We start from the raw sequence: 56660 nt of genomic DNA on the forward strand, positions 1-56660 counted from the left end.
CTCGCTTACCTGCGGGGCGAGCACGAGGAAGCACTCATCCACCTCGGCCGTGCCCGGGAGCTGAGCGAGGAGATCGGCAGTCCGGGGATGCTGGCCAGGGTGCTGTGCCACTGCGGCACCGTCCGGCTGGAGACCGGCAGCTTCGCCGAAGCCGCGCTGGATTTCCGGCGCTCCGTCGAACTCGCCGAGGAGACCACGGACGGCCTGCTGACCGCGACCGCTCTCGCCCGCCTGGGCGCCGCGGAACTGGAACTGGGGAACCTCGACGCGGCGTTCGAACTCCAGCGGCGGGCGCTGACGGCGGTCACCGAGGAGACGATCGTCGGGATGGAGTCCGAAATCCGCAACCGGCTCGGCCGTACCCATCTCGCCGCGGGCGATCCGGTGGCCGCCAGGGAACACTTCGAGTGGGTGCTCACCACCATCGGCCCCGACGGTGATCCCCTGCAGCGCACCCTCGCACTGGAAGGTCTGGACCTCACCAGACAGTCGGTACGCCGGCGTTGATGATGGTGAAGCGGTGCCCTGCCATGCTGGTCCGCCAGCGCGCGAAGTAGGCGTCGGCCGCGTCGGCCAGGTGCACCCCGGCGCGGACTTCGTGGACGACGCAAGCCCACTCCGCCCCGTCGCACAGCACCAGTTCCCGCGGTGCCCCGCGCTTGCGGAGCACGGACGCACAGAGAGCTCCGCGCCTGCCGATGCTGCCGTCGTCGAGGCAGCGACGGAGGTCTTCGACGGCGTGGGCGGCGGTCTCGAACAACGTCCAGCGGTACTTCGGCGACGGGCGGCCGTCGGCCCACGGCGTGGAGAACGCCGCCCAGCTCCAGCCCGGTCCGGCGAGCCCGTCCCGTTCCCCGGGACTCGTCGCGTCGTCCCTGGGCACCACCATGTTGTACGGGGTCCGGCTCGCCGGGCTCATGCACGTCTCCTCGTGGACCTCCGCCCGCGGCCGCGGACCGGTGCCGGAACCGTAAAGCGGAGCCATGAAATCCCGATGAAACGAGACCCTGCGCGCGGGCGCCGGGTGCGCTGGTCGCGTTGCGCTCGCTGCTGACGGGGTCCGACGACCTGACGTCTGGGGCCGTGCAGCTGGCGGTGTGGCTGGGAATCGGGACGCTGGCGATGCTCCTGGTGACGGCCCGGCGGCGTTCCTTGCCGGGCCGGGAGCTTCGGCTGGGGTAGCCCGGCCGCGGTGCGTCCCTGACCGCCCGGCAAGCATGTCGCGAAAGCCACTTTCGGGACATCTGGCGTCCCGAAAGTGGCTTTCGCGACACCCTCCGGTCCAGGAATGCCGGCCCGTGCGGCTTTACCCCCACCCCGTATGTGACGCACGTCGCTGCCCCATACCCCCTCCAGGTACCGTCAGGTGCTTGCGGTACCCCCCTGGGGTATGTACGTTAACTCCATGAGCGGCGCACGAGCCGCCTGGATCACGAGGAGAGTCACGATGAGCGAGACGACCTACACCGTCACCGGGATGACCTGCGGCCACTGCGCGACCTCGGTCACCGAAGAGGTCTCCAAGATCGACGGCGTCACCGACGTCCGGGTCGATCTGCCGACCGGCGCCGTGACCGTCACCGGTTCCCGTGAACCCGCGGTGGCCGACGTTCGCGCCGCCGTCGAAGAAGCCGGATATCACCTGACCGCCTGAGCGGCTCCACGACCGCGGGTGGCACCCGCACTAAGGACTCCCACGATGAACACAGCAGCGAAGCTTTCCGCCTACGGTGCGGTACTCGCCCTGGTCGCCGGTGGCGGCTGGGTGACGGGCACGGCTGTCGGTCCGTTCGCCGGCGCGGCCGGCGTGCCCGGTGGCGAGGACGCCGGGCACTCGGACACTCACGGCGGCACCGTCGCGGAAGCGGCGCACGGCAAGCAGGAGCACGAGCCCGCCGGGCTCGCGTCGTCGAAGGGCGGCTACACCCTCACGCCCACCACCACGACGCTCACCCCCGGGAGGACCGCTCCTTTCACCTTCCGGATCCTCGGCGCCGACGGCGCGCCGGTGACCGCCTACGACGTCGAACACGAGAAGCGGATGCACCTCATCGTCGTCCGCCGCGACACCGCGGGTTTCCAGCACATCCACCCCGAACTCGGGGCGGACGGAACCTGGTCCGTGCCACTGGCCGTCGGGGACGCTGGGGTTTACCGCGTCTTCGCCGACTTCAAGCCCAGTGGCGGCGAGGCGATCACCCTGGGGGCGGACCTCTTCGCTGGCGGGGACTTCCGCCCGGCCGAGTACCGCAGCGCGCACGTCGCCGAGGTCGACGGCTACCAGGTCCACCTCGACGGCGATCTCAAGCCGGGAACGTCGTCGAAGGTGACCCTCACCGTCACCAAGAACGGCCGTGAAGTCACCGATCTCCAGCCGTACCTGGGTGCTTACGGGCACTTGGTCGCGCTGCGCGGCGGCGACCTCGCGTACCTGCACGTCCACCCGGACGGCGAACCCGGTGACGGCCGGACCCCGGCGGGTCCCGCGGTCACGTTCTTCGCCGAGGTCCCGACGGCGGGCACCTACCGGCTGTTCCTGGACTTCCAGCACGAGGGCAAGGTCCGCACCGCCGAATTCACCGTCACGACAGGGGAAGGGAGCCACTGATGAGCACGGACACCACCTCGGTGGCCAAGTCGGAGGTCGAACTCGCGATCACCGGGATGACCTGCGCCTCGTGCGCCATGCGCATCGAGCGGAAGCTGAACAAGCTCGACGGTGTCACGGCCACGGTCAACTACGCGACGGAGAAGGCGACGGTCAGCTACCCGGACGGCATCGAGCCGCGGCAGCTGGTCGAACAGGTCGAGGCGGCCGGGTACTCGGCCGCTTTGCCCGCGGTGGAAAAGGAAGAACCTGCCGAGGAGGCCGATCCGATCGCCCCGCTCCGGCAACGGCTCATCGGATCCGCCGTGCTGTCGGTGCCGGTGATCGTGCTGGCGATGGTGCCCGCGTTCCAGTTCACCTACTGGCAGTGGATCTCGCTGACGCTGGCCGCGCCGGTGCTGGTGTGGGCGGCCTGGCCGTTCCACAAGGCGGCGTGGGCGAATCTGCGCCACGGCGCGGCCACGATGGACACCCTGATCTCGATGGGCACGCTCGCCGCGTTCCTGTGGTCGTTGTACGCCTTGCTGTTCGGCACCGCCGGAACGCCGGGGATGACGCACCCCTTCGAGCTCACCGTCCAGCGGATGGCGGGCGACGGCAACATCTATCTCGAGGTCGCCGCCGGCGTCACGACGTTCATCCTCGCCGGGCGCTATTTCGAGGCGCGGTCCAAGCGGCGGGCCGGTGCCGCGTTGCGGGCCCTGCTCGAACTCGGCGCGAAGGATGTCGCGGTGCTCCGCGACGGCAAGGAAGTGCGTGTCCCGATCGGCGAACTCGCGGTGGGCGAGGAATTCGTGGTCCGGCCGGGGGAGAAGATCGCGACCGACGGCGTGATCACCGAAGGCGCGTCGGCGGTCGACGCGAGCATGCTGACCGGTGAGAGCGTTCCGGTGGAGGTGGCTCCCGGCGACACGGTGGCGGGCGCGACGGTCAACGCGGGCGGCAGGCTCGTCGTCCGGGCGACCCGGGTCGGCGCCGACACGCAGCTGGCGCAGATGGCGAAACTCGTCGAGGCGGCGCAGACCGGGAAGGCGCAGGTTCAGCGGCTGGCGGACCGGGTTTCGGCGGTCTTCGTGCCGATCGTGATCGCGCTCGCCGTCGGCACGCTGATGTTCTGGCTCGGTACCGGCGGTTCGGTGGCGGCGGCGTTCACCGCGGCGGTCGCCGTGCTGATCATCGCCTGCCCGTGCGCGCTGGGCCTGGCGACCCCGACCGCGCTGCTCGTGGGCACCGGGCGGGGCGCGCAGCTCGGAATCCTGATCAAGGGCCCGGAAGTGCTGGAATCGACCCGCGCGGTCGACACGGTCGTCCTCGACAAGACGGGCACCGTGACCACCGGGCAGATGTCGCTGGTGGCGGTCCATGTCGCCGACGGTGTCGACGAGGAGAAGACGCTGCGGCTGGCCGGGGCGCTGGAGAACGCGTCGGAACACCCGATCGCGCAGGCCATCGCCCGCGCGGCACGGGAACGCACCGGGGAACTCCCGGCCGTCGAGGAGTTCGCCAGTGTCGAAGGCCTTGGCGTGCAAGGAATCGTCGAGGGATCGGCGGTCCTGGTCGGCCGGAGCGCGTTGCTGGAGCAGTGGAGTCACCACCTGACGCCCAAGCTGGTGGAAGCCAAGGCGGCGGAAGAGGAACTCGGCCGCACGGCGGTCGTGGTCGGCTGGGACGGCGAGGCCAGGGCGGTCCTGGTCGTCGCGGACACCGTGAAGCCGTCGTCCGCCGAGGCGATCTCCCGGCTGCGTGAACTGGGGCTCACCCCGGTGCTGCTGACCGGTGACAACGAGGCCGTGGCCAAGGCGGTGGCCGCCGAGGTCGGGATCGACACGGTGATCGCCGAGGTGCTGCCGAAGGACAAGGTCGACGTGGTCAAGCGGCTCCAGGGCGAGGGCAAGGTCGTGGCGATGGTGGGCGACGGCGTCAACGACGCGGCCGCGCTGGCTCAGGCCGACCTCGGCCTGGCGATGGGCACCGGTACCGACGTCGCCATCGAGGCCGGTGACCTGACCCTGGTCCGCGGCGACCTGCGGGCCGCGGTGGACGCGATCCGGCTTTCCCGGCGGACGCTGCGCACCATCAAGGGCAATCTGTTCTGGGCCTTCGCCTACAACGTCGGCGCGCTGCCACTGGCCGCGGCGGGCCTGCTCAACCCGATGATCGCCGGCGCCGCGATGGCCTTCAGCTCGGTCTTCGTGGTGTTCAACAGCCTGCGCCTGCGCGGGTTCCGGAGTATCACCGCTTGACGAGAGGCCCGGACCTCCTCCAGTATGAACAAGCGTTCATGAACGCACGTTCATAACGGAGGAGGTTCTGGTATGTCCGGCATCGTCAACACCGCGCAGGCGGAAGCGTGGAACGGCTACGAGGGACGGCATTGGGCCGAGCACGACGAGCGCTACGACGCGGTGAACAGCGGGTTCAACGAATTCCTGTTCGAGGCCGCCGGAATCGGCGAGCGGGACCGGGTGCTCGACATCGGCTGCGGCAACGGGCAGGTCACCCGGCTCGCCGCCGTCCGTGCTCCGCTCGGGGGAGCGACCGGGATCGACCTGTCCGCGCCGATGCTCGCGACCGCCCGGGCGCGCGCGGAGGCCGAAGGTGTCGCGAACGTGGTGTTCGAGCAGGGCGACGTCCAGGTCTTCCCGTTCGGAGACGGGGTTTTCGACGTCGCGCTCAGCCGGTTCGCGGTGACGTTCTTCGCCGACCCGGTCGCCGCTTTCGCCAACGTGCACCGCGCGATGCGACCCGGCGGGAAAATCACCTTCCTGTGCATGACGGCGCTCGCCGGAACCGACCTCGGTGCCGTTTTCGGTGCGCTGGCACCGTTTCTGCCGACCCCGACCGGTGAGGACGGTACGGGGCCGACGGCGTTCGCCGACCCGGCGCGGGTCCGCTCGGTGCTGACCGGCGCCGGATTCCTCGACGTCGCCTGCGACCGGGTCGAAGCGGACCAGGTCTGGGGGAGCGATGTTCCCGACGCGGCCGGGTTCATCGCGGACTGGGGGCCCGTGAAGTACCACCTCGGCCAGGTGAGCGCCGAAGCGGCGGAGAGGGCGCGAGAAGCGCTTTCGGTCGCACTGCGGCCATTCGAGGGCCCCGGCGGTGTCCGGCTGCGCGGCGCCGCCTGGCTGGTCAGGGCGAAATCCTGATGTCACCGAGAAAAGCGGCGGCCCTGCGGCACACGGAAGACGGCCGGAGCCTGCGCGAGCATTTGATCGATACCGCCGCGGACCTGATTTCCGCGCACGGCACCGCGGAACTCACGGTGCGGGCGATCGCGCGCGCGGCGGGAGTCGCCGATGGCGTGCTGTACAACCATTTCGCCGACAAGGAGGAGTTGCTGGCCGATGCCCTGGCGGAGCACGTACGGAGAGCGGAAGCCGGGCTCGGCGAGCTTCCCGAGCCCGGTTCGGCTACGGTCGAGGCCAATCTCCGCGCCCAGCTGGCGTACGGGTTGGCTCTGCACAAGGAGATCCTGCCCGCGTTCGCCGGGCTGCTCGCCCGTCCCGTCGTGCTCGCGCGGTTCGGCGAACGGGCGGGCGTCGGCGAGACCTGGCGCGATCGTCTCGCCGGATACCTGCGGGCGGAAAAGGAACTCGGCAGGCTGGACGGCGATGTCGACGCGGCGGCGGCCATGCTGGTCGGCGTCTGCCATGAGACGGTGCTCTCCGGTCTGCTTCCGCACGGCCCGGCGGTGACCACTTCGCCGGAGGTGGAAGCCGTGGTCAGGACGGTGCTGGAGGGTATCGCGGCCCGATGAACTCCGGCACGGGTTGATCGGCGGGCGTTCTGGGTAACCCGGATGTGCGACTTCAGCAGGGAGGTCGCGCGCGCGACGGGAAGGGTGGCTCCATGATCAGTATCGCGGAGCATCCGGTGCCGGGAACCTGGGTGCTTGACCTGCGAGCCACGACGCCTCGGGCGTTGCCGGACATGCGTGCCTGGGTGGTCAGATGCCTTCCCGATCTCGGCGAGAAGCACCTCGACGACGTCCTGCTCGCCGCGACGGAACTCGTCGCCAACGCATACGTGCACGGGGGTGGCGCACGCCACATCCAGTTGTGGCGTGGCGTGACACCCTGCGCGGTGCGTATCGAAGTAGCGGACGTCAGTGTGGAGCAACCCAGGGCGCGGTGTTCGCAGATCGAGGACCCTCGCGGACGGGGGCTGCTCGTGGTCGACGGGGTGGCGGTGCAGTGGGGCGTCCGGCGCGAGTCGGTGCGGGGCGGGAAGATCGTCTGGGCGCACATCCGGTGCGGCGGCGGCTGTCCGGAAGCGCTCCCGCGCGTGCGCACGAGGCGCTCCCGGAACTGACCGGACTCAGACCGCGCGGCGCGCGGTGAACAGGCCGAGCGCGGAGACGGCCGCGAAACCGAACAACAGCCACCTCGCCGACGTCACCAGCGAAGTGCCGCCGAAGTTGACCAGCAACCCGGCGACGGCAGCGCCGAACGCGGTCGACATCGTCAGGATCGTCGCGATCGCGGCCGCCGCCTGCCCGCCCTCGCCGTCCGAGGCGCAGGTCATCGCCGCGACGGACAGATGAGGCATCGCGATGCCGATTCCGGTGCCACCGAGGAAGAGCACCGGCAGCCAGGCGAGTACGACGGGCAGCGACGGCTGCTCGGTCTGCAACAGCCCCAGCAGCGCCAACCCGGCCGCGAGGCAGGCGGGCCCGGCCAGTACCAGCCGTCGTGCCTTACGTGCCGAAGCGCTGACGAGCTGGCTCACCGACCAGCCCAAGGACAGCGCGGCGGCGAAGAATCCCGCCGCCGCGGGCGGGAGCCCGCCCAGCCGCTGGCCGAACAGCGGCAAGAACGTCTCCACCGCGACGCCGGACGCCAGGACCATGATGGTCAGGTAGATCCACCGCGGCCGTGAACCCCGCCGGTAGACCGAAGCGGGCAGAACACTCGCCGCCGCACGGCTTTCCGTCACCAGGAACGCGCCGACGAGCACGAGACCCAGTGCGATGAAGGCCGCCGTCGCGAGGACGCCGGACAGGATCCCGGCCACGCTCACCGCGCCGGCGGCTCCGACGATCAGGGCCAGCGAAACGACCGGGACCGGCGGCGACTGGGCCGGGCGTTCGGCGGCGGGAAGCGCGCGTGGCACGAAGAACGCCAGCACACCCGCGGCCACCGCGAGGACCGCGAACGCCGCGCGCCACGAACCGAACTGTGCCGAGAAACCGCCGAGCGCGGGACCCGCGAAGTTCCCCACTCCGAACATCGCGGAGATCAGGGCGCTGCCCCGGCTCCACAGCCGAGGCGGCAACGCCGAATGGGTCAGGGCGAAGCCGAGCCCGGTCAGCAGGCCGGCGCCGAGCCCCTGTGTCCCGCGCCCGATCAAGAGGATCGGCATCGACGGGCTCGCCGCGCACAGGACCGAGCCGGTGGCGAAGACACCGAAACCGATCAGATAGGAAGCCTTGCCGCCGAAACGGGAAAGAGCCCGGCCCACCAGCATCGTCGCGACGACCTGGGCGACCAGGAACGCCGTCATGGTCCAGGCGTACAGCGGCCGTCCGCCGATGTCCTGGACGGCGGTCGGCAGGAGGCTCGCCGCCACGTAGATGGTGATCGCGCCGACGAGCACGCCGCCCGCCAGTACCGTCGCCGTGCTCGTATGGCGGCCCAATTCCCGCCACGATCCGACTTCTTGCCCGATGCTCACGCGGTTCTCCTCGTTGCCGAAAGGATTGCGCTTCGCATCCTGTCGGCGCGGGGAGTCCCGGTAATCGGACAAATCAGACGTGAATCACGTCACATTCTTCGTGCGTCCTTCGATGGCGGCGCGGGCGGCCTCGACCGACTTCCGGACGACGACTTCCGTGGAGTAGCCCTGTTTCTTGAAGACGCCGTCGAGGTAGAACGTGCCGTAACCGTGGGCCTGGGTGAACAGCTGCTCCATCAGTTCGAGCCCGTCCTGCGGCCGGTCCGCGACGGTCAGGCAGAGCATGACGAACTGGTCGGTCAGGCGGCGGGTCTGCTCGTGCAGTGCGGCGTGCTCGGGGCCCTGCAAGCCGTCCGAGTAGATGATGTTCATCCCGGCGCGGCGTTCGATGAGGTACTCCGTGTACGCGCCGGCGGCCGCGGCGAGCGCGGCGACGGGTTCGCTCTCGGTCTCGATGGCTTTCTGCACCCTGTCGGCCAGTTGGCAGGCGACGGTGGCCGCGAGCGCGGCGAGCAGGCTCTCCTTGTCCGGGAAGTGCCGATAGGGCGCGCCCGGGCTGACTTTCGCGCGCCTGGCGACCTCGGCGACCGAGAACGCGCCGAGCCCCTGTTCGGCGATCAGGTCCAGCGAGACCCGCACGAGTTCGGCGCGAAGGTCGCCGTGATGGTACTTGCCGCCCATGTCGTGGATCACACCGTCCCGGTCGCGGAATATGTAAGAGCCCTCTTACGCTAGTTGTAAGTGACCTCTTACATGGTCTCACTGTTTCTCGGAGGGTTTCATGACGACGACCACGCACGCCATCGCCGCGCCGTCCCCGGGCGCCGCTCTGTCGCCGACGACGATCGAGCGTCGCGACCTGCGTCCGGACGACGTGCTGATCGACATCGCGTACGCGGGGATCTGCCACAGCGACATCCACCAGGTGAAGGAGGACTGGGGCAGCGCGATCTTCCCGATGGTGCCCGGTCACGAGATCGCCGGCGTCGTCGCCGCGGTCGGCTCCGAGGTGACGAAGTACCAGGTCGGCGACCGCGTCGGGGTCGGTTGCATGGTCGATTCCTGTGGTGAGTGCGAATACTGTCTCGCGGGCACGGAGCAGTTCTGCGTCAAGGGCAACATCCAGACCTACAACGGTGTCGGCTTCGACGGCGAGAACACCTACGGCGGCTACAGCCGCCAGATCGTCGTGAAGGACTCCTTCGTCTGCCGCATCCCCGAAGGCATCGGCCTCGACGTCGCCGCCCCGCTGCTGTGCGCGGGCATCACCACCTACTCGCCGCTGAACCGCTGGGGCGCCGGGCCGGGCAAGAAGGTCGCCGTCGTCGGCCTCGGCGGGCTCGGCCACATGGCGGTCAAGATCGCGGTCGCCATGGGCGCCGAGGTCACCGTGCTCAGCCAGAGCCTGAAGAAGCAGGAGGACGGCCTGAAGCTGGGTGCGAAGGACTACTTCGCGACCGGTGACGCGTCGACGTTCAAGCAGCTGCGAGGCCGCTTCGACCTGATCCTCAACACCGTTTCCGCGACGCTGCCCGTCGACTCCTACCTCGGCATGCTGCGCGTCGGCGGGGCGATGGTGAACGTCGGCGCGCCCGGCGAACCGTTGTCGTACAACGCCTTCTCGCTGCTCGGCGGGAACAGGGTGCTCGCCGGTTCGATGATCGGCGGGATCGCCGAGACGCAGGAGATGCTCGACTTCTGCGCCGAGCACGGGATCGGCGCGGAGATCGAGACGATCTCGGCCGACCAGGTGAACGTGGCCTACGACCGGGTCGAGAACAGCGACGTCCGGTACCGGTTCGTCATCGACGCGGCGACCATCGGCGCGTGACCGCCTGGCCCCGTCGTGAGTGGTAAGGACGGTTCTAACCGTCTTTGCCGCTCACGAGACCCGGCCGGCCGGAGGGTCGCGAAAGCCACTTTCGCGACGTCTGGTGTCCCGAAAGTGGCTTTCGCGACACNGGACATGACTCTGGTGCGGAGCAGCCGCCGCACCAAGCCCTCGTGAGTGGTCAGGACAGTTGGAATCGTCCTAGCCACTCACGAGGCCTGGTGAGCATGTCGCGAAAGCCACTTTCGCGACGTCTGGTGTCCCGAAAGTGGCTTTCGCGACACCGCCTCCCCGACCCCAGCGCTCACATCAGCAGCAGGGGCACGGTGTTCATCGCGGTGTGCGCGGCGATCGGCGCCCACAGGTTGCGGTAGCGCGACCACAGGTAGCCGGTGAACAGGCCGAAGAACCCTTGGAACGCCACGATCGCGCCCAGGGTGAGCGGGAGCGACCCCTGTCCGTGCGTCGGCAGGTGCAGCCAGGCGAACAGCAACGCCGCCAGCAGGATTCCCGGCCACCGCCCGAAAAGTGCCTCCAGCCGGGTCTGCAGCATGCCGCGGAAGAAGACCTCTTCGAGGACGTTCGCGGTGAAGAACGTCAGGGTGGCGCCGACCGCCAGGTATACCGGGTCGGGGTAATCCTCCGAGGTGGGGAGTGGTGGCGCGAGCGGGCCGAGGACGTAGAGCCAGCCGAACACGAGTACCGCCGGGATCGGCGCGAGCCATCGCCAGGTCTCCCGCGGCCACCACGTGAGCCGGAACGGGTCGGGTTCCCCTCGCGTGCGCAGGAGAATCAACGGCAGTACCAGGAACACGAGCGGCTTGGCGAGCGCCCAGATGTCGCGGACCAGCGTCTGGTGTCCCGCCGCCGAAACCAGGAACAACGCCAGCGGCCACAGGAAGGCGATGAGCGCCAGGGCCGTCGCCTGCTTCCGGAGCCTGCGCCGGTCGGGCACGCCGGGGAGCAGGTTCGGCGCGTGGAGCGGGATCCCGTGGACGAGCAGAATCCCGGCCAGCGCCGGAATCAGGGCTCCGGCAAGGGAAAGCGCCTTGTCCGAATCCGCGGACGGCTTGATCGTGTCGTGCCCGGTCGCCAGCAGCAGCGCGGGTGCGGCCACGAACACCGCGAGCCCGCCGAAGAGGATTCCCCAGGCGGGTACCGGTTTTTCTGTCATCGGGACAGGATCTTCGAAGACGCGCGAGTCCGCGTCATCACTTCGGAGGACTTCAGCCGACCGCGATGACCTTTTCCAGGCTGCGCAGGCACAACGTGAGTGCCTCGTGCTTCGGTGTCTTGTCGCGCACCAGTTCCCACGCCGTGTAGAGCATGCTCCAGAGCAGCTGCAGCAACCACTCCTTCGTCATCGCCGGATCGATCGAGCCCTCGGCGTGCCCGCGTTCGATGAGCCGGAGCAGGCGGCGGTCGTCGTCGCTCTCTTCCGCCCATTCGGGCCGGGTCACCAGATCCGGCATGGTGAACAGCAGCTGGAAGATGTCGGCGTGCTCGAAGTACTCCTGGCACAACCGCGCCAGCACGGCGGGGACCGGGCCGTCGTCGAGCCTGGCCCGTTCGGTGCTCTGGGAGATCTTGTCCAGCGCGTCGTGACTGATGGCGTCGATCAGATCCGAACGCTCCGCGAAGTACCGGTGCACCGTGGTGCGCCCGACGTTCGCCGCCGCCGCGATGTCGGCCAGCGAGGCGCCCGGTTGCTTGGTCAACGTCTCGATGGCCGCGTCCAGGATCGCGCGCCGGGTCCTCGCCCGGACACCCGTCTCGGTGACCACACCCTCACTCATGGCCGGTACCGTACCTCGCTTCCGATATGGAACTCGTTTGACGATTTTAGAACACTCGTGTTCCATTGAGAACCATGAACACTCCACGATTGAAGGTGCTGTGGTCGTTCGCGCGACCGCACAAGGGGGCACTCGCGGTCGGCTTGCTGCTCGCCCTGCTCGGTTCGGCGGCCGGGCTCGCCACACCCATGGTCACGAAGTGGGTGCTCGACTCGCTCGGTTCGTCGGCGTCGCTGGCGGGTCCCGTGCTGGCGCTGGCGGGCCTGATGGTGGTCGGCGCGGTGATCTGGCTCGGGCAGTGGATCCTGCTCGGCACCGTCGGCGAGCGGGTGGTGCTGAAGGCGCGGGAATCGATGGTGCGGCGGTTCTTCCGCGCGACGATCCCGGCGATCACCAAACGGCCGACGGGGGAGCTGGTCACCCGCGTCACCTCGGACACGGTGCTGCTGCGCGAGGCGGCGTCCTCCAGCGTGATCGGCCTGATCAACGGCGTGGTGATGCTCATCGGCACCCTGGTGCTGATGAGCGTGCTCGACCCGGTGCTGCTGGGGACGACGGTGGCGGCCGTGGTCGTGGTCATCGCGCTTTTCACGTGGCTGATGCCGGCCATCGCGAAGGAACAGGAGAAGGCGCAGGACCGCGTAGGCCGTCTCGGCGGTGTCCTCGAAGGCGCGCTGCGGGCGATCCGCACGGTGAAGGCCAGCCGCGCCGAAGCCCGGCAGTCCGAGCGGATCCTGGTCGACGCGGAAGCCGCCGCCACCCACGGTGTCCGGGCGGTGCGGCGCGAGGCCGTCGCCTGGGTGGTGGCCTGGACGGGCATCCAGGCCGCGACCCTGGTGATCCTCGGGCTCGGCGCCTGGCGGGTCGACGCGGGACTGCTCGAGGTGTCGAGCCTCATCGCGTTCCTGCTGTACGCGTTCGCGCTGATGGAGCCGATCACCGAACTGAGCCAGAACATGACCGCGCTGCAGGCGGGGATCGCCGCGGCAGGCCGGATCCGGGAGATGGACGCGCTCGAGGTGGAAGAGGACCAGGTGTCCGCCCGGACGGAGCCGTCAGGGAGACAGGACGGCCCCGTGCTGGAACTGCGCGGGGTGACCGCGGGCTACGGCGGCGATCCGGCACTGCGGGACGTCTCGCTGAAGATCCCGCGACGCGGGCACACCGCGATCGTCGGGCCGTCCGGCGCGGGCAAGACCACGATGCTGTCGCTGATCATGCGGTTCGTACGGCCGGAGTCGGGCGCGCTGCTGCTGGACGGACGCGAGTACGCGGACCTGCCGTACGCGGACGTGCGGAGCCGGCTGGCCTACGTCGAGCAGGAGACGCCGATCGTGCCGGGGACGATCCGGGAGAACCTGCTCTTCACCCATCCGGACGCGACCGAGGAAGAGGTGCGGCGGGCTCTGGGCGAAGTCCGGCTGAGCGACAAGATCGCCGCGCTCGACGACGGACTGGACACGCCGCTTTCGTCGACGTCGGTGTCCGGCGGGGAACGGCAGCGGATCGCGCTGGCCAGGGCGATCCTGCGCACGCCGGACGTGGTACTGCTCGACGAGGCGACCGCACAGGTCGACGGCCGGACCGAGAGCGCGATCCACGACTGCATCCGGCGGCTGGCCCGCGAGGGCGCCGTGGTCACCGTGGCGCACCGGCTGTCCACGGTCATCGACGCGGACACCATCGTGGTGATGGAGGAAGGCCGCGTCCGCGCGAGCGGCAGCCACGAGCATCTGCTCGCCACCGACACGCTGTACCGGGAACTGGTGGAGGCGCTGCGGATCGCGGGGGAGGGCGCCCCGGTGCCCGGTTGATCTCCTAGGCCGAGACGGCGCGGACACCCGGCGGCATCTCGCGGTTGACCTCGTCGAGCCGGGTGGCGACGGTGCGGCAGGGCTCGCAGTCCGCCAGATGCGCGGTGATCTGGTCCGCCCGGCGGCCCGGCACGCCGCCGCGGAGCCACGCGCCCATCCGGCGCCGCGCTTCCTGGCAGCACGGCGTTCCCGTTTCGGGGACCTGCGCCTGCAGGAACGCCTGGCGGAGTCCTTCGCGGGCTCGAAGGGCCAGAACGGAGGCGCCGTTGGGGGAGACTCCCAACAGCGGGGCGACGACCTTCGGCGAGTCACCTTCGGCTTCGGTCCGCCAAAGCACCGTCCGCCAGCGGCCGGGGAGCGCGCAATAGGCGGTCCACGCCAGCCGGGCGTTCGAGCGGAGGATGAGGAGTTCGTCGGCGCCCATCGTCCCGGCGGGCTCTTCGACCGCCGGGGTCGTTCCGTACAACTCGACCCGTTTGTGGTGGTGGCTCCATTTGGCCGCGAGATTCCGGATGGTGACCGCGAGATACGGGCGGAGGTTCTCCCGCGGGCCGCCGCCGTCACGGATGACGCTCAGGACCCGCACGAAGGCCTCGGCGACGAGGTCGTCCCGTTCGGCGGGCTCGGCGACCCACCCCGCGGCGATCCGGCGGAGCGGCTCGGCGTGCCGCCGGAAAAGCGCCTCGCCGGCGGCGATGTCACCGGCGCGGAAGGCGTCGAGCAGCGTGGCGTCCGCCGTGGTGTCGACGTCTTTCCTCATCGCGGTCTCCCGGACGGGCCGATCTGCATACCCAAAGTAACGGGTACGGCAGTGTACCCGTTAACCGGCCGCCGATAAACTCTGGGGGATGACGCCTGAAGCCGACGTGCCTCGGCCGGACGGCCGCGCGGCGCGCTGGGCGGGACAGCGTGAGCGCCGCCGCCGGGAGTTCGTCGACGCGGCGCTGCGCGCGATCGCCGCGCACGGTCCGGAGGTCTCCACCGAACAGATCGCCGACGAGGCGGGGGTGGCGAGAACGCGGGTGTACAAGCATTTCGACGACGCCGCCGAGCTGCAGCGCGCGATCGCCGACCGCGCCGTCCGCCTCATCACCGCCGAGCTTGCCCCGCTGTGGGACCCGAGCGGGACGCCGATGCAGCTGATCACCATGGCGGTCGGCGCCCATACCGGCTGGCTCGCCGAACACGGGAACCTCTACCGCTACCTCGCCCGGCACTCCCAGGCCGGACGACGCGGCGGCGATGCCATCACCGACGTCAGGACGGCGATCGCCCGGCAGCTGTCCATCCTGTTCAAGCACTACCTCGACACCTTCGACCTGGACGGCCGGATCGCCGAGCCGCTCGCCTTCGGGCTGGTCGGCCTCGTCGACACGAGCGCCGCGCGCTGGCTGGAGAACCCTTGCGGCATCGAGCTCCCGGAGCTCGCGGACCTGCTGGTGCGATGGATCTGGCGGGTCATCGACGACACGCTCCGCGAACGCGGGATCGAACTGGATCCGCATTCGCCGCTGCTGGTGCCGGGCGGCTGAGCGCTCAGGATGTGGGAGCGGGAATGAAAGCCCGCACGCCGGTGTCGGAGCGGTCATGGTCACCTCTTTCGACGACCCGGCCTGGGCTTCGCTGACCGGGCCGCACGCCCACTTCGCGGAACGTTTCGGGCAGGTGCTGCGCTATCAGGTCGACGTCGCGCCCTTCTTCGCCCTGCCGCCCGAGCCGGACCACGGTGTGTGGGCCGACGTCGCCGCGCTGGCGGGTCCCGGCCAGACGGCCACCGTCCACAACACCCTGCCGGTCCCGGCGGAGTGGGAAGTCCTCGGCAGGATCGCCGGGGTCCGGCTGGTCGATGTCGCGCTCGAAGCCGCCGAAGAGCCCGAAGCCGTCGTGCTGGGGCCGGACGACGTCCCGGAGATGCTGGCTCTCGTCGAACGGACCAAACCCGGCCCGTTCCGGAAACGGACCATCGAATTGGGGACCTATCTGGGCATCCGGCGCGACGGCGAACTGGTCGCGATGGCGGGGGAACGGATGCACCCACCCGGCTGGACCGAGATCAGCGCCGTCTGCACCGACCCGGCGTATCGCGGCCAAGGGCTGGCGACGCGGCTCATCCGCGCGGTGGCGGCGGGGATCCGGGCCCGCGGCGAACGCCCGATGATGCACGCGGCCGCGACGAACACCTCGGCCATCCGCCTGTACCGGTCGATCGGTTTCGAGGTGGTGCCGCGGCCGGACTTCGTGTCGGTCCGCGTTCCGGCCCCCTTGTGAAGTTGCTCTAACGAGGGATTTCAGAAACTCGCGATGGACTGAACAGCACGGCCGGGCCAGACTTCGCGCCATGAAGGCATTGGTCAAAGCCGACCGAGCACCCGGGCTGGAACTCACCGACGTGCCGGACCCCGCCGTCGGCCCCGGCGACGTCGCCGTCCGCGTGCTGCGCGCCGGGATCTGCGGCACCGATCTGCACATCGACTCCTGGGACGACTGGGCGGCGCGCACCATCGCCGCGCCGCTGGTCATCGGGCACGAGTTCGTCGGCGAGGTGGTCGAGATCGGCCGGTCGGTGACGACGGTCAAGGTCGGCGACCTGGTCAGCGGCGAGGGGCACCTCGTCTGCGGAAGCTGCCGCAACTGCAAGGCCGGGCGGCGTCACCTGTGCGCCAGGACCAAGGGTCTCGGCGTGCACACCGACGGCGCCTTCGCGCAGTACGCCGTGCTGCCCGAGATGAACGCCTGGGTGCACCGCACCAAGGTCGACCTCGACATCGCCGCGATCTTCGACCCGCTCGGCAACGCCGTGCACACCGCGCTGTCCTTCCCCGTCATCGGCGAAGACGTGCTGGTCACCGGCGCCGGCCCGATCGGCATCATGGCCGCCGCCATCGCGCGGCACGCGGGCGCGCGCAACGTCGTCGTCACCGACGTCAGCGAGCACCGGCTGGAACTGGCCCGCAAGGTCGGCGTCGACCTCGCGCTGGACGTCTCCTCCTCGACCATCGCCGACGCGCAGGAGCGGCTCGGCATGGCCGAAGGCTTCGACGTCGGCATGGAGATGAGCGGGCGGCCCGAGGCGCTGCGCGACATGATCGCGAACATGTCGCACGGCGGCCGCGTCGCGCTGCTCGGCCTCCCCGCTTCCGAGGTGTCGGTCGACATCGCGTCCGTTGTGCTGAAGATGATCCAGATCAAGGGGATCTACGGGCGCGAGATGTTCGAGACGTGGTACTCGATGTCCGTGCTGCTGCAGGCCGGGCTCGACATCTCGCCGGTGGTCACCCACCGGTTCGGCTACACCGAATACGAGAAGGCGTTCGCGACGGCCAGGGAAGGCCGCTGCGGCAAGGTCATTCTGGACTGGACGGAGAACTGATGTACGGCGCGATGCGCGACGACCTCAAGGCCGGGCTCGCCGGGATCCGGGAAGCCGGGCTGTACAAGGGCGAGCGGGTGATCCAGGGGCCGCAACGGGCTTCGGTCAGTGTCGGCGACGGCGACGTCCTCAACTTCTGCGCGAACAACTACCTCGGCCTCGCCGACCACCCCAAGCTGATCAAGGCAGCCCAAGAGGCACTGGACCGCTGGGGCTTCGGCATGGCGTCGGTGCGGTTCATCTGCGGGACCCAGCAGCCGCACAAGGAGCTCGAGGCGAAGCTGTCGGAGTTCCTCGGCACCGAGGACACGATCCTCTACAGCTCCTGTTTCGACGCCAACGCCGGGCTTTTCGAGACGCTGCTGACGGATCAGGACGTCATCATCTCCGACGAGCTCAACCACGCGTCGATCATCGACGGCGTCCGGCTCTGCAAGGCGAAGCGGATGCGCTACCGCAATCGCGACGTCGCGGATCTGGAAGCCCGCCTGAAGGAGGCGTCCGGCGCGCGCTACCGGATGATCGCCACCGACGGCGTGTTCTCGATGGACGGTTACCTCGCGCCGCTCGACGAGATCTGCGAGCTGGCCGAGCGCTACGACGCGCTGGTGATGGTCGACGACTCGCACGCCGTCGGCTTCACCGGTCCGACCGGACGCGGTACGCCCGAGCTGTTCGGCGTCCAGGACAAGGTCGACGTGCTGACCGGCACCCTCGGCAAGGCGCTGGGCGGCGCGAGCGGCGGCTACACCTCCGGCCGCGCGGAGATCGTCGAGATGCTGCGGCAGCGTTCGCGGCCGTACCTGTTCTCGAACTCGCTGGCGCCGTCGATCACCGCGGCCGCGCTCGCCACGCTGGAACTGCTGGAGTCCTCGGGTGAGCTGCTGGACAAGCTGCGCGCCAACACCGAGCTGTTCCGGCGCCGGATGACCGAGGCCGGTTTCGACCTGCTTCCGGGTGAGCACCCGATCATCCCGGTGATGATCGGCGACGCCGCCAAGGCGGGCAAGATGGCGGATCTGCTGCTCGACCAGGGCATCTACGTGATCGGTTTCTCGTACCCGGTGGTGCCGCACGGCAAGGCCCGGATCCGGACGCAGATGTCGGCGGCGCACTCGACCGACGACGTCAACCGGGCCGTCGACGCGTTCGTGACCGCTAGGTCCATGATGGACGAATGATCGATCCGCGACGGCTGCGCGTGCTGCGAGCCCTCGCCGACCACGGCACCGTGACGGCGGCGGGCCAGGCGCTGCACCTGACGCCGTCCGCGGTCTCCCAGCAGCTGGCCGCCCTCGAAGCGGAGTGCGGCCAGCAGCTGCTTCGCCGCCGGGGCCGGCGGGTTTCGCTGACCCCCGCGGGTGAACTGATGGTGGTGCACGCCAACGCCGTCGCGGCCGAACTGGAACGCGCGCGGGCCACGCTGGCCGCGCTCGATTCCGGCGTACAGGGCCTGGTGCGGCTGGCCAGTTTCGCCTCCGCGATCACGATGGTCGTCGCGCCGGCGATCGCCTCCCTGCGGGCCGATTCGCCCGGGGTCTCCATGCAGGTGCAGGACGTCGAGGGGCACGCGAGCATCCCGCTGCTCCTCGACGGCGAGGTCGATCTGGCGATCACCGAGGAGTACCGGCTCTCGCCACGGACGGATGAAAGCAGGCTCACCCGGTTCCCCTTGTACGTGGAGCCCTTCGACGTCGTGCTGCCCACCGCGCACCGGCTCGCCGGATCGTCCGAAGTGGACATCGACGAACTCGCCGACGACGAATGGATCGCGCCGAAGCCCGGGAATCCGTGCCGCGACGTGCTGATGATCGTCTGCGCCAACCCGGCGATCCGGCACGTCTCCGACGATTTCCACGCGATCACCACCCTGGTCGCCGCCGGCGAGGGCGTGGCACTGGTGCCGCGCAACGCTTTCGCCGCCGTCCACGGAGCTGTCGCCGTCCCGTTGCGCGGCGAGCCGCCGCTGCGCCGCGTGTTCGCCGCCGTCCGGCGGGGAAGCGCGGACCACCCGCTGCTCAAGACCGTGCTCGCCGCGTTGCTGGACGCGGCGCCGGGTCATGCGAATGCGGACCGCGGGAGTCGCACATAGGATCTTGGCACCAGCCGTCGAAGGAAAGACAGGGTGCGGATGCTCCAGATCGATGCCCTCACCTGGACCGTCACGATCGGGCTGGTGCTCGGGCTCCTCGCACTCGATCTCATCCTCGCGGCGGTGCGGCCGCACAAGGTCGGTTTCGCCGAGGCGGTGGCCTGGTCGGTCGGCTACATCCTGGTCGCGGTGGCGTTCGGCGTCTGGCTGACGCTGGCGCACGGTGGCGACTTCGGGCAGCAGTACTTCGCGGGTTACATCGTCGAGAAGAGCTTGTCGGTCGACAACCTCTTCGTCTTCGTGATCATCATGAGCACCTTCGCGGTACCCGAGGAACATCAGCACAAGGTGCTCACGTTCGGCATCGTCGTCGCGCTGATCATGCGCGCGATCTTCATCGCGCTCGGTGCCACGCTGCTTTCCTTGTTCTCCTTCATGTTCCTGTTGTTCGGGCTGCTGCTGATCTACACCGGCGTCCAGCTGTTCCGGCATCGCGACGAGGATCCGGACGTCGAGAACAACGTGGTGGTGCGGTCCGCGCGGAGGCTGCTGCCGCTGTCGACCGAATACGACGGCGGCAAACTCGTCACCCGCTTGGACGGGAAGCGGGTGGGCACGCCGCTGGTCGTGGTGCTGCTCGCGATCGGCGGGATCGACCTCCTGTTCGCGCTGGACTCGATCCCCGCGGTCTTCGGCGTCACCGACGAGCCGTACCTGGTCTTCGCGGCCAACGCGTTCGCCCTGCTGGGCCTGCGGGCGCTGTACTTCCTGGTGAAAGGCCTGCTCGATCGCCTGGTGTACCTGTCGGCCGGGCTCGCGGTGATCCTCGGGTTCATCGGGGTCAAGCTGATCCTGCACTGGGCGCACGTGGACATCGACGAGAGCGTTCCGGAGATCTCGACGCCGGTCAGCCTGTCGGTGATCATCGGGATCCTCGTCGTGGTGACGGTGGCCAGCCTGCTCAAGACCCGCAAGGATCCCTCCGCCAAGGCGCATCCGGGCTCGCTGCGCGGATCCCGTCCCGCTTCCGAAGAGGATTAACGCCAGCCTCGTTCGAGGAGGTCGAAGATCCGCTCGACGTCCTCCTTCGGGTCCGGGCGGCCCCGGGTGAGGGCCGGAATGTCCAGCACGAAGCGCGCGAGCGCGTGGCAGGCGATGTCGTCGGAGTCCGCTCCGGTCTCTTCGGCGATCGCGACGCCGAGCGCCGCGGCGTGCCGCGTCCACATGCGCTCGCCGTACTCCTGCAGTGCCGGGGTGCCGGTCACCAGCGCGGTGAACTCGGCGTACTGGGGATGCGTCGTGAGCGGAAGCCACGTCGCGAGCACGTACTCGCGCAGCGCCTCGACGATGCTCTGGCCCTTTTCGCGCTCCCGGACCGCGGCGACCAGGCGTTCTTCGCGGTCCTGCGACTCGTCGAAGACCAGCGCCTCCTTGCCGGGGAAGTGCTTGAACAGCGTCGTCGTCGAGACGTCGGCCGCCTCGGCGATGTCCCGGATGCTCACCTGGTCGTAGCCCCGCGCCAGGAACAGGTTCAGCGCGGCGTCCGCCAGCGACCGGCGGGTGGCCGCCTTCTTGCGTTCACGCCGTCCCGGTGTCTCCATGAGCGCACCCTACCGCATGGGTTGTCGCGGTCACTAAGTTGACTCGTTGCACTTTTTAACTCGTTCTGCTTTTCTGGGGTCATGACGATCAGCATCATCGGAGCGGGTCCCGGCGGCCTGACCTGCGCCCGCATCCTGCAGAAACACGGTGTTCCCGTGACGGTCTACGACCGCGACCCGCATCCCCGGGCACGGAACCAGGGCGGCACCCTCGACCTTCACGCGGACGACGGGCAGCTGGCTCTGCGCGAAGCCGGCCTGCTCGACGAGTTCTTCGCACTCGCTCGCCCGGAAGGGCAGGAGATGCGCAAACTGGATCCCCTCGGACGGCTGCTGGAGCACCACGTTCCTGCCGAAGGGGAGATGTTCAAACCGGAGATTGATCGCGGTCAGCTCCGTGAGCTTCTGCTCGACTCGCTGGAGCCGGGCACTGTCCACTGGGGACGGACCTTGGATCGGGTCGAAGCTCCCGGGCGCTTGCTGTTCACGGACGGAGCGACGGTCGAGACGGATCTGGTCATCGGTGCCGACGGCGCGTGGTCACGGGTCCGACCGGCGGTTTCGGCGGCCGTGCCCGAATACGCCGGGATCACCTTCCTGGAGGCGTGGTTCGACGACGTCGAGAACGCGCACCCCGAACTCACCGAACTCGTCGGCCAGGGCAGCGCGATGGCGGCCGACGGCGAGCGGTGCCTTTTCGCCCAGCGCAACAGTGGAGACCACATCCGGGTCTACATCATCCAGCGGCTGCCCGCGGACTGGGCCGGGTCAGGCGCGGACGTCCGCGGCCGGCTGCTCGACGCGTTTTCCGGCTGGTCGCCTTCGATGCTGCGGATGATCACCGACAACGACGGGCCGTACGTCGATCGTCCGTTGTACGTCCTGCCCGTTCCGCACACGTGGGAGCAGAAGCCTTGGGTGACCTTGCTCGGCGATGCCGCCCACCTGATGCCGCCGCTCGGCGTCGGCGTCAATCTGGCCATGGTCGACGCTTGTGGACTCGCCCTCGCGCTGGCCGGTTCTGCTTCGGTCGGTGATGCTGTTGCGCTTTATGAGAAGACCATGTTGCCACGGTCGGAGGAGATCGCGCGGCGGCTGGAGAATGGTGCCGATGGGCTGCTCGACGTCGATTAGTGTTGTTGTGTAAGGGAAATGGTCTTTTTGTCGGTGGTCGGTTGTAGTTTCGGTGTGTGGATACACGCGACGCCGTTGTGGCGGTACTCAAGGAAATCACGTCGGCTGATGTGCTTCGGGAGGTCAATGCGGTGCTGGATGTGTTGGAGGATGAGGATGCTGTGGCTGTCGCGGTGGCTGCGTCGGAGGGGATCGCGCGGTTGGAGNCCGAAAAACGACCACGGTTGCCCGCAGGGCTGATTTCGTTGCCGGAACCCGGCCACCGAGCCAAGGACTGCGCACGCTGTGATGGCGTTTCGCGGCCTGTGGCTGCGCCCATACAGCTAGCGCCCGGCGTCTGTCGCCGAAAAACGACCACACCGCCCAGCCCTGCGACCATTGCCGGAATGGGGCTACGAAGCTAGGGACGGTGCGCCGTGTGGTGGCGCCTCGCGGTTGTGATCCGGTTGGCGTCCGCCCCCGCGAGTTGCGCAATCGACGCCGCGGCCCGTCGCCGAAAAACGACCACGGTTGCCCGCAGGGCTGATTTCGTCGCCGGAACCCGGCCACCGAGCCAAGGACTGCGCACCCTGTGATCGCCCCTCGCGGCTCGTGGGCGCGCCCGTCATACAGCCAGCGTCCACCGCCCGTCGCCGAAAAACGACCACACCGCCCAGCCCTGCGACCATTGCCAGAATCCGGCTAGAGAGCCAGAGATCGCGCACACCACGTGATGGCGCCTCGCGGTTGTGATCCGGTTGGCGTCCGCCCCCGCGAGTTGCGCAATCGACGCCGCGGCCCGTCGCCGAAAATCGACCACGGCGCCCAGTCCTGGACCATTGCCAGAATCCGCCGATGGAACCACAGACCGCGCACCACGTGATGTCGCCTCATGGCTACGATCCGGCTGACGCCTGACAACCCGAGTTGCGCAATCGAGCCGAGGCCCGTCGCCGAAAAACGACCACGCTGCCCAGGCCTGGATTCGTTGCCAAAATTCGGCTACGGAGTCAGGAGCGGTGCACCATGCGGCGTTGTCTCGCATTTCGTGGCTACGGCCCGACGCAGGTCCTCGCCGTCGCCGCAAAACGGCCACGGAGGACGGTGCCTCGCGGCGACGTCGCACCAGTCCCGCCACCACATCGCCCCAGTACCGAAATCCGACGACGGCTGAGCCCACGGACAGACCTCCGTACGGATAAGTGCGACGACAATCCTCGACATGGCACCCGCGACAGTTGCCAAGATTCGGCAACGCCCACACCGCCGGGCCCAGATCCCTTGCAACCATCCGCCGGCCCAGCCGAGAAAGCGTGGCACCCGCCCGTAACCGAAATTCGGCCACGGCGAGATCGCAACACGTGAGACCCCGAGAGGAACCACGTCCTACCGCACAACAGAATCCCGCACAGGTACCTCGCCGATCTCCAGCGCGGAGTCACGCGAAGGCTCCCGCACCACCAAAGTCGCCACGAAGGTCAACGCGATACAACCGGTGACCCACCAGAAGAACACGCTCTCGTGCCCCGCCTGCTTCAAGGCCAGCGCGATGGGCTCAGAGAGCCCGCCGAACACCGCGGTCGCCAGGGCGTGCGGCAAGCCGACGCCGAGAGCTCGGACGTTGGTGGGGAACATCTCCGCCTTGATGATGGCAGACAAGGCGGTGTAGCCACTGAGGAAGATCATGGCGGTGATCATGAGCAGGAACGCCACCCACGGATCCCCCGTCCTGCCCACGAGCGTCATGATCGGCACGGTCAGCAGCATGCCGCCGACGGAGAAGCCGAACATGACCGGGCGCCGCCCCCAGCGGTCGGAAAGGGCGCCGGCGACGGGCTGCATGAAGATGAACAGGAACAGGGCGGCGAAACCGATGAGCGAAGCGGTCGGCTTCGGGATCCCCGCCGTGTTCACCATGTACTTCTGCAGGTAGCTGGTGAAGGTGTAGAACGCCACCGTGCCGCCGATGGCGAGCCCCAGAACGGCGAGAACCTGGCGACGGTGCTCACGCAGCAGGACCCGCAGGCCGCCGCGAGAAGGCGAGCCGGAAGAGCGCTGGAAGTGCTCCGATTCCACCATGCTGCGGCGGAGGTACATCACCACGAGTCCGGCGACGGCGCCGAGCACGAACGGGACCCGCCAGCCCCACGCGTACATCTGCGCCTCGGTGAGCAGCGACTGCATCACGATCATCACCAGCAGGGCCGAAAGCTGCCCGACGGTGATCGAGACGTATTGAAAGCTCGAGTAGAAGCCGCGCCGCCGCGGGGTGGCGATCTCGGACAGGTAGGTCGCGCTCGAACCGAACTCACCGCCCACCGAGAGACCTTGCGCGAGCCTGGCGACCACGAGGATCACAGGCGCGAGCAGGCCGATCGACGCGTAACCCGGGGTGAGGGCGATGGCCAGCGAGCCGAAGCTCATCAGCGTCACGGACAGGGTCAGCGCGGACCGGCGGCCGAACCTGTCGGCGTAGAGGCCCAGCAGCCAGCCACCGAGCGGGCGCATCAGGAAGCCGACGGCGAACACGACGGCGGTCGAAAGCAATTGCGCCGTCAGGTTTCCCTCGGGGAAGAAGCTGGCCGCGAAATAGATGCTGAACGAGGCGTAGACGAACCAGTCGTACCACTCGACCAGGTTGCCGAGGCAGCCGCGGACCACGTTCGCGACGACGCCGGGTTTCTTGTGCGGCAAGGGAAGCTCCTTCGCTCCGGGAACGCCGACCATCATGAGCTGTGATCCCTGCGGTTGAGAAATAGAAATCCGCGATGGGTACATACCCGGTCGGCATGGTCTACCCGAGGAAGTCGCTCACCAGCTCGCTCGATTCGGGACGGCACTCGTCGAAGTAGGCATGGCGCGCCCCGGCGAAGAGGTGCATTCGCGCGTCGGGAATCCGCTTCGTCAGCAGCGGCGCGTTCGCCACGGGGGCGAGAAGATCGTCGTCACCGTGCAGGACCAGCGTGGGCGCGGTGATCTCCGGAAGCACGTCCCACGCGTCGTGGGTGTTGCTCGCGACGAGGTGTCCGCGCACGGCGTGCGGCGGCATGCCGTGCGCGCCCAGCACCCGGTACGGACCGGGATTGGCCGCTCGCCAGGCGGGCGTGTACATCAGGTCCTCCAGCGTCTCCCGTGCTTCCGCGGACGACCGCCGCGCCAGGGCCAGCCGCACGTCGTTCGACCGCTCGACACCGTGCGTGCCACCCGGCGAGGTACAACCGAGCACGAGCCGCCGCACCCGGTCGGGATACCGCGCGGCGACCCACTGCGCGACGCGGCCACCCATCGAGGTGCCGTAGACATCGGCCTCGCCGACCCCGAGTTCGTCGAGGACCGCGATCACGTCGTCCGCGAAACCCGGTGTGGAGTAAGCGGAATCGGGCGCGTCACTCGCACCCGTACCGCGGTAGTCCATGGTGATCGTGCTCGGGAAGTCCCCGCGCGTGCGATCCCACCAGGTGTGGTCGTTCGCCTGCCCGGCCAGCAGTACGAGCGGTCTGCCCGTGCCGTGCCACTGGTAGGCCAGCCGGGCACCGTCGGCGGCGACGGCGTTGCCGGTGAGCGTGCTCATTCTTCTCCTGTTCGGTCTTCCCAGAGCCGTGCCGAGGGCCATTCGCCCTCCCGCACGGTCCGGTGGATCTGCCGGACCAGTGCCCGCGCGACGGCGTCGACGGCGGGCGTGACGCGCCCCGTCCTGGGCGTGCCGAGGACGACGGTGCGCCAGACCTCCGGTTCGCACACCGGAGCCGCGCTCAGCGTGCCGTCCGCGACGTCCGCGGCGATGCCGATGCCGGGAAGGATCGTCCAGCCGTGCCCGCCGAGCACGAGGCGTTTCTGCAGGGTCATGGCGTTGGTCTGCACGGCGACCTCCGCCTCGGCGCCCGCTTCCCGGGCCGCGCCGTCGATGAGGGTGCGGAGCGCGTGCCCCTCGGAGGGCATGACCAGCGGATGCGCGGCCACCTCGGCGAACGGCACGGGGCGCGCGGGATCGAGCCCGGCCGACGGGGGAGCGACCGCCCACAGTCGTTCACGGACCAGCGGACGGACGTTGAGCGACGGGGTGCTGGTCAGGTTGTAGAGCAGGCTCAGGTCGACGTCGCCGTCGTCGATCCACCGCTGGAGATGCCCGGAGTACGCGGTGAGCAGCCGCAGTTCGATCCCCGGATGTTCGCGGAGCACTTCCGTGGTCAGCGGCGCGGCGAGCCGTTCGGCGGCGCTCTCCAGCAGGCCGACCGTGACGATGCCGGTGACCACACCGGGTTTCGGGGCCAGCTCGGCACGGGCGCGGTCGAGTTCGGTGAGCGCCCGCCGGGCACGCTCGACGAGCGTCGCGCCCGCCTCGGTCGGGCGCATCCCGTGGCGGGTCCGCTCGAACAACGGCACCCCGAGCTCCTGCTCCAGGGTGCGGATCTGCCGGGTGACGGCGGGCTGGACCAGGTGCAGCAGCTCGGCCGCGCGGGTCACGCTGCCGACCTCGGCGACCGTCACCAACGCCTTGAGCTGCTTGAAGTCCACCGTCGCCCCTGCTCATCGCGGTCCGGTATGCGGGCATCATGATTCGGTATTTCACATACCGTCTCATCATCGCTCATGATAACCACATGACCGAGGAAGAGACCGAGATCGTCGCGCTCGTGGCCGGGTTCGTGGATCGTGAGGTCCGGCCCGTCGCGCGGGAGCTCGACCACACGGACACCTATCCCGAGAAGCTCGTCGACCAGATGAAGGCGATGGGCGTCTTCGGGCTGGCCGTGCCCGAGCCCTGGGGCGAGACCCAGGTCTCCGCGGAGTGCTACGCGTTGGTGACGGAGGAGCTCGCACGCGGCTGGATGAGCCTCGCCGGCGCGATGGGCGGCCATACCGTCGTCGCGAAACTCCTTGCCACATATGGCACTCAGGAGCAGAAGGACACCTACCTGCCGAAGCTGGCCACAGGCGAGATCCGCGCGACGATGGCGCTCACCGAACCCGGTGGCGGCTCGGATCTGCAGGCACTCCGCACCACGGCGCGACGCGAGGGCGACGAGTACGTGGTCGACGGCAGCAAGACGTGGATCACCAACGCGCGCCGGTCCCAGCTGGTCGCGTTGCTGTGCAAGACCGACCCCACCGCCGAACCCGCGCACAAGGGGATCTCCATCCTGCTGGTGGAGAAGGGGCCGGGTTTCGAGGTCTCACGGGATCTGCCCAAGCTCGGTTACAAGGGGGTCGAGAGCTGCGAGCTCTCCTTCGACGGCTTCCGCGCGCCGGTCACGGCACTGCTCGGCGGAGTCGAGGGCCGCGGATTCGCCCAGATGATGCGGGGCCTGGAGATCGGCCGGATCCAGGTCGCCTGCCGGGCACTCGGCGTCGGGCGGGCGGCGCTGGAGGATTCCCTGCGCTACGCCCAGGAACGCGAGAGCTTCGGCAAGCCGATCTGGCAGCACCAGTCGATCGGCAACCATCTCGCGGACATGGCGACCAAACTCGAGGCCGCCCGCCAGCTGGTGCACCACGCGGCGCGACGTTACGACTCTGGCGAACGCGCGGACATGGAGGCGGGGATGGCGAAGCTGTTCGCCTCCGAGGCCGCGATGGAGATCGCGCTCGACGCGGTCCGCATCCACGGCGGCTACGGCTACTCGACGGAGTTCGACGTCGAGCGGTACTTCCGTGACGCGCCACTGATGATCGTCGGCGAGGGCACCAACGAGATCCAGCGCGGAGTGATCGCGCGCCAGCTGATCGAACGGCACCGCATCCCGTCCTGAACACCGAGGAAGGCAGCATGCGTCCACCATTCGAGGGAATCACCGTCGTCGCGCTGGAGCAGGCCGTCGCCGCTCCGTTCGCCTCGCGTCAGCTCGCCGACCTCGGCGCCCGGGTCATCAAGATCGAACGCCGCGGAACGGGCGACTTCGCCCGCGACTACGACCGGACGGTGCACGGGCAATCGAGCTACTTCGTGTGGCTCAACCGGGGCAAGGAAAGCGTCGAACTCGACATCAAGGATCCGGCGGACCGGGCGCTGCTCGGCGCGATGATCGGCAAGGCGGACGTGTTCCTGCAGAACCTCGCGCCCGGCGCGGTGGAACGGCTCGGTCTCGACGCCGGGACGCTGCGCGCGGAACGTCCTGACCTGATCCACTGTTCGATCTCGGGCTACGGCCCGGAAGGTCCATATCGGACGAAGAAGGCCTACGATCTGCTGGTGCAGTGCGAAACCGGGCTCGTGATGTCCACCGGCACCCCGGAGACACCGGCCAAGGCGGGGATCTCGATCGCCGACATCGCCACCGGGATGTACGCCTACAGCGGCGTCCTCACCGCGCTGTACGACCGCGAGCGCACTGGCGAGGGAGCGAGCCTGCACGTCGCGATGATCGACTCGCTCGGCGAATGGATGAGCCAGCCCGCCTATTTCTCCCGTTACGGCAAGGAACCGCCGCGGCGCACGGCGGCGGCACATCCGTCGATCTCGCCCTACGGCCCGTACCGCACCGGGGACGATCGGGTCTTCCTGAGTGTCCAAAGTGAACGGGAGTGGATCGTACTGTGCCGGGACGTGTTGGGACAGGAGAAATTGGCCGAAGATCCGCGCTTCCGGACCAACGACGACCGCGTCGGCAACGACGGCGAACTCACCGCGATCCTGGAGGAGGCCTTCAGCGGCTTGACCGCGGACGAGGTCGGAGACCTGCTGGAGCGCGCCGGGATCGCCAACGCCCGGCTGCGGACGCCGGAGCAGTTCACCCGCCATCCGCAGCTGGCCGCGAGGAATCGGTGGCGCGAGGTGGAAACCCCCGCCGGGCCGCTGGAGGCGTTGCTCCCACCGGTCGAGGTCGCCGGCCGGGAGCCGATCATGGGGCCGGTACCCGCGCTGGGGGCGCACAGCGAGTCGATCCGGGCCGAGTTCGGTGCCCTTCAGGAGGTGCGAACGTGAAGGAAATCCTGCAGCCTGGTCCCGCGGAGGCGCTGGCTTCGCTGCTCGACGTCGAGCCGCCGGATCTGGACCGCGACGGCCTGCCCCTGCTTTGGCACTGGTTCTACCTGCTGGACCGGCCCGCGCAGGCCGATCTGGGGCCGGACGGACACCCGGTCCGTGGCATGGAGCCGGGGCGCCGCCGGATGTGGGCGGGCGGACGGGTGCGGACATTCGGCCCGCTGCGGTGCGGGCTGCCCGCCGAGCGGCACACGGAAGTGCTTTCCACAGAGGAGAAACAGGGCCGCACCGGACGGCTGACCTTCGTCGTGACCGGGCACAGGATCGTCCAGGGCGGCGAGGTCGTGGTCGAGGAGGAGCAGGACATCGTCTACCGCGACGCCGCCGCCGGGCGGGCGGAGGCCCCCGTCAAGGAGCCGGAGGTGCCGGCGGCCGAGGACGAATGGGCGATCGACGTCTCGCCGACGCTGTTGTTCCGCTTCTCGGCACTGACCTACAACGCCCACCGCATCCATTACGACCGCGACTACGCCCGCGACGTCGAGGGCTATCCGGGGCTGCTCACCCACGGCCCGTTGCAGGCGCTCGCGATGGCCGAGGCCGCGCGGCGGCGGGGGAGCAGCGGGAGGCTGGCCTTCGACTACCGGCTCATCGCGCCCTTGTTCGACCATCAGGGCATGATCGTGCGAGCGGACGGGGCCGGCACCGCCGTGCGTGATCGCCACGGACGGCGGACGGCGACCGGAACGATGCGGAGCCTCGGCCGGTGAACGAACTCCTGACCGCCGCGAAGACCTTCCTGTTCGTGCCCGGACACCGGCCGGATCGCTTCGCCAAGGCCGCGGCCAGTGGGGCCGACGTCGTGATCCTCGACCTGGAGGACGCCGTCGCGCCCGATCGGAAGGAGGCCGCCCGCGAGCACGTCCGGGCGTGGCTGGCGGAAGGCCATCAGGCGGTCGTCCGGATCAACGCCGCCGGAACCGCTTGGTACGACGACGATGTCGCGAGTGCCGGGCGCGCGCTCGCGGTGATGCTGCCCAAGGCCGAGAACCGTGCCGAGATCGATTCCCTCGCCGGGCGGCTGCCGGGTGTTCCGATCCTCCCGCTGGTGGAGACGGCGGCCGGGATCGCGGGCGCGGTGGAGGTCTGCGGCGCGGACGCGGTGGTGCGGCCCGCTTTCGGCAGCGTCGACCTGGCCGTCCAGCTCGGGGTCGACCACCGGTCACACGAGGCGTTGCGGTACGCGCGGTCCGCGCTCGTCGTCGCCGCGGCGGCCACGGGAAGGGCGGCCCCGATCGACGGTGTCACCACGGCACTCGACGACGACGCCGCACTCGCCGCGGATGTGGAGCACGCCAAGACCGTCGGGTTCACCGGGAAGCTGTGCGTGCATCCGCGCCAGGTCGCCGCCGCGAGCCGTGGGCTGGCCCCGTCGGACGGTGAGATCGAGTGGGCGCGGGACGTGATCGCGCGCGCCGGGGACGGCTCGGTGACCGTCGCCGGCGGCCAGATGGTCGACAAGCCGGTCGAAGCGCGGGCCAGGGCGATCCTGAAGCGCGCCGATCACTGACGGGCCGCGATCCCGTCGTACATGACCCGGCGGACCGCCCGGCTCATCGCGGCCTGCCTCTCCGGTGACGGGTCGCGCAGTTCGGACAGGATCGACGCGAGGATCATGCCGTTGATCGCGCGGGCGGTGGAGTCGACGTCCAGATCGTCGTGCAGGTAGCCGAGGCGGACGCCGTGATGCAGGTAGCCGGCGGTCAGTTCGGCGGCGGTCTCGTAGAAGTCCAGCACCCGTTCCCGCATCTCGGCGTCGATGCCCGCCGCTTCGAGCAGGAGGAACCGGGCCATCCGCGGGTCGCTGCCGAAGATCCGGGCGAGCGCGTCGCCGATCCGCGCGCTCTGCCTGCGGTACTCGGCGAGGCTGCTGACCGCGTCCGGCGCGTTGTCCGCGGCCAGCGCGCCGACCACCTTCTCGACCAGGTCCGTGATGACGTGGTCGACGATGTCCCGTTTGTTCTGGAAGTACCGATAGAAGGTGCCGTGCCCGATGCCCAGCCGGGCGGCGATGTCGGCGATCCCCGTCGCGTGGTAACCGCGTTCGGCGAAGCAGTCGAACGCGGTCTCCACGATCTCGCGCCGTAGTTCCTGCTTCTTCCGTGCGGCCCTGCTGACCGGGGTCTCCGTCGTCATCCCGCCAGCTTATTGCCCGGCGCGTTCAAATGACATACCGTTCCGGAAATGACACGTCATTCCGCGAGGGCGCTGGTGCTCGGCTGCGGCGGGACCCTGGGATTCGCCTGGACCGCCGCGGTCCTCGACGCGCTCGGCTGGGATCCCCGCGAGGCGGACGTCCTGGTCGGGACCTCGGCGGGGGCCGAGGCGGTGGCCATGCTCGGTGCGGGCATCCCGGCGAAGGCGATCCTCGACGCGGTGGCGGGCGCGCCCGGCGGTGACGCCGTCGTCGCCGCGCACGTCCGGCGGATGCCGGGCAGGCTCCCGCCGGTGCCGTTCCCGCGCTGGCCCGCGGCCGGATTGGTCCGGGCCGCGCTGCGCCGGGAAGTCGACCCGCTCGCCGGTCTGGCGGGTCTTCTACCCCAAGGCAGGGAAGACGCCGGCTGGCTGCGCGAACTCGGTGACGCGTTGGCGCCCGACGGCTGGGTCCCGCATCCAGCGACCTGGCTGATGGCCGCGGATCCGGCCGGGAAGCGGATCGCGCTCGGCTCCCCGGGAGCGCCGCCCGCACGCCTCGGCGAGGCGATCGCCGCGTCCTGGGCCATCCCTGGCTGGTTCCCTCCGTCCGTTGTGGACGGACGGCCGCTGCTCGACGGCGGCACGGTCTCCCCGACGTCGGCCGATTTCCTGCTCGGCCGCGACATCGGCGAGGTCGTCCTCATCGCGCCGATGAGCAGCGAGGGCGGAGCACCGGCCCGCGGCGCGGCCCGGCTGGAACGCCTGCTGCGGGCGGCGATGACCAGGCGTGTGGACGACGAGGTGCGGCGGCTGCGCGCGGCAGGTGTCCGGGTGGTCCGGATCGAACCGGCGCCGGCGGATCTCGCCGCCATGGGTGCCAACTTCATGGACGGACGGCGGCGCGAGCACGTGCTCGCCACGGCGTTGAGGACGGCACCGGGCCTGGTCGCCGACGCCTTCGCACGAGAGGGAGTGCGCGCATGAGCAAGTACCCGGAGCTCGACCTCGACGGCGCGCACGTGGCGATCACCGGCGCGGGGCAGGGGATCGGCCGCGCGACCGCGGAACGCATGGCCGCGCTCGGTGCCCGCGTGTCCATCGGCGATCTCGACCTCGAAGCCGCGAAACGGACCGCCGCCGACGTCGGTGGCACCGCGCATCCCCTGGACGTCGCCGACCCGGCGTCGTTCGCCGCCTTCCTCGGTGACGCGGAACAGGCGAACGGGCCGCTCGCGGTGCTCGTCAACAACGCCGGGATCATGCCGAACGGCGGTTTCCTCGACCTCTCCGACGAACTGAACCGGGCGACCATGGAGGTCAACGTCTTCGGCGTCGTCCACGGTATGCGGCTGGCCCTGCCCGGCATGCTGGAGCGGGGTCGCGGCCACATCGTCAACGTCGCGTCGCTTGCCGGGAAGTTCCCGGTCAAGGGGCTGGCGATCTACAACGCCAGCAAGTTCGCCGTCGTCGGGCTGACCGCGGCGACCCGGCTGGAGTACGCGCCGCACGGCGTGAGCGTCTCGGCCGTGCTTCCGTCGGCGGTCGACACCGCGCTGGCCTCAGGGCTCGACATGCGACCGATCCCGAAGGTGAAACCGGGCCGGATCGCGGACGCCGTCGTGGCTTCCGTCCGCACCCGCGCGGCCGAGATCGCCGTGCCCGGCTATGTCGGCGCGCTCGCCACCCTCGCGGCCGTGACACCCGAACCGGCGCTCGCCGCGTTCCGGCGGCTGGTCCGCGACGACCGCGCACTGCGGCCCGATCCACCGGAGCGGGCCGGCTATCGCGCCCGCCTCCACCAGGACACCCACCGGGAGGAAAACGCATGAACGCGCAGTACGACGCCGTCGTCGTCGGAGCCGGTTTCGGCGGGATGGGCGCGGCGATCCAGCTCAACCGGCTCGGCTACGACAATCTGCTCATCCTCGAACGCGAGTCGGACCTCGGCGGCACCTGGCATGTGAACCGCTATCCCGGGCTGGCCGTCGACATCCCATCGGCCACCTACTCGTACTCGTTCGAGCCGAATCCGCACTGGTCGCGGCTCTTCGCGCCGGGCGCGGAACTCAAGCGGTACGCCGAACACGTCGCGGACAAGTACCGCCTGAGGCGCTACATGCGGTTCGGCTCGGTGGTCACCGGCGCGGTCTGGGACGAGGCGAACGCGCATTGGACGGTCTCGCTCGCCGAGGGTGGGCCGGTCACCGCCAAGTATCTCCTCACCGCGACGGGATTCCTATCCCAGCCGAAGAAGCCCGACATCGCCGGCATCGACACGTTCCGCGGCAAGGTCATCCACACCACCGCCTGGGACGACGACCACGACCTCGCGGGCGAGCGGGTCGCGGTGATCGGCACCGGCGCGACCGCGGTCCAGCTGATCCCCGAGATCGCGAAGGTCGCGCGGGAGCTCACCGTGTACCAGCGGACGCCGATCTGGGTGAGCCCCAAACTGGACTTCCCGGTGCCCAAGGCGGTCCGGCGCGCGTTCGCCGCGGTCCCGCTCACCCAGCGGGCCGCCCGGCTGACCGGGACGGCGCTGCTGGAACTGATGATGGTCTCCGGTGTCCTGCACTACAAGCAGCTGCCGATGGCGAACCGGCTCGGCAAGCTGTGGTGCCAGGCGCATCTGCGCCGTCAGGTGCGGGATCCGCGGCTGCGCGCCGAACTGACGCCGCGCTATTCGTTCGGCTGCAAGCGCCCGACGTTCTCCAACGAGTACTACCCGGCCTTCACCAAGGACCACGTGCACCTGGAGACGACCTCGATCGCGAAGATCGACGAAACCGGGATCGAGACGGCGGACGGCCGTCGGCGGGAGATCGACGTCCTCGTGCTGGCGACCGGATTCGACCTGTGGGAGGCGAATTTCCCGGCGATCGAGATCATCGGCCGCGACGGCCGGAACCTCGGGAAGTGGTGGCGGGAGAACCGTTTCCAGGCGTACGAGGGGGTCGCGATCCCGAAGTTCCCCAACTTCATCTCGCTCAACAGCCCGTATTCCTACTCGGGACTGTCCTATTTCACCACCATCGAGACGCAGATGCGGCATATGGACCGGCTCTTCGGCGCCATGCGGCGGCGAGGCGCGACTGAGTTCGAAGTCACGCAGGAGGCCAACGACGCGTTCCTCGACCGGATGACCGAACGCCTCGGCGACTCGATCTTCACCCTCGGGAACTGCGCCCCGGCGAACAGCTACTACTTCAACCCGCACGGGGAGGCGACCCTGCTCCGGCCGTCCTCCACGTTGAACGCCATCAAGGAGGCACAGAGCTTCCCCATCGAGGACTACACGTTCGCCTAGCGGGCGAGGGGTGCCGGAACCCCGCGCGGTCCCGGCACCCTTGACGCTTACTGCTTGCGAAGCCGCAGCGTGACAGCTGCGCCCGCGGCGGCGAGGAAGACCGCGCCGAGCGCGTACGGCCACCACGGAACCTCGTTGTCGCCCACCGGGGCGGAACCGTAACCGCCGGCGGCACCGGTGCGGTCGTAGGTCGAGCCGGGCAGCTTGTCGCCGTAGCGGCTCTGCAGGGCTTCGCGGTACGCGGCGAGCGTCATCGTCTCGCCGGTCTTCGCCACCGACGAGCCGTCGAGGACGGTCACGGTGTCCCCGTCGACGGCGTACCAGGCGCCCGCCTGAGGTTCGCTCAGGAGGTAGCCCTTGCCGACCCGCGCCGCGAGGCGCTTTTCGACGTCACCCGAGGCGACGTTGTAGACCGACCAGCCCGTGCCTTCGCGCTGCGACCACACGGTGGCGGCATCGCCGTTGCCCAGGGTGGCGGGAGTGGCGACGTAGGCGAGCTCGGCCGGGACCGAGGAAGTACCGGCGATGAAGGCGGCGGTCGGCTGGTACACCGCCACCGGTGTCCGCGGATCGGCCTTGGCGGTCCTGGCCGCGATCGCCGTGTCCGCCTTGGCGGCGCCCGGGAACTGCGCTTTGGCGAGCCGCTGGGTGGTCGCGTCACTGGTGACCACTGTGGACACCGCGGCGAGGTCGGCGGCGGTGGGCGCGCCGCTGGGGGCGTCGGCGGCGGAGGCCTGGCCGCCGAGTGCCAGTGACAGTCCGAGAGCGAGGATCGTGGCGCCGAGGAAGGTTCGCTTCATGGTTTCAGTCCTTGATCCCGTAGACGGTGTGGGTCCAGGTGAACGAGTTGTTGGACCGGTAGGCGTTGTAGCTCATCTGGTTGTAGCGGGGGCTCGAACCCCACGGGTCGCCGTAGTACACCGTCGTCGCGCCGTTCGTGTTGTCGTAGCCGTAGAGCACGTGCATGTGGCCGCCACCGTTACGCCAGCCGATCCGGGTGCCGATCGGCTGCCGCACGTCGACCTGGCCCTTGATGGAGGCGAAGCTCAGCGTCTGGCCGGACGAGCTGTAGGTACCGACGTTGCTGAACCCCAGCCAGCGGAACACCCGCTGCTGATCGCTCAGGTAGCCCTGGTTGTTCGCGCAGTCCGTTCCGGACTCGTTGTGCGCGATCTGGCAGAACTTCGTCTGGGTGAGGGAATGCCCCCACCACGCGGCGATCGTGTTGCCACTGGCGTCCCAGCACCAGTTGCTCTTCTCCTGTGCCTGCATCCTGATCGGGATCGTGGTGGCCGCCGTGATGGCGGGTGCCGCGGTGGCGGGCGCCTGCAGGGCGACCAGCGCGGCGACACCGGCGCAGGCCGTGGCCAGCCCGCGCCTGAACGAGATCTTCATCGTCGGAACACTCCTAACTGGATGATCGAACGCGAAGCACGCGCGGGCGGCTACCCGTAAGGGATCAGGTGGGGACTCCGGCTACCCGAACGAGTGGCCGACCGGCGCGAGCAGGGGGTCTGCGCTGTGGCGAAGTGACAGAGGGGCACTGCGAACAGTCTGAGATTCACCCTCCGGTGGTCTCGTGGCAAGGTTCGCGGCAATACCTAAGGGTCCGTATTGCCGCGGCGGGGGCCGGTGTCACCGCAGGTCGGCGTCGACCGTTCGAGTTAACGGTGCGGTGAGGTCGTGACTCCGGTGGTGTGGACCAGCGGAAAGCGCGCGGCTCTTGGTCACTGTTCGTGTTCCCGCCTTTCGGCGGGTGTCCTCTCGGTATGGTCCCGGGCATGCCGACGATCGGTACGGCACCGGTGTTCGTGGCCCGCGACGCCGAATTGGCCGAACTGGTGCGCGTCGCCACGCGCCCGCCGTCGGTCGCCGTCGTCGAGGGCGAGCCGGGGGTGGGCCGGAGCCGGCTGCTCGAAGAACTGGCCGCCCATCCCGGGATCGCGACGCGCGTGGTCTGGTCCGCCCGGTGCGGTTCGTTCGCGCGGCCGTGCCGGCTGGCGCCGTTGGTCGACGCGCTGCTCGCCAGGAGCGCGATGGCCGCCGCCCACGCGGCGGGCTTCTCACCGGTGACCGGGGTCCTCCGGCGGCTGATCCCCGAATGGTCCCCGTGGCTGCCGCCGTTCCCGGAGAACGCGGACGCCGAGACCGTCCGGCAGCAGGAGTTCCGAGCCGTGCGCGAAGTGCTGGCCGGCTGCGGTCCGGCGGTACTGGTGCTCGACGACGTCCACTGCGCGGACGACGACACGAGGGAGTTCGTGCGCGGGCTCGCGGCGTCCCCGGCCGCGGGGCTGAGCGTGGTGGTGAGTACGGCGGCGTGCGGGCCGCGGCGATTCCCGGCGCCGCGCGAGACCGCCGCGCAACTCTCGCTCCCGGCGTTCACCGCCGCCCAGGTGCGGACGCTGCTGGACGCGTCTTTCGGCCGCTGCGCACCGGATGTCGCCGAAGCGGCGCACCGGCGCACGTCCGGGATCGCCGTCGACCTGACGGCGTTGGTCCAGAGCGTCGGCGACACGGCCGAATCCCTTTCGGCGGACAAGCTGGCCTCGGCGACCGTGCCGCCTGCCGTGCGGAGCCGGGTTTCCGAGCTGATGGCGGCGATCGGCCCGGCCGCACAGGACGTCGTCCGCGCGGCGGCGGTACTGGGATCGCCCGCGGGGGAACAGGATCTGGGCGCGGTCGCAGGCGCGTCCGCGGAGGTCTCCGGTGCGATCACCGAAGCGGTGGAGGCGGGGCTGCTGCGGGACCTCGGCCGCAGCCGCTACGTCTCGGGGAGCCCGCTGATCGCCGAAGCGGTCTACGCGTTGCTTGCCGGACCTCAGCGATGCGCGATGCACGGACGAGCCGCCGCCCGGCTCGCCGCGAGCGCCGAACCTTTCGCGTCCCTCATCGCCCGTCACGCGCGGCTGGCCGGCGACATCGCCGCGTGGACACAGTGGACCGGCGTCGCGGTCGACAACGCCATCGAAGACGGCCGCACCGAGGAAGCGAGCCGCCTGCTCGAAGCGGCCTTGCGGGACACGGATCTCCCGCGGACCGCGCGCGAATCGTTCGCCGTCCGGCTCGGCAGGGAACTGCCGCGCAGTATCGCGCACGCCGGCACGGTCCGGCTGCTGCGCGAGATCCTGCGCGAATGGCCGCTGAGCAAGGCCGCGCGGGGCGAGATCCGCGTCCACCTCGGGCAGGTGCTGATCAACCAGGTCGGCAAGGTCGAGGCGGGCAGGCTCGAGATCGAACTGGGCGCGGCCGATCTCGGCAGGCGGCAGGCGCTGCTCGCCAGAGGGCTGGTCACCCTGGCGCTGCCGCATATCGGCACCGTCCCGGTGGAGGAGAACCTCCGCTGGCTCGCCGAGGCCGAACAGGTCAGCAAGGGGGAGCACGACGCCGGATTGCTCGCCGCGATCACCGCGAACCGGCTTTCGGCGCGTATGCAGATCGCCGATCCGGCCGCCTGGCAGGAGATCGCGGATCTGCCGAGGGCACCGGAGTCGGCGGAGGTCTGCCGCCAGGTGGCCCGCACCTACATCAACCTGGCCGACGCGGTGGCGTGGAACGGGCACTACCCGGTGGCGCGGGCCTACCTCACGACGGCGCGGCGGCTGATCCGCGACGACCATCAGCCCTATCTCGACGCGCTCGCCGACGGCACGGAACTGCGCCTGGATCTCGCGATGGGGGAGTGGGCGAGTGTCGCGGAGAAGGCGCGCGCGATGCTGACGCGGGTCGACAAGGACGGTTCGCTGGCGGCCGAGCCGTTGCTCGTGCTCGGCTGGTACGAGTACGGGCAGCACCGGCCGACGGCGGCCCTGCGTAGTTTCGACGCGGCGTTCGCGCTTTCCGCGGGCAGTGTGCCGGTGCAGGCTTCGGCGTACGCGGGCCGCGTCGCGGTCCATCAGGCGGGCAAGGATCTGCAAGCGGCCCGGCGCCTGGCCGAGTTCGGCCTGGAGACCGTGCGCCGCAAGAACAACTGGGTCTGGGCGGCCGAGCTGATGCCGTTCGCCGTGCGCACGATGCTCGGGCTCGGGCAGCACGTCGAGGCGCGGGAACTGCTCGCCGAGTACCGGCAGGGCATCGACGGCAAAGACGCCCCGGTCGCGAACGCGTCGGCGCTGCTGTGCCGGGGCATGCTCACCCAGGCGCGCGGCGAAACGCTTCCCGCCGCGGAGCTGCTGCTCGGAGCCGCACAGGCCTACAGCGCGCTACCGCTCCCGTATTTCGCCGCATACGCCGACGAACTCGCGGCCGGTTGCTTCTCCGAAGCCGGAGCACAGGAGCGCGCCGTGGCCTCCTTCACCACCGCGGAGACGACGTACGCGGGTCTCGGCGCCGCCGTGGACGCGCTCCGCTGCCGCCGGTCGCTGCGGCGATGCGATCCGGAGATGCCCCGGCGTGGCCGCAAGGGGTACGGCGAAGCGTTGTCCCCGAGGGAACTCGAAGTCGCCAGGCTCGCGGCCCAGAACCTCACGAACCGGGAGATCGGCGAGCGGCTGTTCCTGTCGCCGAGGACGGTCGAAATCCACGTCGGACGGGCGCTCCGGAAATTGGGGCTGCCTTCGCGCACCGTCCTGACCGCTGATCTGCTCAGCGACATTCCCTAAGGGCACGTATTCGTCCGTTCGCTGGGTAAGGCTTAAGAAACCGCTGGTCAGGGGTGGTTTCTTTAAATAGTGGGGCGATCGCCGTATTCCACTATTGTTCCGTTTTCGCCGCCGATCGACAGTTGTCGGGCAGTCGCGCTTTCCTCGAAAGGAATCACCGTGAGCAGAAAACGGATCTTGGGCGTGGTCGCCCTGACCTTGGCCGCGCTGGCGCCGGCGGCGGGTCTAGCTGGTGCGGCGCCGTCGGACCCCCTTGGCGCCATCACCCCGACCGACGCCGCACCCTTGCCGACCGGTGGCGTCCACGGCCAGAGCATCGGTGGCTCGCCCGCGTCGGTGAAGGACTACCCGTACGTCATCGCCGCGCTGCGGGAAGGCGGTTCGCGGCCGAAGGGGCAGAGCTGCTCCGGCTCCGTCATCGCGCCGCGGAAGGTGCTGGTCGCGGCCCACTGCAGGGAATTGGCAGGCGAGAAGAGTGTCCTTTACGGACTGGACGACCTGAAGAGCGCGGGCGGCACCCAGCTGAAGGCCGTCGACTACAAGATCCATCCCGAGTTCACCCAGCCCTGGTACGGCTACGACGTCGCGGTGATCACCGTCGACGGCGACATCCCGGTCCCGCCCGGCGGCTACGCGAAGGTCGCCACCTCCGCGGACACCGGTCTGGAGACGCCTGGCAAGGACGGGTTCAGCCTCGGCTACGGCAAGAAGGACATCAACGACTCCACTCAGGACGTCACGCTGCACAAGCTGACCCTGCCGATCGTGAACGCGAGCCAGTGCACCGGCGTGGAGAACGGCGTCGACCCGAAGACGATGATCTGCGCCGGCTACTCCGACGGCCGCAAGACCATCCTCCCCGGTGACAGCGGCGGCCCGTTCGTCGTCGACGGGAAGGTCGTCGGCGTCGCTTCGTGGAGCCGCAGCGACTTCCGCTGGTACAGCGTCTACAGCAGGCTCAACAACGAGATGGGGGACTGGGTCGCCCAGCAGATCGGCGGCGAACAGCCGGGCGACGTCTTCACCCTCGCGGCTTCGCCTTCGTCCGTGAAGGTACAGCCGGGCAAGTACGTGTCGGCGAGTGTCACGAGCAAGCCGGGCAAGAACGGTGCCGAAAACATCACGCTGTCGGCGTCGGGCCTGCCCGAGGGGGCCAAAGCCACGTTCCAGCCCGCCACGATCAAGGCGGGCGAGGTGGCGAAACTGACCATCGAGACCGCATCCGGCACTCCGGAAAAGGCTTACCAGGTCACGATTTCCGGAAAGGGAACCACCGAAACGGCCACCGCGGGCCTGTCGCTCACCGTCGGCGCCGGCGAACCTCCCGCCGGCGATCTGAAAGTGACCGTGAACCCGTCTTCGGGATCCGGACGCGCGGGTTCACTGGTGAGCGCGACCGTCACCGCGACCGGCGGAACCGGCTCGATCACGCTGTCCGCCAGCGGATCCGGGTTGCCGATCAACCCGTTCTTCTCGCCGCAGAGCGTGTCGAGCGGCGGCAGTTCGACCATGCAGGTCTTCGCGCCGTTCCAGCCGGGCACGTATCCGGTCACGGTGACCGCCAAGGACGGCGGCGGCAAGACCGCGACCACCACGTACACCCTCACCGTCCAGTGATCTTCGTCGAAACAGAGGGGACTTCCCATGCGTGACAAGACGAAAACCCTGCTGGCGCTCGGCCTGCTGAGCCCGCTGCTCGCGCTCGGGGCCGGGACGGCCGTCGCCGCCGAGGCCGAAGGCGTCGTGATCCCGGCCAAGGAGCACTACGGCGACCAGTACATCGTCGTTCTCCATGACGTCGCCGCCGCGGGGCAGTCGGCGTCGGCCGATCTGGCGAAGCGGTACGGCGGCGAGGTGCGTTCGGTCTGGACGTCGGCCGTACGCGGCTTCTCGGCCAAGAGCATGACACCCAAGGAAGCACGGAAGCTGGCCGCCGACCCGTCGGTCAAGGCGGTGTACGAGGACGGCACCGCGCGCGGCACCGGCACCCAGCCGAACCCGACGTGGGGCCTGGACCGGGTCGACCAGAAGAACCTTCCGCTCGACAAGGCCTACACCTACCCCAACGAGGGCGCGGGTGTCACCGCGTACGACCTCGACAGTGGCATCAACCCGTCCAACCCGGAGTACGAAGGCCGCGCCAGCCTTGGCAAGGATTTCATGGGCGGTGACGGGAAAGACTGCCACGGGCACGGCAGTCACACGGCGGGCACGATCGGCAGCAAGACCTACGGCGTCGCGAAGAAGGTCAAGATCGTCGGGCTGAAGGTGCTGGGCTGCAACAACTCCGGGCCGGACTCGGGCATCATCGACGCCGTCGACTGGGTGACGGCCAACGCGCGGAAGCCCGCCGTGGCGAACATGAGCCTGACCATGGACGCCCCCGGGGTGGGGGACGACGCGGTGAAGCGGTCGATCGCGTCGGGCGTCGTCTACGGCGTGGCGGCGGGCAACGCCTCCACCGACGCCTGCAACACCAGCCCGGCCCGGGTGCCCGAGGCGATCACGGTCAACGCCTCGGATTCCTCGGACAACCGGTCCTCGTTCTCCAACTACGGGAGCTGCACCGACATCTTCGCGCCCGGCACGAACATCACGTCGCTGAGCCCGAGCAACGGCGGAACCGCGGGGATGAGCGGGACGTCCATGGCGACACCGCATGTCGTCGGCGCGGCCGCGCTGTACCTGTCGGCCAACCCGGGCGCCACTCCGCAGCAAGTGCGGGACGCGCTGGTGAACGGCGCGACCGCGGGCGTCATCAAGAACGCCGGCAGCGGCTCGCCGAACAAGCTGCTGAACGTCTCTTCGATCGGCAGCGGTGGCCCCGGCCCGCAATGCGGGGTCAAGTCGAACACCACGCCGGTGTCCATTCCGGACGCCGGGGCGGCGGTGACCAGCTCGGTGACCCAGGAGGGCTGCGACGGCAGGGCTTCCGCGTCGCTGCCGGTGAAGGTGGACGTCTCGCACACCTACACCGCGGACCTCGTGCTCGACCTGATCGGGCCGAGCGGCAAGGCCTACCGGCTCAAGGACTCCGGCGGCGTCGGATCGGCCGACGGTGTGCACCAGACCTACACGGTCGACGCCTCCGGTGAGGCGGCCAACGGCACCTGGAAGCTGAGCGCGCAGGACGTCTACCGGTTCGACACCGGCTCGATCGACGGGTTCGCCATCACGTTCTGAACCCACTGAGGCTCGCCGGCAGGGCGGGGAGGGAAGCACCGGCGGGGCCGCTTCGGCGGTCCCGCCGGTGTCCGTTCGCAGGGGCGTGTCGCGAAAGCCACTTTCGGGACATCAGAGGTCGCGAAAGTGGGGCGGTTTCAACTGGTTGTTGCAAGTAGTGCTTTGTCGAGTGCTTGTGCTGGTGTGAGGAGGCCGAGTGTAGGGCGTGGTNGTTGCGAAAGCCACTTTCGCAACCTTCAACGTTGCGAAAGTGGCTTTCGCAACACACCCCGCCCTGGTCCGGCAACCCCTTGGCAGCTTCCGGCCACCGGCCGAACCATGCCTTGACGCTAACTAAGCCACCCTTAGTTTCCCCCTATAACTTTCCAAAGGGGGCGAGATGCCGAAGATCGGTGGCCGTCCGGCGACGATCGCGCGGGACGACATCCTGCGTGCCGGTCGTGAGCTGGGGATGCGCCGGCTCAGTGTCAAGGCGGTCGCGGTCCGGCTGGGGGTGACCGCGACGGTGAGCGGCAGCGGGTGTCCATCGCCCGCGCGTTGCTCAAACCGGCGCCCGTGCTGCTGGTCGACGAGGCCACCAGCGCGCTGGACACCGAGAACGAGGACGCCGTGGTCCGCTCGCTCAGCGCCGACCCCGTGCCGAGGACGCGGGTGATCGTCACCCACCGGATCGCCGGGATCCGGCACGCGGACCGGGTGCTCTTCCTGGAGGACGGGCGGATCGCCGAGGACGGCACCGTCGAAGAACTCCTTGCCAGGAAAGGACGTTTCGCCGAGTTCTGGCGGCGGCAGATCGACGCCACCGGCTGGAGGATCACCGCGAGATGACCCACACTCAAGGTGCCGTGGAGTGGGTCGTCACCCGCGACGGCAGACGGCTCCACGCGATGGTGCACCCCGGGCCGGAGGGTTTCACCGGGCCGGCGGTCGTGTTCGAAGCGGGAGCCGCCGCCGCCCGCTCGTCCTGGGCGGCGGTCCAGCCGGAGGTCGCCCGGCACGCCCGCGCGATCGTGTACGACCGGTCCGGGCTCGGCCGCAGCGCCCCCGACCCCGGCGGACGCACCCTGCGCCGGATGGCCGACGACCTCAACGACGTCCTCGACCATTTCGGCCAGGGGCAGTACGTCCTCGCCGGGCACAGCGCCGGCGGGCCGATCGTGCGGCAGGCCGCGGCCCGCCGCCCGGAGCGGATCGCCGGGCTGGTGCTGGTCGATCCGACCGACGAAGCCGCGGACGTCCTCTTCGGCCGCGTCTTCCGCACCGGTGAACGCGTCGTGCTCCGGCTCGGCGCCGTGCTCGCGCGGCTGGGCCTGCTCAAGTTCCTTTTCCGCGGCCTGCTGAAGGGGATCCCGGACGACGTCCGCCGCGACCTCGAACGGGAGGCGTTCACCGTCGGGACGGTGTCGACCCAGCGGGAACAGGCCCGCACCTTCCTCGACGAACTGGCCCTCTGGCGGCAGGATCCGCCTGTGCTCGGCAACATCCCGGTCACCGTGGTGTCCGGCGGCCTCGGCGGAAGCGGGTTTTCCGCCGCGATGAGGGCTCAGGCGAACGCCTCACACGCCCATCGGGTGGCCCTCTCGCCTGGCGGCAGGCACGTCATCGCGGAGCGTTCCGGCCACTACATCCCGGTGACCGAACCCGGCGTGATCGGCCGCGAAATCCTCAGGTTGACGCGAGCGTCCGCCTGAGCTCTTCGTAGGTCGGGGCGAGCGTCCGGAGGGTCGCGGCGGCGCGTGCGTCGTCCTCGACGACGAGGTCGTACTGCAACGAGCCGATCAGCCTGGCCTGCGTGGTGAGGACGGCGGCGGCCTCGTCGCGGCCGATCCGGCGCAGGCACGCCGCGGCGTCGGCCGTCCGCCGGGCACCGAGGCGGACCACGAAATGGACGAGCAGCCCGCGCAGTTCCGGGTCGCGACCGTCGCCGATCCGCGCGGCGAGCGCGAGCGCCGCGTCGCCGTTGCCGAGCGTGCCGGGCGGGACGCCGGTGTCGTCCTGCCCGCTGAGCCGCCTGATCGCCCTGGGAAGGGACGCCACGATCGCGGACTCGTCCTCGACGACGGTGTGCCGCACGAACTTCGTCCGCATCGTGTGAGGTTTGCCGTACGCGACCGTTTCGGCGCGCCAAGCGGCGGCGAAATCCGCTCGGGGGATCCGCGCGTACGGGTAACCCTGCGGGTCGTGGGCGGTGACGGATTCGTCGTCCGCGGCGAGCGCGACCAGGAAATGGTCGGCGCCGATCGGGCCGGTCATACCCGGCTGGTGCCGCAAATGCCCCATCTCGACCGGACCGAGCAGCACCGGGCCGTCGGCGAGGCTTTCGACGAGCCGGGCGAACGCGACGTCCGGATCCGGCTCGCTCGCCGTCTCCGCGCGCCAGCCGAGGACTTCGAGGGCCTCGCCGATACCGAGATCGGGATCCCAGCCGAAGGCGTCGAAGAACGGCAGCGAACCACCGATCAGCTGCATGCCGAAGGGGCTGCCGGTCACGGTTTCGAGCACGTCGGCTCCCGGCGCCTCGGAGCTGAGCATCATCGCGAGGGAATGGGCGTAGCAATAAGGGCCGGAGCCGCGATAAGGAATATCGATCACGTGTTCGACGATGCCATTTTCCGGGCGAAAACGCCACTACCGGCCTCGTCCGTTGTGGACAGTGAATTCATCACCCGTCCGGGGGTTTCGCGGCCACTCAACGGGTTTTATCCAGGCGACACCGGTGGTCCCGGTTGCCCTCGACGATCAAGCCGCTCCAGGATGACCACGACTTGGGCTCGCTGTCCCCGCTGTCCTGACCTGGGCCGACGGGAGCGAGAGGTGAGGCGGAGGCGGCATGGCGGAACGTCGGGGGCGGAATCGGTGGCGCCGGGGCATCGCGGTGCTCACGGTGGCGCTCGTGGTTTTGCTGATGGGTGCACCGCTGCCCGCGAACGCCCAGATCCAGCCGCGCGGAGCGGGTACCGAACGGCCGATCGGGCCGGAACCGGTGTACTCCGGGCTGGCGCACGGCGGTATCACGATGGCTGCCAACTCCGTCGTGCAGTGCGGCGTCGGCGTGGTCTGCAACGAGTCCGCGAGCAACGCGAGCCCGGTGTCGTGGATCAAGACCGACCCGGCCGCGCCCGGAAACACGGCGTCCGCGGCGAGCTTGAACGTCCCGGCCGGCGCGAAGGTACTCAACGCCCGCCTGTACTGGCAGTTCAACCCGGTCGCCAGCAGCGGGACCTCCGGCGACGGCAACCGCGGCAACCAGGTCTCCGTGAAGGCCCCGGGTTCCGGGACCTACCAGCGGATCACCGCCGAAACCTACGACTGGTTCCCCGCGACCACCACGGGCGGGTTCCCGACCCTGTACGCCTACGGTGGCGCCGCCGACGTCACGTCTCTCGTGGAGAGCGCCGGCGCCGGGCAGTACACGGTGGCCGACATCCAGGCCTGCCAGGGCCAGTCGATCAGCGGGACGAACCTCGGCTGCTGGGGCGGCTGGTCGCTGGTGGTCGCCTACGAACTGCCCAGCGAGCCGCTGCGCTACCTGCAGGTGTGGGACGGTCTGCAGCGGGTGGCCGGCGGTACCACGCCGAGCTCGGCGACCATCGCGCTGAGCGGGATCAAGGCGCCGACCTCGCGTCAGCCCAACGTCGAACTCGGCATCGTCGCGGGTGACGGTGACGCGCCCATCACCGGCGACTACCTCCAGGTCGGCCCGGACGCGTCCAGTCTCCAGACCATCGCCATGCCCGCGCCGGGCGGCGTGGCGACCAACAACGCGTTCAGCAGCCGCATCGACCGCGTCACGGCCACCGGTTCGGGCACCAATGTCACTTCGCGCGTGCCCAACCCGGTGAACAACGTCGGCTACGACTCCCGCAGCATCGACATCACCGGCAAGGTCCCCGCCGGGACCACCGCGCTCCAGGTGAAGATCGGCACCGTCGGCGACGCGCTGTACCCGCAGACGATCTGGCTCGTCACCGACGCGCTCGAACCCGACCTCCAGATCACCAAGGCCAACGACCCGGTCGGCAACACCGACGACAACCCGCCGGGCTACGTCACCAAGGGCGGCGAGGTCACCTACAGCTTCGACGTCGCCAACCGGCACGCCGACGGCAGTGTCACCGACCTCGACACCGCGACGAACGTGGTGCTCACCGACACCCTGCCCGACGGCGTCACGTTCGTGGCCGGGTCCAATCCGAACTGTTCGGCCGTCGGTCAGCTGGTCACCTGCAACCTGCGGAACCTGAGGCCGGAGCAATCGCAGAAGGTCGACTTCAAGGTCAAGGTCGGTGCGTCGGTGCCGGACGGCACCAAACTCGACAACACCGCCAAGCTGACCTTCCGCGGCGAGGACACCGGACGGCCGCAGGAACGCACGTCGAACACGGTGCGGAACACGGTCACCTCGCCCGGATACCAGCTGACGAAGACGGTCGACCTCGCCGAGGCGATCCCGGGCGACACCCTGACCTACCAGGTGACCCTGCGGAACACCGGGGTGATCCCGGTGCCCGCGCTGACGGTGCGCGACACCTTGCCGCCGGGGACGACCTACGTGTCCTCCACGCCGTCGAAAGGCACCGCGTCCGGTACCGGGCCGATCGACTGGGCCGTGAACGGTCTCGCCGTCGGGGAGACGGCCACGTTGACGGTGCGTGTGAAGGTCGAAGAGGCCGCCATCGGCAAGGAGCTGGTGAACCGCGCGAACGTCCCGATCGGGCCGCCGCCGGTCGTCCCACCGGATAACCGCTGCCCGGACGATCCCGCCGCCGCCTGCGCGAAGACGAAGGTGCCGCCGCCGTCGTACACGGTGACGAAGACCGCGGACAAGGAATCCGCCGACCCTGGTGACGTCGTCCGCTACAAGGTCACCGTCGCCAACACCGGAAAGGTGACCGCGGCGGACCTCAAGGTCGTCGACGATCTGACCGGCGTGCTGGACGACGCGGTCTACCAGAACGACGCCACCGCCTCGCCCGGTTCGGTGACCTACGCGGAGCCGAAGCTGACCTGGACGGGAACGCTCGCGGCGGGGGCCGGCGCGGAGTTCACCTACACGGTCAAGGTCAAGAGCCCGAACACGGGTGACAACCGGCTGAAGAACGTGGTGACGACGGAGACTCCAGGTGGGAATTGCCCGCCGGGGTCGACGGATCCGAAGTGTGGCACGACGACGCCGGTTTCCGGTTTGCTGATCGAGAAGTCGGTGGACAAGCAGTCGGCGAACCCCGGCGACGTCGTGAAGTACACGGTGACCGTGCGGAACACGGGGCAGACGAAGCTGACCGATGCGACGTTCACCGATGACCTGACCCAGGTTCTCGACGATGCCACCTACCAAAACGATGGTGCGGCGACGATCGGCGGTGTCACCTATGCGGCGCCGAAGCTGACCTGGACTGGAGACCTCGAAGTCGGTGCCACGTCGACGGTGACCTACACGGTGAAGGTCAAGAACCCCAACCCCGGCGACAAGAAGCTGTCCAATGTGGTCACTTCGGAGACGCCAGGCGGTAACTGCCCACCGGGTTCGACGGATCCGAAGTGCGGGACCACGACGCCGGTTTCCGGTTTGCTGATCGAGAAGTCGGTCGACAAGCAGTCCGCGAACCCGGGTGACGTCGTGAAGTACACGGTGACCGTGCGGAATACGGGGCAGACGAAGCTGACCGATGCGACGTTCACCGACGACCTGACCCAGGTTCTCGACGACGCTGATTACCAGAATGACGGTGCGGCGACGATCGGTGAGGTGTCGTACGCGGCGCCGAAGCTGACGTGGACCGGTGACCTGGAAGTCGATGCCACCTCTACGGTCACGTACACCGTGAAGGTCAAGAACCCGAACACGGGCGACAACGTGCTGAAGAACGTGGTCTCGTCGGAGACTCCGGGTGGGAATTGCCCGCCGGGGTCGACGGATCCGAAGTGTGGCACGACGACGCCGATTTCCGGTTTGCTGATCGAGAAGACCGTGGACAAGCAGTCGGCGAACCCCGGGGAGGTCGTGAAGTACACGGTCACGGTGAAGAACACCGGGCAGACGAAGCTGACCGGTGCGACGTATACCGACGATCTCACGCAGGTTCTCGATGACGCGGACTATCAGAACGACGGTGCCGCGACGATCGGTGAGGTGTCGTACGCGGCACCGAAGCTGACCTGGACCGGCGATCTCGAAATCGGTGCCACGTCGGTGGTGACCTACACGGTGAAGGTCAAGAATCCGGCCCCCGGCGACAAGAAACTCATCAACACCGTCACGTCGGAGACTCCGGGTGGGAATTGCCCGCCGGGCTCCACGGATCCGAAGTGCGGCACGACGACGCCGGTTTCCGGGCTGCTGATCGAGAAGACGGTCGACAAGCAGTCGGCGAACCCCGGCGACGTCGTGAAGTACACGGTGACCGTGCGGAACACGGGCCAGACGAAGATCTCCGGTGCGACGTTCACCGACGATCTCACGCAGGTTCTCGATGACGCGGACTATCAGAACGATGGTGCCGCGACGATCGGCGGTGTCACGTACGCGGTACCGAAGCTGACCTGGACCGGTGATCTGGAAGTCGATGCCACGTCGACGGTCACGTACTCGGTGAAGGTCAAGAACCCGAACACCGGTGACAACCGGCTCAAGAACGTGGTGTCGTCGGAAACCCCGGGCGGGAACTGCCCGCCGGGGTCGACGGATCCGGACTGCGGCACGGAAACCCCGGTTTCCGGCCTGGAGCTCAAGAAGACGGTCGACAAGCAGTCGGCGAACCCCGGTGACGTCGTGAAGTACACGGTCACGGTCAAGAACACCGGTCAGACGAAGCTGACCGGCGCCACCTTCACCGACGACCTGACCCAGGTGCTCGACGACGCCGTCTACCGGAACGACGGCGCGGCGACGATCGGTGAGGTGTCGTACGCGGTACCGAAGCTGACGTGGACCGGCGATCTCGAAATCGGCGCCACCTCCACGGTGACCTACTCGGTCCAGGTGAAGAAGCCGGGCGACGGCGACAAGAAACTGTCCAATGTGGTCACTTCGGAGACCCCGGGCGGGAACTGCCCGCCGGGCTCGACCGATCCGGACTGCGGCACGACCACCCCGGTCTCCGGGCTGCTCATCAAGAAGACCGCCGACAAGAAGTCGGTCGACCCCGGCGACACGGTGAAGTACACGATCACCGTCACCAACACCGGGCAGACGAAGCAGGACAACGCCACCTTCACCGACGACATGACCGAAGTCCTGGACGACGCCGACTACCAGAACGACGGCGCGGCGACGATCGGCGGCGTCACGTACGCGGCGCCGAAGCTGACGTGGACCGGCACGCTGGAGATCGGGCAGACCTCGACCGTGACCTACACGGTCAAGATCAAGAACCCGAACCCCGGTGACAAGAAACTGTCCAATGTGGTCACTTCGGACACCCCGGGCAACAACTGCCCGCCGGATTCGACCGACCCGAACTGCGTCGCGGACGTGCCGTCCCGCGAACTGACGGTCAAGAAGACGTCGGACAAGCAGACCGCGAACCCCGGTGACGTCGTCACCTACACCGTCACGGTCACCAACACCGGCAAGGTCGATCTGGTCGGCGAGGACGCCGCACGGGTCACGGACGACCTGTCCGAGGTGCTCGACGACGCCGACTACGCCGACGACGCCGTGGCGGCCCCGGTCGCCGGGACGTTCGCCTTCACCGCGCCGAACCTGGTGTGGGCGGGCGATCTCCCGGTGGGTGCTTCGACCACGCTGAAGTATTCGGTGAAGGTGAAGAACCCCGTGACGGGCGATCACGAACTGCGGAACACCGTCAGCACCAACACCCCGGGCACCTGCCCGCCGCAGTCCGACGACCCGGCGTGCTCGACCGTCACCCCGGTGCCCGGCATCTCGCTGGAGAAGAAGGCGGACAAGGCCACGGCGAACCCGGGCGACGTCGTGAAGTACACGGTGACCGTGCGCAACACCGGCAAGACGAAGCTGACCGGTGCGACGTTCACCGACGACCTCACCGAGGTGCTCGACGACGCGGTGTTCCAGAAGGATGGCGCGGCGACGATCGGTTCGGTGACCTACGAGGAACCGAAGCTGACCTGGACCGGCGACCTGGAGATCGGGCAGACGGCGACCGTCACGTACAGCGTCAAGGTGACCAAGACCGGCGGCGACGGCAAGCTGGCCAACGTCATCACCTCGGACACTCCGGGCGGCAACTGCCCGCCGGGCAGCAAGGACCCGAAGTGCGGGACGACGACGCCGCTGTCCAGCCTGAAGATCAAGAAGACCGTCGACAAGGCGGAGGCGAAACCGGGCGAGGTCGTGACGTACACCGTCACGGTGGAGAACACCGGGCAGGCCACAGTGGACGACGCGACGTTCACCGATGACCTCACCCAGGTGCTCGACGACGCCACCTTCGACGGCACGGCGAAGGCCAGTACGGGAGTGGTCACCTATTCCGCGCCGAAGCTCACGTGGAAGGGCGAGCTCAAGCCGGGGGAGAAGGCCACCGTGACCTACGCCGTCACCGTGCGGAAGCCGGCGACCGGTGACCACCGCCTCCGCAACGTCGTCACGTCGGACACTCCCGGCGGCAACTGCCCGCCGGGTTCGGGCAATCCGGACTGCGGGACCGACACCCGGGTGCCGCCCGAGCCTCCGGCGCCGCAGCCGCCGGAGAAGCCGACCCCGCAGCCGCCGACGACCCCGCGTCCGCCCGGGCTGGCCGTGACCGGCTCACCGGTGAAGACGATGACGGTGCTGGCGCTGGGCATGCTGGCCATCGGCGCGTTGCTGCTCCTAGCCGGACGGAGGCGCCGGGAGTCCTAGGGGCGCGGGCGCGGCGTGCGCAAAGGCGTAACTCGCGTGATCAGGCGCGTAACTCGCGTGATTGGAGGCAGCACTCGGTGTTACGCCTTCCAGCACGCGAGTTACGCCTTTGATCACGCGGTCTTCGGTACCGCGATCAGCGCTTCGACCTCGACGACCAGTTCGGGCTTCGCCAGCGCCGCCACCACGATGAGGGACTGGGCGGGCCAGTCCGCGGCCGGGTACCAGCGGGTGAAGGTCTCGCGCATCGCGGCGCGGAACCCGGCGAGGTGCTCGGTGCCGGAAAGCATGCTGAACACCTTGACCAGATGTTCCGGTCCGGCGCCCGCCGCTTCGAGGAGCCGCTCGAGGTTGGCGAGCAACGCCCGGGTCTGGGATTCGGCGTCGGGGCCGGCGAGCTCGCCGTCGGGTCCGACGCCGATCTGACCGGACACGACGACCAGTTCGTGATCGGCGGGAACGCGGACCAGATGGCTGTACGGGCCGATCGGCGCCGCCACGGTCTCCGGATTCCAGCGCTGGATCATCGGTCCCCTTCTCTCGTCCACTGAGGAAATCGTCTCCAAGGTACCGATGATTCCGGGTCGCGCCGTGAGTCTCACCTTCGACGACGACTACTGGAAGGACTCCGGATGCCGGATTCAGGAACGAAGACCGAGGTCTGGCCGCTGATCCACGCCGAGCGGGCGGCACTGGCGGACGACCTGGCGGAGCTCACCGAGGAGCGGTGGAGGACGCCGTCACTCTGCGAGGGGCTGACGGTACGCGAAGTGCTCGCGCATCTGACCTCGGCCGCGAGTCTCACCCCGCTGCGGTGGATGGCGGGCGTGATCCGCTGCCGGTGGGATTTCGACAAGCAGGTCGCCATGCGGCTGGCGGAGCAGCTGGGGGACGACGGCGCCGAGACGCTGGAGCGGTTCCGCGGCGTCGTCACCAGCACGACGAAACCGCCCTTGCCGAAGATGGCGATGCTCGGCGAGACGATCGTGCACGGCGAGGACATCCGCCGTCCGCTCGGGATCCGCCGCGATCACCCGATCGACGTCCTCACCGCGCTGGCCGGGTACTACCGGGGCTCGGACATGGTGGTGGTGGCGAAGGGACGCATCGGCGGGCTCCGGCTGCGAGCCACCGATGGTCCCTTCGACACCGGGGCCGGGCCGCTCGTCTCGGGCACGACCTTGGCGCTGATCATGGCCATGACCGGACGGGCGGCGTACCTCGACGAACTCGACGGCGACGGGGTCCCGGCCCTGCGGGAACGCGTCCTTTCTCAGGGCTGAGACTCAAGGGGCAGTCCCGCGCCCGCCCAGTCCTCGATGCCCTCCCGGTACTTGCGGACGTCGGTGTAGCCGAGGGCGGTGAGCCGGTCGGCGACCTGGCCGCTGTTCGGGCAGGCGGGGTTCGAGCAGTAGGTGACGATGGCGGCGCCACGATCGGGCAGCACGGTCGCGGCGTGCGCGTCGACATCGGCGAGAACCAGGGGAACGGCGCCGGGCAGATGCTGCTTGGCGTAGTACTCGCCACCCAGTGCGTCGACCACCGTCACGGTCTTGGCGTCGATCGCGGCCTTCAGTTCGTCACGGGTGATGAGTGCGGTCATTTCGCTACCTCCAGTTAATCGGACTATAGTCCGGATGTGCCTCACCACCATAACGGACCGCAGTCCGCTTCTGCGACCTCGCTGGAACTCCTGCGTACGCCGCCGCCCAAGGAGCGCGCCGACGCCGCCCGCAATCGGGCCGCGATCCTGGACGCGGCGGCGGCGCTGTTCGCCGAGCACGGCGTCGAAGCGGTGTCGATGGATCACGTGGCGGCGGCCGCCGGCGTGGGCAAGGGCACGCTCTTCCGCCGCTTCGGGGACAAGGCGGGGCTGGCCGTCGCCCTGCTGGACGCGCGGGAACGCCTGCTCCAGGAAGGGATCCTGCACGGCCCGCCCCCGCTGGGACCCGGCGCTCCGCCGGTCGAACGGCTCGTCGCCTTCGCCGACGCGTACGTCGATTACGTGCTCCAACACCTTCCGCTGGTGCGGATGTCGGAGACCGCCGCACCAGGGGCGCGCTACCGCATCGGCGCCTACCGGTTCTGGCACCGGCACGTCGCGCTCCTGCTCGACGGGACGCCCGACCCCGAGCACGCCGCGCACGCCTTGCTGGCCCCGCTCGCGGCCGAGCATCTGACGGCGCTGCTGCCGGAACTGGGGGAGGACCGCGTCCGCGCCGGGATCACGCGCCTGTGGCGGCTGGCCGGATCCCAGTAGGGTGTCGGCGAGGACGCGGGGAGTGTGTCGATGATGGTGGAGAGCCGGAGGACGGCCGGGCAGGCCGTGCCGGTGCTGCTCGCCGCCGTGCTGACCGCGCTCGGCCTGCTCTTCGCGCTCCACTCGGGCGGTTCCGCTTCGGCGGACGAACCGCGCGGGGCGAACGCGACGATCGACTCTTCGGTCTCCAAGGCCGTCGCGCCGGTGCGCGCCGCGGGCAGGCTCGCCGCCGAACCCGCCCTCCTGGGTGTGCACGGTCACGGTGACCTTCCTCTCTTCGGCACCGTCCCGCACGGTCCGGCGTCCACGACGCTGCTCCGCCTCAGCGAACTCCACGAAGACGTCACCCCTCCCTCGCGCACGGCGAACCGCCTCGCGCTGGGGGATCGCGCTCCTCCTTTCCCGGCAGCCGTCTGAAGCTGACGGGCGCGTGTTCGCGTGCCCGGACCGGGAAACCACCAAGGAGAACTCCGTGCCGCGCGAAACCGCGCGGCGAGGCATGACCGGGCGAGCCGTCGTCTCGCTGGTCGTCCTCGCCGCGACCGTGTACCTGTTGCTGACCACCGCCCCGAGACTGGGGCTCGATCTGCGTGGTGGCACGCAGATCGTGCTGGAGACCAAGGATTCGCCCACCGTCACCGCCGACGCCGAGACCACCGACCGGACGCTCGAAGTGCTGCGACGGCGGGTCGACGCGCTGGGCGTCGCCGAGCCGATGCTGGCCCGCTCCGGCGACAACCGGATCATCGTCGAACTGCCCGGCGTGCGGGATCCGCGCGAGGCCGTCGAAGTGATCGGCCGCACCGCGCAGTTGTCCTTTCATCCCGTGCTCGCCACCGCTTCAGGCGACTCCCGCGTCCTCAACGACGAGAGCGGGCAGCCGATCACCCTGGGACCCGCCGCGCTGACCGGCGAAGGCGTCGACGAGGCACTCTCGTCGGTCGATTCCCAAGGCGGCGGCTGGCTGGTCTCCGTCGACTTCAAAGGGGACGCCGGCCGTGCCTGGGAGCGGCTGACCGGGCAGGCCGCCTGCTCACCGCCGGGTGATCCCACCCGCCGGGTGGCGATCGCGCTCGACGACAAGGTGATCTCGTCGCCGCAGGTGAGCCCCCAGGTCGCCTGCGGGGTCGGGATCGTCGGCGGGAGCACGCAGATCACCGGGCGGTTCTCGCCTGCCGAAGCCAAGGATCTGGCGCTGCTGATCAACGCGGGCGCGCTGCCGACGCCGGTCGAGATCATCGAGCAGCGCACCGTCGGGCCCACGCTCGGCGCCGCCGCCATCGACGCCAGCGCCCGCGCCGCCGTGATCGGCCTGGCACTGACCGCGCTGTTCCTGCTCGCGGTGTATCGCCTGGCCGGGTTGATCGCCGTCGGCGCGCTGGTGGCGTACGCCGCCGTGTCCTACGCCGCGTTGCTCGCCGTCGGCGCGACGCTGACCTTGCCGGGGCTCGCCGGGTTCGTCCTGGCGATCGGCATGGCCGTCGACGCGACCGTGCTCGTCTTCGAACGGGCGAGAGAGGAACACTCCGTCAAACGGGGAGGTTCGCTGCCGCGGTCGGTGGGCCGCGGGTTCAGCGGGGCGTTGTCGGCGATCGTCGATTCGAACGTGACCACTCTGCTCGCGGCGGGCCTGCTGTTCTGGCTGGCGTCCGGCCCGGTGCGCGGATTCGGGGTGACGCTGTCCATCGGCGTCGTCGTGGCGTTGTTCATCTCGCTCGTGCTCACGCGTCTGCTGCTGCACCTCACGATGCGGGGTCCGGTCGCGCGCAGACCGCGATGGTCCGGGCTCACCCACGAAGGCCGCGTCCGGCGATGGGTGAACCGCCGCGACCCCGGGTTCCTCGGGAAACCGAAACGCTGGCTGATGGTGGCCGGCGCGATCGTCATCGCCGCGATCGCGGGACTGTTCGTGGCCGGGCCGAATCTCGGCGTCGAATTCACCGGTGGCCGGGTCGTCGAATACAGCACCTCGGCGCCCGCCGACGTCGAGCGGGTCCGGGACGCGGTCTCCGACGCCGGATTCCCCCGCGCCGTCGTGCAGACGTCCGGGGAGAAGGACATCTCCGTCCGCACCGAACCGATCGACGAGGACGCCACCGAACGGATCCGGACCGCCGTCGCCGGGGTCGCGGGCGACGCCACCGAGATCCGCGACGAGCAGATCGGCCCGAGCCTCGGCGCCGAACTGCGCACCAAGGCCGTGATCGCGCTCGGCCTCGCGGTGCTGGCGCAGCTGATCTACCTGGCGGTGCGGTTCGACTGGCGGCTCGGCGTGGCCACGGTGGCCGCGCTCGCGCAGGACGTCCTGATCATCCTCGGGATCTTCGCCTGGCTGGGCAAATCCATGGACGGTGTCTTCCTCGCCGCGCTGCTGACGGTGATCGGCTATTCGGTCAACGATTCGGTGGTGGTCTTCGACCGGGTGCGGGAGGTACGGGGGCAACGCCGCAAGGAGCCGTTCTCGCGGGTCGTCGGCACGGCGGTGCTGCAGACGCTGCCGCGGACGATCAACACCGGGATCGGGGTGCTGTTCGTCCTCGGGGCGCTGCTGTTCCTCGGGGACGGATCGCTGGCCGACTTCGCCCTCGCGCTCCTGCTCGGTCTCGTCGCGGGCACAGTGTCCACAGTGGCCACTGCCGGTCCCGTCGCGATCCTGCTCGACAAGCGGTGGCCCGGGGCCGGACGTCCGGCCAGGAAGGCGTCGCCCGCGCGACAGCGTGACGACAACGGCGCGGTGGTGTGATCGACGTTCCTTTGTGGACCTTCGCACCCGGCCCGGCCTCTAGACTCGTTCCCGGTGGCGGGGGAGTCCACCGGGAACGAGGGGCGGGAAGATGATCCAGAGCGTGCTCGTCGGCGCGGTCGTCGTGCTGGCCTGGACGATGACGGCGGCCAGGCTGGAGCGGTGGCAGATCACCGCGCCGATGGCGATGGTCGCGGCCGGGCTGGCGATCGGGTTCACCACCCGCAACGATCTCGGCAACGGGCTCAACACCGAGATCGCGCTCAACGCGGCGGAACTGATCCTCGCGCTGCTGCTGTTCGTGGACGCCACCGCGGTCAAGGGCGGCTATCTCGGGCACGACGCCAAGGCCGCGGTGCGGCTGCTGCTGATCGCGCTGCCGCTGACGATCCTGATCGTCATGGGCGTCGGCCTGCTGGCGCTGCCGGGTCTCGGCTGGGCGGCGGTCCTGCTGATCGCCTGCATCATCGCCCCGACGGATTTCGCGCCGGCGACTTCAGTGGTGCACGACGTCCGGGTGCCCGAACGCGTGCGGCACCTGCTGAACGTGGAGAGCGGCTACAACGACGGCGTCGTCGCCCCGGTGTTCATCTTCGCGCTCACGCTCGCGGGGAGTCACCACCAGGCGAACACGCCGGGCGAAGCGCTGCAAACCGCGATCCCGGCGGCGTTGCTGGCCGTGCTGGCGGGCTCCGTCATCGGCGCGCTGGCCGCGGTGGCGAT

51 protein-coding genes (2 of these 51 running past the window's edge) are annotated in these 56660 nt (G+C 69.4%); 35 read left to right on the plus strand and 16 right to left on the minus strand.

Annotated features, from left to right (window positions below; all coding sequences use genetic code 11):
- On the plus strand, window positions 1-507 hold the final stretch of the coding sequence (locus ACXIZN_RS08110; RefSeq protein ID WP_457953332.1) for a BTAD domain-containing putative transcriptional regulator. Its footprint begins 2397 nt before the window's first position; the window shows 507 of its 2904 coding nt (coding positions 2398-2904); its start codon lies off the left edge, out of view; its stop codon occupies window positions 505-507.
- Here ACXIZN_RS08110 and ACXIZN_RS08115 read toward each other — a convergent pair.
- Window positions 479-919, minus strand: coding sequence for a hypothetical protein (locus tag ACXIZN_RS08115; RefSeq protein WP_457953333.1), 441 nt, complete (start codon window positions 917-919; stop codon window positions 479-481). The genes ACXIZN_RS08110 and ACXIZN_RS08115 overlap by 29 nt on opposite strands.
- A gap of 119 nt (window positions 920-1038) precedes the next feature.
- On the opposite strand from ACXIZN_RS08115, the gene ACXIZN_RS08120 reads away from it, so the two are divergent.
- From ACXIZN_RS08120 to ACXIZN_RS08150, 7 genes are all read left to right on the plus strand, one after another.
- Window positions 1039-1182 (plus strand): hypothetical protein, encoded by a 144-nt coding sequence (locus tag ACXIZN_RS08120; protein WP_457953334.1) that lies wholly within the window; start codon window positions 1039-1041, stop codon window positions 1180-1182.
- A 265-nt stretch (window positions 1183-1447) separates the two neighbouring features.
- Window positions 1448-1654 (plus strand): heavy-metal-associated domain-containing protein, encoded by a 207-nt coding sequence (locus ACXIZN_RS08125; RefSeq protein WP_192741762.1) that lies wholly within the window; start codon window positions 1448-1450, stop codon window positions 1652-1654.
- A gap of 45 nt (window positions 1655-1699) precedes the next feature.
- Window positions 1700-2608 carry a hypothetical protein gene (locus tag ACXIZN_RS08130; protein ID WP_457953335.1) on the plus strand — a complete coding sequence of 303 codons (909 nt, stop codon included), beginning with the start codon at window positions 1700-1702 and terminating at the stop codon, window positions 2606-2608.
- Entirely contained in the window at window positions 2608-4851 is a 2244-nt protein-coding gene (locus ACXIZN_RS08135; RefSeq protein WP_457953336.1) for a heavy metal translocating P-type ATPase, read from the plus strand. Before ACXIZN_RS08130 ends, ACXIZN_RS08135 begins: the two co-directional genes overlap by 1 nt.
- A gap of 72 nt (window positions 4852-4923) precedes the next feature.
- Window positions 4924-5757, plus strand: a complete 834-nt coding sequence (locus ACXIZN_RS08140; RefSeq protein WP_457953337.1) for a class I SAM-dependent methyltransferase — start codon at window positions 4924-4926, stop codon at window positions 5755-5757.
- A complete protein-coding gene (locus tag ACXIZN_RS08145; RefSeq protein WP_457953338.1) occupies window positions 5757-6368 on the plus strand; it encodes a TetR/AcrR family transcriptional regulator in 612 nt (203 codons plus the stop codon). The genes ACXIZN_RS08140 and ACXIZN_RS08145 overlap by 1 nt, the downstream gene beginning before the upstream one ends.
- A 92-nt stretch (window positions 6369-6460) precedes the next feature.
- Window positions 6461-6922: an ATP-binding protein gene (locus tag ACXIZN_RS08150; protein ID WP_034316847.1), complete on the plus strand. Its 462-nt coding sequence runs from the start codon at window positions 6461-6463 to the stop codon at window positions 6920-6922.
- A 6-nt stretch (window positions 6923-6928) separates the two neighbouring features.
- On the opposite strand, the gene ACXIZN_RS08155 is transcribed toward ACXIZN_RS08150, so the two are convergent.
- Together ACXIZN_RS08155 and ACXIZN_RS08160 are read right to left on the minus strand one after the other, a co-directional pair.
- A complete protein-coding gene (locus tag ACXIZN_RS08155; RefSeq protein WP_457953339.1) occupies window positions 6929-8284 on the minus strand; it encodes an MFS transporter in 1356 nt (451 codons plus the stop codon).
- Between the two features lie 84 nt (window positions 8285-8368).
- Window positions 8369-8977, minus strand: a complete 609-nt coding sequence (locus ACXIZN_RS08160; protein WP_457953340.1) for a TetR/AcrR family transcriptional regulator — start codon at window positions 8975-8977, stop codon at window positions 8369-8371.
- A gap of 88 nt (window positions 8978-9065) precedes the next feature.
- Between ACXIZN_RS08160 and ACXIZN_RS08165 the strand changes: the two genes are divergently transcribed.
- The gene (locus ACXIZN_RS08165) at window positions 9066-10115 is read left to right on the plus strand and encodes an NAD(P)-dependent alcohol dehydrogenase (protein WP_457953341.1); all 1050 of its coding nucleotides are present in this window, start codon (window positions 9066-9068) and stop codon (window positions 10113-10115) included.
- A gap of 304 nt (window positions 10116-10419) precedes the next feature.
- On the opposite strand, the gene ACXIZN_RS08170 is transcribed toward ACXIZN_RS08165, so the two are convergent.
- Both ACXIZN_RS08170 and ACXIZN_RS08175 read right to left on the minus strand, forming a co-directional pair.
- Entirely contained in the window at window positions 10420-11289 is an 870-nt protein-coding gene (locus ACXIZN_RS08170; RefSeq protein WP_457953342.1) for a CPBP family intramembrane glutamic endopeptidase, read from the minus strand.
- A 52-nt stretch (window positions 11290-11341) separates the two neighbouring features.
- The gene (locus tag ACXIZN_RS08175; protein WP_457953343.1) at window positions 11342-11911 is read right to left on the minus strand and encodes a TetR/AcrR family transcriptional regulator; all 570 of its coding nucleotides are present in this window, start codon (window positions 11909-11911) and stop codon (window positions 11342-11344) included.
- A 74-nt stretch (window positions 11912-11985) separates the two neighbouring features.
- Here ACXIZN_RS08175 and ACXIZN_RS08180 point away from each other — a divergent pair, with 74 nt between their 5' ends.
- A complete protein-coding gene (locus tag ACXIZN_RS08180) occupies window positions 11986-13725 on the plus strand; it encodes an ABC transporter ATP-binding protein (RefSeq protein ID WP_457953344.1) in 1740 nt (579 codons plus the stop codon).
- A 4-nt stretch (window positions 13726-13729) separates the two neighbouring features.
- On the opposite strand, the gene ACXIZN_RS08185 is transcribed toward ACXIZN_RS08180, so the two are convergent.
- The gene (locus ACXIZN_RS08185) at window positions 13730-14485 is read right to left on the minus strand and encodes a zf-HC2 domain-containing protein (protein ID WP_457953345.1); all 756 of its coding nucleotides are present in this window, start codon (window positions 14483-14485) and stop codon (window positions 13730-13732) included.
- A gap of 88 nt (window positions 14486-14573) precedes the next feature.
- Between ACXIZN_RS08185 and ACXIZN_RS08190 the strand changes: the two genes are divergently transcribed.
- The 6 genes from ACXIZN_RS08190 (at window position 14574) to ACXIZN_RS08215 (ending at window position 20228) form a co-directional block, all read left to right on the plus strand.
- A complete protein-coding gene (locus ACXIZN_RS08190; protein ID WP_457953347.1) occupies window positions 14574-15257 on the plus strand; it encodes a TetR/AcrR family transcriptional regulator in 684 nt (227 codons plus the stop codon).
- A gap of 55 nt (window positions 15258-15312) precedes the next feature.
- Window positions 15313-15993 carry a GNAT family N-acetyltransferase gene (locus tag ACXIZN_RS08195; RefSeq protein WP_457953349.1) on the plus strand — a complete coding sequence of 227 codons (681 nt, stop codon included), beginning with the start codon at window positions 15313-15315 and terminating at the stop codon, window positions 15991-15993.
- A gap of 70 nt (window positions 15994-16063) precedes the next feature.
- Window positions 16064-17095, plus strand: coding sequence for an L-threonine 3-dehydrogenase (gene tdh, locus ACXIZN_RS08200; RefSeq protein WP_378443463.1), 1032 nt, complete (start codon window positions 16064-16066; stop codon window positions 17093-17095).
- Complete coding sequence (locus ACXIZN_RS08205) at window positions 17095-18276, plus strand: glycine C-acetyltransferase (RefSeq protein WP_457953350.1); 1182 nt, start codon at window positions 17095-17097, stop codon at window positions 18274-18276. The genes tdh and ACXIZN_RS08205 overlap by 1 nt, the downstream gene beginning before the upstream one ends.
- Window positions 18273-19187 carry a LysR family transcriptional regulator gene (locus ACXIZN_RS08210; RefSeq protein WP_457953352.1) on the plus strand — a complete coding sequence of 305 codons (915 nt, stop codon included), beginning with the start codon at window positions 18273-18275 and terminating at the stop codon, window positions 19185-19187. Before ACXIZN_RS08205 ends, ACXIZN_RS08210 begins: the two co-directional genes overlap by 4 nt.
- A 39-nt stretch (window positions 19188-19226) precedes the next feature.
- Complete coding sequence (locus ACXIZN_RS08215) at window positions 19227-20228, plus strand: TerC/Alx family metal homeostasis membrane protein (RefSeq protein ID WP_457953354.1); 1002 nt, start codon at window positions 19227-19229, stop codon at window positions 20226-20228.
- On the opposite strand, the gene ACXIZN_RS08220 is transcribed toward ACXIZN_RS08215, so the two are convergent.
- The gene (locus tag ACXIZN_RS08220) at window positions 20225-20788 is read right to left on the minus strand and encodes a TetR/AcrR family transcriptional regulator (protein ID WP_457953356.1); all 564 of its coding nucleotides are present in this window, start codon (window positions 20786-20788) and stop codon (window positions 20225-20227) included. The genes ACXIZN_RS08215 and ACXIZN_RS08220 overlap by 4 nt on opposite strands.
- Window positions 20789-20869: 81 nt before the next feature.
- Here ACXIZN_RS08220 and ACXIZN_RS08225 point away from each other — a divergent pair, with 81 nt between their 5' ends.
- Window positions 20870-21922 carry an FAD-dependent oxidoreductase gene (locus ACXIZN_RS08225; protein WP_457953357.1) on the plus strand — a complete coding sequence of 351 codons (1053 nt, stop codon included), beginning with the start codon at window positions 20870-20872 and terminating at the stop codon, window positions 21920-21922.
- Window positions 21923-23287: 1365 nt separating this feature from the next.
- On the opposite strand, the gene ACXIZN_RS08230 is transcribed toward ACXIZN_RS08225, so the two are convergent.
- From ACXIZN_RS08230 to ACXIZN_RS08240, 3 genes are all read right to left on the minus strand, one after another.
- Window positions 23288-24631, minus strand: a complete 1344-nt coding sequence (locus ACXIZN_RS08230) for an MFS transporter (RefSeq protein WP_457953358.1) — start codon at window positions 24629-24631, stop codon at window positions 23288-23290.
- A 64-nt stretch (window positions 24632-24695) separates the two neighbouring features.
- Window positions 24696-25472, minus strand: coding sequence for an alpha/beta fold hydrolase (locus tag ACXIZN_RS08235; protein WP_457953360.1), 777 nt, complete (start codon window positions 25470-25472; stop codon window positions 24696-24698).
- Window positions 25469-26416, minus strand: a complete 948-nt coding sequence (locus ACXIZN_RS08240; RefSeq protein ID WP_257485976.1) for a LysR family transcriptional regulator — start codon at window positions 26414-26416, stop codon at window positions 25469-25471. Before ACXIZN_RS08240 ends, ACXIZN_RS08235 begins: the two co-directional genes overlap by 4 nt.
- A gap of 86 nt (window positions 26417-26502) precedes the next feature.
- On the opposite strand from ACXIZN_RS08240, the gene ACXIZN_RS08245 reads away from it, so the two are divergent.
- The 4 genes from ACXIZN_RS08245 to ACXIZN_RS08260 are packed head-to-tail and all read left to right on the plus strand — an operon-like array spanning window position 26503 to window position 30393.
- On the plus strand, window positions 26503-27651 hold the full coding sequence (locus ACXIZN_RS08245; protein ID WP_457953361.1) for an acyl-CoA dehydrogenase family protein: 1149 nt from the start codon (window positions 26503-26505) through the stop codon (window positions 27649-27651).
- A gap of 17 nt (window positions 27652-27668) precedes the next feature.
- Complete coding sequence (locus ACXIZN_RS08250; protein WP_457953363.1) at window positions 27669-28823, plus strand: CaiB/BaiF CoA transferase family protein; 1155 nt, start codon at window positions 27669-27671, stop codon at window positions 28821-28823.
- Window positions 28820-29593 (plus strand): mesaconyl-C4 CoA hydratase, encoded by a 774-nt coding sequence (locus ACXIZN_RS08255; RefSeq protein ID WP_457953365.1) that lies wholly within the window; start codon window positions 28820-28822, stop codon window positions 29591-29593. The genes ACXIZN_RS08250 and ACXIZN_RS08255 overlap by 4 nt, the downstream gene beginning before the upstream one ends.
- On the plus strand, window positions 29590-30393 hold the full coding sequence (locus ACXIZN_RS08260) for an HpcH/HpaI aldolase/citrate lyase family protein (RefSeq protein ID WP_457953366.1): 804 nt from the start codon (window positions 29590-29592) through the stop codon (window positions 30391-30393). Before ACXIZN_RS08255 ends, ACXIZN_RS08260 begins: the two co-directional genes overlap by 4 nt.
- Here ACXIZN_RS08260 and ACXIZN_RS08265 read toward each other — a convergent pair.
- Window positions 30387-31019: a TetR/AcrR family transcriptional regulator gene (locus ACXIZN_RS08265; protein WP_457953367.1), complete on the minus strand. Its 633-nt coding sequence runs from the start codon at window positions 31017-31019 to the stop codon at window positions 30387-30389. The two genes, ACXIZN_RS08260 and ACXIZN_RS08265, sit on opposite strands and share 7 nt — an antisense overlap.
- 48 nt (window positions 31020-31067) lie before the next feature.
- Here ACXIZN_RS08265 and ACXIZN_RS08270 point away from each other — a divergent pair, with 48 nt between their 5' ends.
- From ACXIZN_RS08270 to ACXIZN_RS08280, 3 genes are read left to right on the plus strand one after another with little or no spacing between them, the layout of a single operon-like run.
- Complete coding sequence (locus ACXIZN_RS08270; RefSeq protein WP_457953368.1) at window positions 31068-32003, plus strand: patatin-like phospholipase family protein; 936 nt, start codon at window positions 31068-31070, stop codon at window positions 32001-32003.
- Window positions 32000-32848, plus strand: coding sequence for an SDR family oxidoreductase (locus ACXIZN_RS08275; protein WP_457953370.1), 849 nt, complete (start codon window positions 32000-32002; stop codon window positions 32846-32848). Before ACXIZN_RS08270 ends, ACXIZN_RS08275 begins: the two co-directional genes overlap by 4 nt.
- The gene (locus tag ACXIZN_RS08280; protein WP_457953372.1) at window positions 32845-34326 is read left to right on the plus strand and encodes a flavin-containing monooxygenase; all 1482 of its coding nucleotides are present in this window, start codon (window positions 32845-32847) and stop codon (window positions 34324-34326) included. Before ACXIZN_RS08275 ends, ACXIZN_RS08280 begins: the two co-directional genes overlap by 4 nt.
- 47 nt (window positions 34327-34373) lie before the next feature.
- On the opposite strand, the gene ACXIZN_RS08285 is transcribed toward ACXIZN_RS08280, so the two are convergent.
- Window positions 34374-35126 (minus strand): hypothetical protein, encoded by a 753-nt coding sequence (locus tag ACXIZN_RS08285; protein WP_457953373.1) that lies wholly within the window; start codon window positions 35124-35126, stop codon window positions 34374-34376.
- Window positions 35127-35130: 4 nt separating this feature from the next.
- Window positions 35131-35721, minus strand: a complete 591-nt coding sequence (locus ACXIZN_RS08290; protein ID WP_457953375.1) for a papain-like cysteine protease family protein — start codon at window positions 35719-35721, stop codon at window positions 35131-35133.
- 386 nt (window positions 35722-36107) lie between these two features.
- Between ACXIZN_RS08290 and ACXIZN_RS08295 the strand changes: the two genes are divergently transcribed.
- The 5 genes from ACXIZN_RS08295 to ACXIZN_RS08315 all read left to right on the plus strand — a co-directional run bounded on the left by ACXIZN_RS08295 (window position 36108) and on the right by ACXIZN_RS08315 (window position 43798).
- Window positions 36108-38924 (plus strand): LuxR C-terminal-related transcriptional regulator, encoded by a 2817-nt coding sequence (locus tag ACXIZN_RS08295; RefSeq protein ID WP_457953376.1) that lies wholly within the window; start codon window positions 36108-36110, stop codon window positions 38922-38924.
- 159 nt (window positions 38925-39083) lie between these two features.
- The gene (locus ACXIZN_RS08300; RefSeq protein ID WP_457953378.1) at window positions 39084-40541 is read left to right on the plus strand and encodes a trypsin-like serine protease; all 1458 of its coding nucleotides are present in this window, start codon (window positions 39084-39086) and stop codon (window positions 40539-40541) included.
- 27 nt (window positions 40542-40568) lie between these two features.
- A complete protein-coding gene (locus ACXIZN_RS08305) occupies window positions 40569-42107 on the plus strand; it encodes a S8 family serine peptidase (RefSeq protein ID WP_457953384.1) in 1539 nt (512 codons plus the stop codon).
- A gap of 519 nt (window positions 42108-42626) precedes the next feature.
- Window positions 42627-42935: a hypothetical protein gene (locus tag ACXIZN_RS08310; protein ID WP_457953387.1), complete on the plus strand. Its 309-nt coding sequence runs from the start codon at window positions 42627-42629 to the stop codon at window positions 42933-42935.
- Window positions 42932-43798 (plus strand): alpha/beta fold hydrolase, encoded by an 867-nt coding sequence (locus ACXIZN_RS08315; protein ID WP_457953389.1) that lies wholly within the window; start codon window positions 42932-42934, stop codon window positions 43796-43798. The genes ACXIZN_RS08310 and ACXIZN_RS08315 overlap by 4 nt, the downstream gene beginning before the upstream one ends.
- Here the strand turns inward: ACXIZN_RS08315 and ACXIZN_RS08320 are convergent.
- Window positions 43773-44699, minus strand: coding sequence for a hypothetical protein (locus ACXIZN_RS08320; protein ID WP_457953391.1), 927 nt, complete (start codon window positions 44697-44699; stop codon window positions 43773-43775). The genes ACXIZN_RS08315 and ACXIZN_RS08320 overlap by 26 nt on opposite strands.
- A 238-nt stretch (window positions 44700-44937) precedes the next feature.
- Here ACXIZN_RS08320 and ACXIZN_RS08325 point away from each other — a divergent pair, with 238 nt between their 5' ends.
- On the plus strand, window positions 44938-50934 hold the full coding sequence (locus ACXIZN_RS08325) for a DUF7927 domain-containing protein (protein ID WP_457953393.1): 5997 nt from the start codon (window positions 44938-44940) through the stop codon (window positions 50932-50934).
- 113 nt (window positions 50935-51047) lie between these two features.
- Here ACXIZN_RS08325 and ACXIZN_RS08330 read toward each other — a convergent pair whose 3' ends face one another.
- A complete protein-coding gene (locus tag ACXIZN_RS08330) occupies window positions 51048-51461 on the minus strand; it encodes a RidA family protein (protein WP_457960479.1) in 414 nt (137 codons plus the stop codon).
- Between the two features lie 105 nt (window positions 51462-51566).
- Between ACXIZN_RS08330 and ACXIZN_RS08335 the strand changes: the two genes are divergently transcribed.
- Window positions 51567-52217 carry a maleylpyruvate isomerase family mycothiol-dependent enzyme gene (locus ACXIZN_RS08335; protein ID WP_457953394.1) on the plus strand — a complete coding sequence of 217 codons (651 nt, stop codon included), beginning with the start codon at window positions 51567-51569 and terminating at the stop codon, window positions 52215-52217.
- Here ACXIZN_RS08335 and ACXIZN_RS08340 read toward each other — a convergent pair.
- Complete coding sequence (locus ACXIZN_RS08340; RefSeq protein WP_457953396.1) at window positions 52208-52537, minus strand: rhodanese-like domain-containing protein; 330 nt, start codon at window positions 52535-52537, stop codon at window positions 52208-52210. The two genes, ACXIZN_RS08335 and ACXIZN_RS08340, sit on opposite strands and share 10 nt — an antisense overlap.
- 81 nt (window positions 52538-52618) lie before the next feature.
- Between ACXIZN_RS08340 and ACXIZN_RS08345 the strand changes: the two genes are divergently transcribed.
- From ACXIZN_RS08345 to ACXIZN_RS08360, 4 genes are all read left to right on the plus strand, one after another.
- Complete coding sequence (locus ACXIZN_RS08345; protein WP_457960481.1) at window positions 52619-53194, plus strand: TetR/AcrR family transcriptional regulator; 576 nt, start codon at window positions 52619-52621, stop codon at window positions 53192-53194.
- A gap of 30 nt (window positions 53195-53224) precedes the next feature.
- Window positions 53225-53611, plus strand: a complete 387-nt coding sequence (locus tag ACXIZN_RS08350) for a hypothetical protein (protein ID WP_457953398.1) — start codon at window positions 53225-53227, stop codon at window positions 53609-53611.
- Between the two features lie 55 nt (window positions 53612-53666).
- Entirely contained in the window at window positions 53667-55937 is a 2271-nt protein-coding gene (gene secD / locus ACXIZN_RS08355; RefSeq protein ID WP_457953399.1) for a protein translocase subunit SecD, read from the plus strand.
- 91 nt (window positions 55938-56028) lie between these two features.
- Window positions 56029-56660, plus strand: the 5' portion of a protein-coding gene (locus ACXIZN_RS08360; protein WP_457953401.1) for a cation:proton antiporter. It continues 556 nt past the right edge of the window; only the first 632 of its 1188 coding nucleotides appear in the window; the start codon lies at window positions 56029-56031; its stop codon lies off the right edge, out of view.

Source organism: Amycolatopsis sp. TRM77291 (assembly GCF_054166285.1).

Excerpts from the sequence above, each read along its gene's own strand:
- ACXIZN_RS08115 (WP_457953333.1), bottom strand. The coding sequence starts at position 919 with ATGAGCCCGGCGAGCCGGACCCCGTACAACATGGTGGTGCCCAGGGAC.
- ACXIZN_RS08125 (WP_192741762.1), top strand. The coding sequence starts at position 1,448 with ATGAGCGAGACGACCTACACCGTCACCGGGATGACCTGCGGCCACTGC.
- ACXIZN_RS08130 (WP_457953335.1), top strand. The coding sequence starts at position 1,700 with ATGAACACAGCAGCGAAGCTTTCCGCCTACGGTGCGGTACTCGCCCTG.
- ACXIZN_RS08135 (WP_457953336.1), top strand. The coding sequence starts at position 2,608 with ATGAGCACGGACACCACCTCGGTGGCCAAGTCGGAGGTCGAACTCGCG.
- ACXIZN_RS08140 (WP_457953337.1), top strand. The coding sequence starts at position 4,924 with ATGTCCGGCATCGTCAACACCGCGCAGGCGGAAGCGTGGAACGGCTAC.
- ACXIZN_RS08145 (WP_457953338.1), top strand. The coding sequence starts at position 5,757 with ATGTCACCGAGAAAAGCGGCGGCCCTGCGGCACACGGAAGACGGCCGG.
- ACXIZN_RS08150 (WP_034316847.1), top strand. The coding sequence starts at position 6,461 with ATGATCAGTATCGCGGAGCATCCGGTGCCGGGAACCTGGGTGCTTGAC.
- ACXIZN_RS08165 (WP_457953341.1), top strand. The coding sequence starts at position 9,066 with ATGACGACGACCACGCACGCCATCGCCGCGCCGTCCCCGGGCGCCGCT.
- ACXIZN_RS08170 (WP_457953342.1), bottom strand. The coding sequence starts at position 11,289 with ATGACAGAAAAACCGGTACCCGCCTGGGGAATCCTCTTCGGCGGGCTC.
- ACXIZN_RS08175 (WP_457953343.1), bottom strand. The coding sequence starts at position 11,911 with ATGAGTGAGGGTGTGGTCACCGAGACGGGTGTCCGGGCGAGGACCCGG.
- ACXIZN_RS08180 (WP_457953344.1), top strand. The coding sequence starts at position 11,986 with ATGAACACTCCACGATTGAAGGTGCTGTGGTCGTTCGCGCGACCGCAC.
- ACXIZN_RS08185 (WP_457953345.1), bottom strand. The coding sequence starts at position 14,485 with ATGAGGAAAGACGTCGACACCACGGCGGACGCCACGCTGCTCGACGCC.
- ACXIZN_RS08190 (WP_457953347.1), top strand. The coding sequence starts at position 14,574 with ATGACGCCTGAAGCCGACGTGCCTCGGCCGGACGGCCGCGCGGCGCGC.
- ACXIZN_RS08195 (WP_457953349.1), top strand. The coding sequence starts at position 15,313 with ATGGTCACCTCTTTCGACGACCCGGCCTGGGCTTCGCTGACCGGGCCG.
- tdh (WP_378443463.1), top strand. The coding sequence starts at position 16,064 with ATGAAGGCATTGGTCAAAGCCGACCGAGCACCCGGGCTGGAACTCACC.
- ACXIZN_RS08205 (WP_457953350.1), top strand. The coding sequence starts at position 17,095 with ATGTACGGCGCGATGCGCGACGACCTCAAGGCCGGGCTCGCCGGGATC.
- ACXIZN_RS08210 (WP_457953352.1), top strand. The coding sequence starts at position 18,273 with ATGATCGATCCGCGACGGCTGCGCGTGCTGCGAGCCCTCGCCGACCAC.
- ACXIZN_RS08215 (WP_457953354.1), top strand. The coding sequence starts at position 19,227 with ATGCTCCAGATCGATGCCCTCACCTGGACCGTCACGATCGGGCTGGTG.
- ACXIZN_RS08220 (WP_457953356.1), bottom strand. The coding sequence starts at position 20,788 with ATGGAGACACCGGGACGGCGTGAACGCAAGAAGGCGGCCACCCGCCGG.
- ACXIZN_RS08225 (WP_457953357.1), top strand. The coding sequence starts at position 20,870 with ATGACGATCAGCATCATCGGAGCGGGTCCCGGCGGCCTGACCTGCGCC.
- ACXIZN_RS08230 (WP_457953358.1), bottom strand. The coding sequence starts at position 24,631 with ATGATGGTCGGCGTTCCCGGAGCGAAGGAGCTTCCCTTGCCGCACAAG.
- ACXIZN_RS08235 (WP_457953360.1), bottom strand. The coding sequence starts at position 25,472 with ATGAGCACGCTCACCGGCAACGCCGTCGCCGCCGACGGTGCCCGGCTG.
- ACXIZN_RS08245 (WP_457953361.1), top strand. The coding sequence starts at position 26,503 with ATGACCGAGGAAGAGACCGAGATCGTCGCGCTCGTGGCCGGGTTCGTG.
- ACXIZN_RS08250 (WP_457953363.1), top strand. The coding sequence starts at position 27,669 with ATGCGTCCACCATTCGAGGGAATCACCGTCGTCGCGCTGGAGCAGGCC.
- ACXIZN_RS08265 (WP_457953367.1), bottom strand. The coding sequence starts at position 31,019 with ATGACGACGGAGACCCCGGTCAGCAGGGCCGCACGGAAGAAGCAGGAA.
- ACXIZN_RS08270 (WP_457953368.1), top strand. The coding sequence starts at position 31,068 with ATGACACGTCATTCCGCGAGGGCGCTGGTGCTCGGCTGCGGCGGGACC.
- ACXIZN_RS08275 (WP_457953370.1), top strand. The coding sequence starts at position 32,000 with ATGAGCAAGTACCCGGAGCTCGACCTCGACGGCGCGCACGTGGCGATC.
- ACXIZN_RS08280 (WP_457953372.1), top strand. The coding sequence starts at position 32,845 with ATGAACGCGCAGTACGACGCCGTCGTCGTCGGAGCCGGTTTCGGCGGG.
- ACXIZN_RS08285 (WP_457953373.1), bottom strand. The coding sequence starts at position 35,126 with ATGAAGCGAACCTTCCTCGGCGCCACGATCCTCGCTCTCGGACTGTCA.
- ACXIZN_RS08290 (WP_457953375.1), bottom strand. The coding sequence starts at position 35,721 with ATGAAGATCTCGTTCAGGCGCGGGCTGGCCACGGCCTGCGCCGGTGTC.
- ACXIZN_RS08295 (WP_457953376.1), top strand. The coding sequence starts at position 36,108 with ATGCCGACGATCGGTACGGCACCGGTGTTCGTGGCCCGCGACGCCGAA.
- ACXIZN_RS08305 (WP_457953384.1), top strand. The coding sequence starts at position 40,569 with ATGCGTGACAAGACGAAAACCCTGCTGGCGCTCGGCCTGCTGAGCCCG.
- ACXIZN_RS08315 (WP_457953389.1), top strand. The coding sequence starts at position 42,932 with ATGACCCACACTCAAGGTGCCGTGGAGTGGGTCGTCACCCGCGACGGC.
- ACXIZN_RS08325 (WP_457953393.1), top strand. The coding sequence starts at position 44,938 with ATGGCGGAACGTCGGGGGCGGAATCGGTGGCGCCGGGGCATCGCGGTG.
- ACXIZN_RS08330 (WP_457960479.1), bottom strand. The coding sequence starts at position 51,461 with ATGATCCAGCGCTGGAATCCGGAGACCGTGGCGGCGCCGATCGGCCCG.
- ACXIZN_RS08335 (WP_457953394.1), top strand. The coding sequence starts at position 51,567 with ATGCCGGATTCAGGAACGAAGACCGAGGTCTGGCCGCTGATCCACGCC.
- ACXIZN_RS08340 (WP_457953396.1), bottom strand. The coding sequence starts at position 52,537 with ATGACCGCACTCATCACCCGTGACGAACTGAAGGCCGCGATCGACGCC.
- ACXIZN_RS08350 (WP_457953398.1), top strand. The coding sequence starts at position 53,225 with ATGATGGTGGAGAGCCGGAGGACGGCCGGGCAGGCCGTGCCGGTGCTG.